This window comes from Corynebacterium sp. (genome assembly GCF_022712275.1).
Classification (GTDB): Bacteria; Actinomycetota; Actinomycetes; order Mycobacteriales; family Mycobacteriaceae; genus Corynebacterium.
Genome location: NZ_JALAGU010000037.1, coordinates 57,672 through 107,563 on the forward strand (window position 1 = coordinate 57,672; position 49,892 = coordinate 107,563).

Annotated in this window: 46 protein-coding genes, 1 tRNA gene and 1 pseudogene (1 of these 48 only partly in view); 18 read left to right on the forward strand and 30 right to left on the reverse strand. The window is 67.9% G+C overall.

Annotation, left to right across the window (positions count from 1 at the left end):
- Nucleotides 1-159 carry the beginning of a hypothetical protein gene (locus Q0A27_RS08790; RefSeq protein ID WP_291474678.1) on the reverse strand. 207 nt of this gene lie to the left of the window's left edge, so only the first 159 of its 366 coding nucleotides appear in the window; its start codon is at nucleotides 157-159; the stop codon falls past the left edge of the window.
- Between the two features lie 58 nt (nucleotides 160-217).
- Nucleotides 218-340 (reverse strand): annotated as a pseudogene (locus tag Q0A27_RS15035) (hypothetical protein); the annotation flags it as partial.
- A 321-nt stretch (nucleotides 341-661) separates the two neighbouring features.
- Here Q0A27_RS15035 and Q0A27_RS08795 point away from each other — a divergent pair.
- The gene (locus tag Q0A27_RS08795) at nucleotides 662-823 is read left to right on the forward strand and encodes a hypothetical protein (RefSeq protein WP_291474679.1); all 162 of its coding nucleotides are present in this window, start codon (nucleotides 662-664) and stop codon (nucleotides 821-823) included.
- Nucleotides 824-981: 158 nt separating this feature from the next.
- On the opposite strand, the gene Q0A27_RS08800 is transcribed toward Q0A27_RS08795, so the two are convergent.
- The 6 genes from Q0A27_RS08800 to Q0A27_RS08820 form a co-directional block, all read right to left on the reverse strand.
- Entirely contained in the window at nucleotides 982-2,469 is a 1,488-nt protein-coding gene (locus Q0A27_RS08800) for an aldehyde dehydrogenase family protein (protein WP_291474680.1), read from the reverse strand.
- 74 nt (nucleotides 2,470-2,543) lie between these two features.
- On the reverse strand, nucleotides 2,544-3,206 hold the full coding sequence (locus Q0A27_RS08805; RefSeq protein WP_367273317.1) for a dihydrodipicolinate synthase family protein: 663 nt from the start codon (nucleotides 3,204-3,206) through the stop codon (nucleotides 2,544-2,546).
- Entirely contained in the window at nucleotides 3,095-3,445 is a 351-nt protein-coding gene (locus Q0A27_RS15040; protein WP_367273315.1) for a dihydrodipicolinate synthase family protein, read from the reverse strand. The genes Q0A27_RS08805 and Q0A27_RS15040 overlap by 112 nt, the downstream gene beginning before the upstream one ends.
- Nucleotides 3,446-3,455: 10 nt before the next feature.
- Entirely contained in the window at nucleotides 3,456-4,952 is a 1,497-nt protein-coding gene (locus Q0A27_RS08810; protein WP_291474732.1) for an NAD(P)/FAD-dependent oxidoreductase, read from the reverse strand.
- A 225-nt stretch (nucleotides 4,953-5,177) separates the two neighbouring features.
- The gene (locus Q0A27_RS08815) at nucleotides 5,178-5,852 is read right to left on the reverse strand and encodes a GntR family transcriptional regulator (RefSeq protein WP_291474681.1); all 675 of its coding nucleotides are present in this window, start codon (nucleotides 5,850-5,852) and stop codon (nucleotides 5,178-5,180) included.
- Nucleotides 5,853-5,871: 19 nt separating this feature from the next.
- On the reverse strand, nucleotides 5,872-7,434 hold the full coding sequence (locus tag Q0A27_RS08820; RefSeq protein WP_291474683.1) for a sodium:alanine symporter family protein: 1,563 nt from the start codon (nucleotides 7,432-7,434) through the stop codon (nucleotides 5,872-5,874).
- Nucleotides 7,435-7,719: 285 nt separating this feature from the next.
- Between Q0A27_RS08820 and Q0A27_RS08825 the strand changes: the two genes are divergently transcribed.
- A complete protein-coding gene (locus tag Q0A27_RS08825; protein ID WP_291474685.1) occupies nucleotides 7,720-8,676 on the forward strand; it encodes an Ldh family oxidoreductase in 957 nt (318 codons plus the stop codon).
- A 15-nt stretch (nucleotides 8,677-8,691) separates the two neighbouring features.
- Here Q0A27_RS08825 and Q0A27_RS08830 read toward each other — a convergent pair whose 3' ends face one another.
- The 4 genes from Q0A27_RS08830 to leuA all read right to left on the reverse strand — a co-directional run bounded on the left by Q0A27_RS08830 (nucleotide 8,692) and on the right by leuA (nucleotide 14,903).
- Nucleotides 8,692-9,492, reverse strand: a complete 801-nt coding sequence (locus tag Q0A27_RS08830; RefSeq protein WP_291474687.1) for a glutamine amidotransferase — start codon at nucleotides 9,490-9,492, stop codon at nucleotides 8,692-8,694.
- Nucleotides 9,485-10,771, reverse strand: a complete 1,287-nt coding sequence (locus Q0A27_RS08835) for a MurT ligase domain-containing protein (RefSeq protein WP_291474688.1) — start codon at nucleotides 10,769-10,771, stop codon at nucleotides 9,485-9,487. The genes Q0A27_RS08830 and Q0A27_RS08835 overlap by 8 nt, the downstream gene beginning before the upstream one ends.
- Nucleotides 10,772-10,784: 13 nt before the next feature.
- A complete protein-coding gene (locus Q0A27_RS08840) occupies nucleotides 10,785-12,725 on the reverse strand; it encodes a DNA polymerase III subunit epsilon (RefSeq protein WP_291474689.1) in 1,941 nt (646 codons plus the stop codon).
- A 330-nt stretch (nucleotides 12,726-13,055) separates the two neighbouring features.
- On the reverse strand, nucleotides 13,056-14,903 hold the full coding sequence (leuA, locus tag Q0A27_RS08845) for a 2-isopropylmalate synthase (protein ID WP_291474690.1): 1,848 nt from the start codon (nucleotides 14,901-14,903) through the stop codon (nucleotides 13,056-13,058).
- Between the two features lie 272 nt (nucleotides 14,904-15,175).
- Between leuA and Q0A27_RS08850 the strand changes: the two genes are divergently transcribed.
- Nucleotides 15,176-16,501 carry a hypothetical protein gene (locus tag Q0A27_RS08850; RefSeq protein WP_291474692.1) on the forward strand — a complete coding sequence of 442 codons (1,326 nt, stop codon included), beginning with the start codon at nucleotides 15,176-15,178 and terminating at the stop codon, nucleotides 16,499-16,501.
- A 6-nt stretch (nucleotides 16,502-16,507) separates the two neighbouring features.
- On the opposite strand, the gene Q0A27_RS08855 is transcribed toward Q0A27_RS08850, so the two are convergent.
- From Q0A27_RS08855 to fepB (Q0A27_RS08870), 4 genes are all read right to left on the reverse strand, one after another.
- Nucleotides 16,508-17,362 carry a DMT family transporter gene (locus tag Q0A27_RS08855; RefSeq protein ID WP_291474734.1) on the reverse strand — a complete coding sequence of 285 codons (855 nt, stop codon included), beginning with the start codon at nucleotides 17,360-17,362 and terminating at the stop codon, nucleotides 16,508-16,510.
- Between the two features lie 61 nt (nucleotides 17,363-17,423).
- Nucleotides 17,424-18,074 carry a Fe2+-enterobactin ABC transporter substrate-binding protein gene (gene fepB / locus Q0A27_RS08860; RefSeq protein ID WP_291474736.1) on the reverse strand — a complete coding sequence of 217 codons (651 nt, stop codon included), beginning with the start codon at nucleotides 18,072-18,074 and terminating at the stop codon, nucleotides 17,424-17,426.
- Nucleotides 18,075-18,086: 12 nt separating this feature from the next.
- Entirely contained in the window at nucleotides 18,087-18,524 is a 438-nt protein-coding gene (locus Q0A27_RS08865; protein ID WP_291474693.1) for a hypothetical protein, read from the reverse strand.
- 158 nt (nucleotides 18,525-18,682) lie between these two features.
- Nucleotides 18,683-19,810, reverse strand: a complete 1,128-nt coding sequence (gene fepB / locus Q0A27_RS08870) for a Fe2+-enterobactin ABC transporter substrate-binding protein (RefSeq protein WP_291474694.1) — start codon at nucleotides 19,808-19,810, stop codon at nucleotides 18,683-18,685.
- A 121-nt stretch (nucleotides 19,811-19,931) separates the two neighbouring features.
- On the opposite strand from fepB (Q0A27_RS08870), the gene Q0A27_RS08875 reads away from it, so the two are divergent.
- From Q0A27_RS08875 to Q0A27_RS08885, 3 genes are all read left to right on the forward strand, one after another.
- Nucleotides 19,932-21,896 carry a siderophore-interacting protein gene (locus Q0A27_RS08875; RefSeq protein WP_291474695.1) on the forward strand — a complete coding sequence of 655 codons (1,965 nt, stop codon included), beginning with the start codon at nucleotides 19,932-19,934 and terminating at the stop codon, nucleotides 21,894-21,896.
- A 123-nt stretch (nucleotides 21,897-22,019) separates the two neighbouring features.
- Complete coding sequence (locus tag Q0A27_RS08880) at nucleotides 22,020-23,294, forward strand: aspartate kinase (RefSeq protein WP_291474696.1); 1,275 nt, start codon at nucleotides 22,020-22,022, stop codon at nucleotides 23,292-23,294.
- Between the two features lie 22 nt (nucleotides 23,295-23,316).
- On the forward strand, nucleotides 23,317-24,348 hold the full coding sequence (locus tag Q0A27_RS08885; RefSeq protein ID WP_291474697.1) for an aspartate-semialdehyde dehydrogenase: 1,032 nt from the start codon (nucleotides 23,317-23,319) through the stop codon (nucleotides 24,346-24,348).
- A 169-nt stretch (nucleotides 24,349-24,517) separates the two neighbouring features.
- Here the strand turns inward: Q0A27_RS08885 and Q0A27_RS08890 are convergent, their stop codons facing one another.
- A complete protein-coding gene (locus Q0A27_RS08890) occupies nucleotides 24,518-24,643 on the reverse strand; it encodes a hypothetical protein (protein ID WP_291474699.1) in 126 nt (41 codons plus the stop codon).
- On the opposite strand from Q0A27_RS08890, the gene Q0A27_RS08895 reads away from it, so the two are divergent.
- Complete coding sequence (locus Q0A27_RS08895; RefSeq protein ID WP_291474700.1) at nucleotides 24,642-25,112, forward strand: universal stress protein; 471 nt, start codon at nucleotides 24,642-24,644, stop codon at nucleotides 25,110-25,112. The genes Q0A27_RS08890 and Q0A27_RS08895 overlap by 2 nt on opposite strands.
- Nucleotides 25,113-25,452: 340 nt before the next feature.
- Nucleotides 25,453-25,920 (forward strand): universal stress protein, encoded by a 468-nt coding sequence (locus Q0A27_RS08900; protein WP_291474701.1) that lies wholly within the window; start codon nucleotides 25,453-25,455, stop codon nucleotides 25,918-25,920.
- 83 nt (nucleotides 25,921-26,003) lie between these two features.
- Here Q0A27_RS08900 and Q0A27_RS08905 read toward each other — a convergent pair whose 3' ends face one another.
- The gene (locus Q0A27_RS08905; RefSeq protein ID WP_291474703.1) at nucleotides 26,004-27,080 is read right to left on the reverse strand and encodes a ferrochelatase; all 1,077 of its coding nucleotides are present in this window, start codon (nucleotides 27,078-27,080) and stop codon (nucleotides 26,004-26,006) included.
- 87 nt (nucleotides 27,081-27,167) lie between these two features.
- Between Q0A27_RS08905 and Q0A27_RS08910 the strand changes: the two genes are divergently transcribed.
- Together Q0A27_RS08910 and Q0A27_RS08915 are read left to right on the forward strand one after the other, a co-directional pair.
- Nucleotides 27,168-28,865: an FAD-dependent oxidoreductase gene (locus Q0A27_RS08910; RefSeq protein ID WP_291474704.1), complete on the forward strand. Its 1,698-nt coding sequence runs from the start codon at nucleotides 27,168-27,170 to the stop codon at nucleotides 28,863-28,865.
- Nucleotides 28,866-28,937: 72 nt separating this feature from the next.
- Nucleotides 28,938-29,318, forward strand: a complete 381-nt coding sequence (locus Q0A27_RS08915; RefSeq protein ID WP_291474705.1) for a VOC family protein — start codon at nucleotides 28,938-28,940, stop codon at nucleotides 29,316-29,318.
- A 31-nt stretch (nucleotides 29,319-29,349) separates the two neighbouring features.
- Here Q0A27_RS08915 and Q0A27_RS08920 read toward each other — a convergent pair whose 3' ends face one another.
- Complete coding sequence (locus tag Q0A27_RS08920; protein ID WP_291474706.1) at nucleotides 29,350-30,003, reverse strand: RNA polymerase sigma factor; 654 nt, start codon at nucleotides 30,001-30,003, stop codon at nucleotides 29,350-29,352.
- A 144-nt stretch (nucleotides 30,004-30,147) separates the two neighbouring features.
- Between Q0A27_RS08920 and Q0A27_RS08925 the strand changes: the two genes are divergently transcribed.
- Nucleotides 30,148-31,773 (forward strand): catalase, encoded by a 1,626-nt coding sequence (locus tag Q0A27_RS08925; protein ID WP_291474707.1) that lies wholly within the window; start codon nucleotides 30,148-30,150, stop codon nucleotides 31,771-31,773.
- A 111-nt stretch (nucleotides 31,774-31,884) separates the two neighbouring features.
- On the opposite strand, the gene Q0A27_RS08930 is transcribed toward Q0A27_RS08925, so the two are convergent.
- The 6 genes from Q0A27_RS08930 to Q0A27_RS08955 are packed head-to-tail and all read right to left on the reverse strand — an operon-like array spanning nucleotide 31,885 to nucleotide 38,980.
- Entirely contained in the window at nucleotides 31,885-32,295 is a 411-nt protein-coding gene (locus Q0A27_RS08930) for a Na+/H+ antiporter subunit G (protein ID WP_291474737.1), read from the reverse strand.
- 32 nt (nucleotides 32,296-32,327) lie between these two features.
- Entirely contained in the window at nucleotides 32,328-32,606 is a 279-nt protein-coding gene (locus Q0A27_RS08935; RefSeq protein WP_291474708.1) for a monovalent cation/H+ antiporter complex subunit F, read from the reverse strand.
- Nucleotides 32,603-33,727 (reverse strand): Na+/H+ antiporter subunit E, encoded by a 1,125-nt coding sequence (locus Q0A27_RS08940; RefSeq protein WP_291474709.1) that lies wholly within the window; start codon nucleotides 33,725-33,727, stop codon nucleotides 32,603-32,605. The genes Q0A27_RS08935 and Q0A27_RS08940 overlap by 4 nt, the downstream gene beginning before the upstream one ends.
- Nucleotides 33,727-35,373: a monovalent cation/H+ antiporter subunit D family protein gene (locus Q0A27_RS08945; RefSeq protein ID WP_291474710.1), complete on the reverse strand. Its 1,647-nt coding sequence runs from the start codon at nucleotides 35,371-35,373 to the stop codon at nucleotides 33,727-33,729. Before Q0A27_RS08945 ends, Q0A27_RS08940 begins: the two co-directional genes overlap by 1 nt.
- Nucleotides 35,373-35,798, reverse strand: coding sequence for a cation:proton antiporter subunit C (locus tag Q0A27_RS08950; protein WP_291474711.1), 426 nt, complete (start codon nucleotides 35,796-35,798; stop codon nucleotides 35,373-35,375). Before Q0A27_RS08950 ends, Q0A27_RS08945 begins: the two co-directional genes overlap by 1 nt.
- A complete protein-coding gene (locus Q0A27_RS08955; RefSeq protein ID WP_291474713.1) occupies nucleotides 35,795-38,980 on the reverse strand; it encodes a DUF4040 family protein in 3,186 nt (1,061 codons plus the stop codon). The genes Q0A27_RS08950 and Q0A27_RS08955 overlap by 4 nt, the downstream gene beginning before the upstream one ends.
- Nucleotides 38,981-39,225: 245 nt before the next feature.
- Between Q0A27_RS08955 and Q0A27_RS08960 the strand changes: the two genes are divergently transcribed.
- Both Q0A27_RS08960 and Q0A27_RS08965 read left to right on the forward strand, forming a co-directional pair.
- Nucleotides 39,226-40,053 (forward strand): aldo/keto reductase, encoded by an 828-nt coding sequence (locus Q0A27_RS08960; protein ID WP_291474714.1) that lies wholly within the window; start codon nucleotides 39,226-39,228, stop codon nucleotides 40,051-40,053.
- Nucleotides 40,054-40,083: 30 nt separating this feature from the next.
- Nucleotides 40,084-41,133, forward strand: a complete 1,050-nt coding sequence (locus Q0A27_RS08965) for an HtaA protein (protein ID WP_291474715.1) — start codon at nucleotides 40,084-40,086, stop codon at nucleotides 41,131-41,133.
- Between the two features lie 170 nt (nucleotides 41,134-41,303).
- On the opposite strand, the gene Q0A27_RS08970 is transcribed toward Q0A27_RS08965, so the two are convergent.
- From Q0A27_RS08970 to Q0A27_RS08980, 3 genes are all read right to left on the reverse strand, one after another.
- Nucleotides 41,304-41,377 (reverse strand) — tRNA-Pro (locus Q0A27_RS08970).
- Between the two features lie 153 nt (nucleotides 41,378-41,530).
- Nucleotides 41,531-42,421 (reverse strand): metallophosphoesterase, encoded by an 891-nt coding sequence (locus Q0A27_RS08975; RefSeq protein WP_291474738.1) that lies wholly within the window; start codon nucleotides 42,419-42,421, stop codon nucleotides 41,531-41,533.
- 150 nt (nucleotides 42,422-42,571) lie between these two features.
- Entirely contained in the window at nucleotides 42,572-44,662 is a 2,091-nt protein-coding gene (locus tag Q0A27_RS08980) for a transglycosylase domain-containing protein (protein ID WP_291474716.1), read from the reverse strand.
- A 534-nt stretch (nucleotides 44,663-45,196) separates the two neighbouring features.
- Here Q0A27_RS08980 and Q0A27_RS08985 point away from each other — a divergent pair.
- From Q0A27_RS08985 to Q0A27_RS09000, 4 genes are all read left to right on the forward strand, one after another.
- Nucleotides 45,197-45,577 (forward strand): WhiB family transcriptional regulator, encoded by a 381-nt coding sequence (locus tag Q0A27_RS08985; RefSeq protein WP_141328520.1) that lies wholly within the window; start codon nucleotides 45,197-45,199, stop codon nucleotides 45,575-45,577.
- 24 nt (nucleotides 45,578-45,601) lie between these two features.
- Complete coding sequence (locus Q0A27_RS08990) at nucleotides 45,602-45,754, forward strand: hypothetical protein (protein ID WP_014010976.1); 153 nt, start codon at nucleotides 45,602-45,604, stop codon at nucleotides 45,752-45,754.
- Between the two features lie 2 nt (nucleotides 45,755-45,756).
- Nucleotides 45,757-46,227: a RidA family protein gene (locus Q0A27_RS08995; RefSeq protein WP_291474720.1), complete on the forward strand. Its 471-nt coding sequence runs from the start codon at nucleotides 45,757-45,759 to the stop codon at nucleotides 46,225-46,227.
- A 93-nt stretch (nucleotides 46,228-46,320) separates the two neighbouring features.
- Nucleotides 46,321-47,157 carry an MBL fold metallo-hydrolase gene (locus Q0A27_RS09000; RefSeq protein WP_291474722.1) on the forward strand — a complete coding sequence of 279 codons (837 nt, stop codon included), beginning with the start codon at nucleotides 46,321-46,323 and terminating at the stop codon, nucleotides 47,155-47,157.
- An 11-nt stretch (nucleotides 47,158-47,168) separates the two neighbouring features.
- On the opposite strand, the gene Q0A27_RS09005 is transcribed toward Q0A27_RS09000, so the two are convergent.
- Nucleotides 47,169-48,434, reverse strand: coding sequence for a multidrug effflux MFS transporter (locus tag Q0A27_RS09005; protein ID WP_291474724.1), 1,266 nt, complete (start codon nucleotides 48,432-48,434; stop codon nucleotides 47,169-47,171).
- A 51-nt stretch (nucleotides 48,435-48,485) separates the two neighbouring features.
- On the opposite strand from Q0A27_RS09005, the gene Q0A27_RS09010 reads away from it, so the two are divergent.
- Nucleotides 48,486-48,959, forward strand: coding sequence for a MarR family transcriptional regulator (locus Q0A27_RS09010; RefSeq protein WP_291474725.1), 474 nt, complete (start codon nucleotides 48,486-48,488; stop codon nucleotides 48,957-48,959).
- Here Q0A27_RS09010 and Q0A27_RS09015 read toward each other — a convergent pair.
- The coding region (locus Q0A27_RS09015) for a DMT family transporter (RefSeq protein ID WP_367273316.1) at nucleotides 48,914-49,892 on the reverse strand (979 nt) is incomplete at its 5' end. The two genes, Q0A27_RS09010 and Q0A27_RS09015, sit on opposite strands and share 46 nt — an antisense overlap.

The following is a 49,892-nucleotide window of genomic DNA, read 5'->3' on the forward strand; positions in this document are numbered from 1 at the left end:
GTCGATGACATCGTCGACGATCTGCTGCCTCGTCAGACCGTTGAGGTCGTGGCCCCGGGTGACGGTCTGGTCGAAGACCTCGAGGCGCAGGTAGTCCTCCTGCGACTGGGTACGGCGTCCTCCGGAGGACGGAACCGGGGTGGTGACCGGGGCGACCATGTACTGGGTGACCGGGGTCGGTGACCGGGTAGAAGAGCATGTCGATGCCGACGCCCGCGGCGAAGAGCATCGACACCCAGGTGGAGAGGCTGTAGGAGGGGCGCGAGTGGTCGGGGCATAGGCGGACCTTGCCGGTCCGGTCGACTGGTTCAGTGATGTCAGAGTCCTCGTGCTCGCTCACTCATTCTCTCTGTGTAGTTGTCCGTTCCGTCATATTGTCCACAGAACATTAACATCATTCACGTAAGATAATATGCGGCTGTCATCAATTTACTCTGCGGTTTCCGGTGGTCAGGGGGATGTTCCGGGGCGCTGCGGGGTGCTGCGGGCCGCTGCCAGTGAACCGGCAGGGGATGTGCCGGTAGGTCACGGGTTTCCGCAGGGGTGGTGTCAGCGGCGTGTCCGATACTCGGTGGTGTCCGGTGCTGACGGGCGGCGATCCACGCTGCCGTGCGCCGGCAGACCGCACACGACCGACAGCTTGAAAGGGGACCGGTACTCCATGACCCGTCACCTCCGCGAACGCTTCAGCCTTCCTTCCCGACCCGTCGCCACCACCGTGGAAGATCTCGTGCCCGTGCCTGAGCCGGTGCGCCACAGTGCCATCGTCTCGGAGTCGGCGGGCACCGGACGGTGGCGCGTCGTGCGGCGTCCTGCCTCGTAGGACGCGGCGGGAGGGGAATTCCTCCCGTGCGAAGCGACCGGTTTCCGGCCTCGGTCCCTGTACGCAACTGTGACGGATTCGCCCCGCTGTGACACTCAGCGTGGCTAATCCGTCATGATTGTGTACCGGTCGGCGCGGCTGGCGTGACTGGTCGCCGCCTACTTCTTCCGCGCGTGGTTGATCTGCACGTGCTTGGTCCGCGAGTAGTCCTGCAGCGCGTAGAGCGACAGGTCGCGGCCGTAGCCGGAGCCCTTGAACCCACCCCACGGGACCTCATTGGCGAGCACCAGGTGGCAGTTCACCCACACGGTGCCGGCGTCGATCTTCCGCGGGACGTCGATGGAGCGGGCGGCATCGGTGGTCCACACCGAGGCGGACAGACCGTACGGCGTTCCATTGGCCCGGCGGATCGCCTCGTCCTCGTCGGAGAAGGTCTCGACGGTGACGACCGGGCCGAAAATCTCCTCGGACGCCGCCTCCGTCCCCGGCTCCACGCCGGTGAGTACGGTCGGCGCGACGAAGAACCCGTCACCGTCGATCGCTGAACCACCGATGGCCGCCGTCGCACCCTCCGAGACAGCCCGGTCGAGGAAGCTGACGACGCGGCCGAAGTGACCCTGGGAGACCAGCGGGCCGATCTCCACGGACTCACCGGCAGCGGGATCGCCGATGACGAAGGTGGAGACCTGCTCCACCAGCAGGTCGACGAACTCAGACGCCACGGACTCGTGGACCAGGACGCGGGTCCCCGCACCGCATTCCTGACCGGAGTTCCAGTAGCCCGCTTCGCGGATCGCTTCCGCAGCGGCGGCCAGGTCGGCGTCCTCGAAGATGACCAGCGGCGCCTTGCCGCCGAGCTCCAGGTGGACGCGCTTGAGTGAGTCGCCGGCAGCGGTGGCGACCGACTGGCCGCTGCCCACGCTGCCGGTCAGCGCGATCATCGCGACATCCGGGTGCTCGGCGAGACGGTTACCGACCACGGACCCACGCCCGGTGACGACATTGAAGACACCGGCGGGCAGGACATCGGCGACGAGCTCGATGAACTTGAGCATGCTCAGCGGTGTATGCTCCGACGGCTTGAGCACCAGGGTGTTTCCGGCGGCGAGGATCGGGGCGAACTTCCACGCGCCCATGAGCAGCGGGTAGTTCCACGGCACGACCGCACCGATCACACCCAGCGGCTCACGCAGGATGAAAGAGGTGTGGTCGGTGACGTAGTCGCCGGCGCCGAGCTCGGTGTAGGCGCGCGCGGCTCCGGCGGAGAAGCGGAGGATGTCGACGGTCCCGGCGATGTCGTCATCGGCGACCGCCTTCGGCTTACCGCCGTTGGCGGACTCCAGCCGGGACAGCAGGTCGGCGTTCTCCTCGACGATGTCGGCCATGCGGTTGAGCAGATCCGCACGCTCCTTCGGCGTGGTCTCGCGCCAGGTCGGGAGCGCGGCGGACGCGGCGGCGACTGCGGTGTCGACCTCGTCGACGGTGCCACGCGCGACCTCGGCGAGGACCTCGCCGGTCGCGGGGTTGACCACGGTGGCGGTGTCGGAGGACGCAGCGTCCCGGAACGTCCCGTCGATGAAGTGCGTCAGCGGGGGCAGGTCGGCGGTGCCGATGAGCGGGGAATCGGAACGGAGGACGTCAGTCATGGGAAAGCTCCTGTCGGTTCTCGGGTGGTGATCGGTCAGGCAGTGGCGTCAGGCGGTGGCGTCAGGCGGTGGCGTCAGGCGGTGGCGAGTCGGGCGACGGCCGCACCGATGGCGGCGTCCGCCTCGGCGGAGACGTCGGCCATGGGGCGACGCGGGACGCCCACCGGAAGGCCCCGGTGGCGCAGCCCGGACTTCACCGCGGAGATGAAGGAGTCCTGGGTGATCATCGTGTCGATCACCGGGTAGACCTTATTCCAGCCTGCCAGGGCCTCGGCGAGCTTCCCGGCATCGATGAGGCGGACGACCTCGACGATCTCGGTCGGCACCACGTTGGCCGCCCCCGCCATCACACCGGCTGCGCCTTCGACCATGGCGCTGTAGATGTAGGAGTCCCAGCCGATGAAGGTGCCCAGCCGGTGACCGTGGTGGTGGATGAGCTGGAGCGCCTGCTCCCAGTCGGCGGAGGAGTCCTTGATGTAGCGGATGTTCTCGAACTCGTCTGCCAGGGCAGCGGCGTCGTCGGCGGCGAGGTTCACGCCGGTGGCGCCGGGGATGTTGTAGAGCATGACCGGCAGCTCGACGTTGGAGGCCACCTCGCGGATGTAGTCGAGGGTCTCGGTGAGGGTCAGCGGCTCGTAGTAGGGCGTGACCAGCATGAGCACGTCGGCACCGGACCTCTCCGCGGCCTTCGAGAAACGGATGGCCTGTCTGGTGGTTGTCGCACCGGTCTGGGCGATGACCGGGACGCGACCCCGGTGTGTCCGGCGACGGTGTCGACGAGCTGCTCACGCTCGGCGTCGGTCATCATCGCGAACTCGCCGGTGGAGCCGCCGGCGACGACGCCGTCGACACCGTTGTCGATCGACCGGTCGACGACCTTCTTGAGCAGGTCGACGTCGATGTTCTCGTCGGCGTCGAAGGGGGTGGACAGGGCGGTGAGGACGCCGCGCAGGTCGGCGGTGTTGTTCAGGGTCATGGTGTTCCTCCTAGGAAGCGACGGTGGGGGTGGACGTGCCCGCGGTGGATGCGAGGGCGGCGGTGTCGATGGTGGGCTGGACCCAGCCGTCCTCGCCGTGGGCGACACCGTCGGTGAGCCCGACGGCGGCGGTGTTGTCGTACTGGTGCTCGGTGGCGAGGATGCTCGCTGCGCGCTGGGCGGCGGTGAACGCCGAGGTGATGGCGGTCTCGGTGTAGAGGTTGCCGAGGTAGTCTCCGGCGAGGAAGACACGCTCCTCCGGCGCCATGAGCTCGCCCTGGATCTTCGCCCGACCGGGGAAGCAGTACGGGGCTCCGAGCGGCCACCGCTGGATGTGGGTCTCGGTGACGATGTCGGAGAAGCCCGGCAGGACCTCGTTGAGGTCGCGGTGGTACATCTCGGTGATCTCCTCGTCGCTCAGTGGCAGCAGGCGGTCTGCGAGGCTGGCGGGGGAGAAGACCATGACCGAACCACCGGGACGCCGCTCATCGGACAGGCCGTGGACGACATTGCCCTGGTTGAGCACGATGTTGAAGGAGCGCTTCGGGGTGGCGATGCCGTAGCAGTCGTCCCACGCCTGCGGGGTCTTTTCGTCGGTGAGGAAGGCGGCCGAGACATAGGCCCCGTACTGCACCTTGGACAGGGCGTCCCGCAGGGAGGGACGCAGGTCCACACCGATGCGGTGGGTGACCGGGGCAGGCGTGGCCATGACCGCGGTGCGGGCCTTCACCGCGTGCTCCACTCCGTCGCGCAGGTAGCGGACGGTGACGTAGCCGTCGTGCTGGGTGAGTTCCTGCACGTCGGCCTCGGTGATGATGCGGTCGGCCTGGGCGGCGGCGAGATTGCCGGTGAGGGTGGAGGGACCGCCGGCGATGGATCGGTTGAGTCCCTGGCCGATGTTCCAGACCAGGCTGAAGTAGCCGATGCCGGCACCGGCGGAGATCTGGTGGGGGTCACCGGCGGAGCGGGTGACGGTCGGGGTGAACAGGGCCTCGGCCTCGGGGGAGATGTCGCCGAGGTAGTCGGCGAAGGTGCGGTCGTTCTCGAAGTCGTAGATGCGCTGCTGGCGCGTTTCGCCGGACTCACCGGGACGCCTGCGGACGACCGCGGCGTAGCGCAGGACGTCCTTGCTGACCTTGGCGCCCGAGGTGAACATCCCGATGCGGTCCCTGAACTTGAGGGGGACCTGCAGCGGGTAGGTCTGGGCGAGGCCTTTGTCGATGAACTTGCCGTTCATGTGCAGGGCGGCGAGGTTTCCGGGGACCTCGACGAAGCGGGTGCCGGACTCCCGGAGAAGCTCGTCGGTGGAGCTTCCGGGACCGGAGAAGACGTGGCCGCCCCAGTTGAGGAAGAAGTCCCCGCGCTTTTCGGAGCGGATGCGTCCGCCGGTGCGGGGGGACGCCTCGAGGATCACCGTGTCCCAGTTGCGCAGTCGCCAGGCAGCGGAGAGTCCGGCGAGTCCGCCGCCGATGATGACGGCATCCTTCATGTCCGTCGTTCCTGTCATGTCATCCACGGAAATCCTCCTTCGGGGAGTGTGGTCTGTGTGCGGTGTGCTGGACAGTGACCGGGGATTCCGTGGTGTTTCGCACTCACGGCAGCCGCTGTTGTACCCGCCACAGTAATTTGTGATCACAGATCACACAAGACTTGCGAATGAAAAGTTTCCTGACGGTGCGTGACCTGCGGGTTCAGTGAATCTGGGCGAGACGGTGGCCGAGCGGGAAGTGCGTCAGGCGTCGTCGGAGAGGCTGGCACGGATACGCGCCCGCGCGTCATCGAGAGAAGTCGAGGTCGTCTCGGCGGCGGCAGCAGAGTCCCCACGGCGGACCGCGTCGATGAGGTTGCGCTGGTGGACCAGCAGTTCAGGGGAGACGCCGTCGCTGATGGACCGGCGGGCGCCGGCGATCTTGTAGTGGCGGCAACGGACCCACAATGACAGGATGGATTCGGTGAGCACCGGGTTGTCCGCGGCGTCGTAGACCGTCATGAGGATCTCCTCGTCGAGATCCAGGTACCGCACGACATCCCCCTCGTCGAGCGCCTCCTCCATGGCGGCGAACAGCCGGTCGAGCTCCGCGATGTCCTTCTCCGAGGCTGCCACGGCACCCAGTCGTGCCGCCTCGGTCTCCAGCAGCCGCCGGACGTTGTAGATGTTGAGCAGCTCGGCGGGCGTGAACTCCTTGACCATCGCACCGCGGTAGGGCTTCGTCTCGACGAGTCCGATCTCCTCGAGACGCTTGATGGCTTCACGCACCGGCATCACGCTGATACCCAGTTTGTCCGCCAGGTCGCGGATCTGCAGCCGGTCCCCGGCCTCGTACTCGCCGTCGGTGATCGCGGACTGCAGCGCCTCGAAAGCCATGTCGCCCACACGGGTCGCGGTGTCGAGACGGGTCAGTGCCATGGGGCGAGTATACCGGGGCTCAGGATTCCGGAGAGTCATCCCCGTGCGGATGCGGGGGTTCAGCGTCCCCGGAAGGTGTGGATGTCGAGGTGGTGGCAGGTGCGTCAGGCGAGGCGTGGGACGCTGCCTGTTCCGCGTACTCGGGGTGCTTCTCGATGAACTCGTTCTCCCACCAGTCCGCGTCCCTGATCCCGAGCTTCTGTGGGAAGAACACCGGGTCGATCCCCGCCTTGCGCTGATCTTCGTAGTCCACGACGACTTTGCGGACCGTCTTGGTCAGGAGTACGACGGCGAACATGTTGAGCCAGGCGAGCAGCGCATAGCCGATGTCGCCGGCCGCCCAGATGGCATCAGCGCTGATGACCGAACCGATGAAGGCGATGGTCACCGCACCGAGCTTGATGAGTCCCTCGAAGATGCGGTTGTGCTGCTCGCCGAGCAGGAAGATGAGGTTCGTGGTAGCGACGTAGTAGAAGAAGACCTGTGAGGTGAAGGCGAACAGAAGGATGGCGACAGCAACGAAGATACTGCCGAAACCGCTGAAGGTTCCGTCGATGGCCTGCTGGACGTAGTTCGGGCCGGCGACGAGGTCCGGGGCACCGTCGACGAGCATCTGGCCGGAGTCCGGGTCCTTGACGCTGTAGGAGCCGGTGACCACGATCATCAGCGCGGTGGCGGTGCAGATGAGGAACAGGTCGATGTAGATGCTGAAGGCCTGGATGATGCCCTGCTTGCCCGGGTGGGTCGTGTGGGCCGCGGCGGCGGAGAAGGTGCCCTCACCGAAGCCGGTGGCGGAGGCGAACACCGCACGACGCACGCCCCAGGAGACCGCGAAGCCGACGAGTCCGCCGAAGAGCTGGTCGGTGCCCATGCCCGACATGACGATCACACGGATCGCCTCGGGAACCTCGGTGATGTTGGCGCAGATGATGATCCCGGCGATGAGCAGGTAGCCGATGGCCATGAAGGGGACGACGGACTGCGCGACGTTGACGATGCGCTTGGTCCCGCCGACCACGACGAACCCGAGGATTCCGGCGACGACGGTGCCGGTGACCCAGGACGGGATGCTGAACGCCTGGTCCATCGAGGACGCGATGTTGTTGGCCTGGATACCGGGGAAGACGAAACCGTAGCCGATCATCGCGGTGAAGGCGATGGTGGCGGCGAGTCCGGGGGCGCGCAGTCCGTACCGGATGTAGTAGGGCATGCCACCGCGGTCTTCACCGTGGATCCGGCGTTTGAAGGTCTGCGCGAGGACCGCCTCGGCGTAGGCGCAGGTTGATCCGAGAAGACCGGTGATGATCATCCAGAACAGTGCACCAGGGCCGCCCATGGCGATGGCGGTGGCGACGCCGGCGATACTGCCGACACCGACGCGGCTCGACATGGTGAGTGCGAGTGTCTGGAAGGAGGTGAGTCCTCCCTCGGTCGATTCGCCTTCCTTGAGCTGCCGGATCATGTCCGGAAGACGGCGGAACTGGACGCCGCGGGTGATGATCGTGAAGAAGGCGCCGACGGCGAGAGCGACGTAGGCGAGGGGATTCCAGATCCAGTCGCTGACGCGGGTGAGCATGTCCATGAGGTCTCCGTCCTGGAGGTGACACCCGCCGGGAAGGATGTGGTCATGTTTTCATCACTCAACAATCTGGTCAAGTGCCCTGTTGTCTCGCCAGCTCAGAGAATGTTCGGAAATCTGTCGTTGTGCCCGGAGTCACACATGGACTAGTTTTGTGATCACACATCACAGCGATCTGTGGTGTGCGATGTTGAATTCCCACCACCTTGACACCCGCCGTGGGAGTGACATCATCGATCACATCGCCTGCCAGACCACGTCCCGGCCATCCCGGGGAAAGGGGGCCTCATGGACCTGACCCCGGAGGAGCTGCACGGACTGTGTGCAGCCGCCGCTGTCCGGGCAGGTGCGGACGCCGCCACCGCTGATTCTCTGGCGGCGGCGACCGTCCGCACCGAACTCCGCGGACGCTCCGCTGTCGGAGCATCCCATCTCACCGACCATCTGGACGCGGTCCGCCGCGGTGCCGTCGACGGCACCGCGGCCCCGGTTGTCGAACGTCGGGGCGCGGTCGTCCGCGTCGACGCCTGCCGTGGCACCGTCCAGCGTGCCGCGGACGATGCCCTGCCCGATCTGCTCGATGCGGTGGCTGAGCACGGGGCGGGCATACTCGCCGTCTCGAATTCCTACACCTGCGGGGAACTCGGCGACTACACAGCCAGGCTCGCTGACCGGGGATACGTCGCACTGGCTGCGGCGAACGCCCCGGCCGCAGTAGCCCTGGGTGATGACGGTGCGCCGGTGATCGGGACGAACCCGGTGTCGCTTGCTGCCCCGGCAGGGGACCGGCCGTTCCTCATGGACCAGGCGGTCAGTCCGACTGCACTGGTCTCGGTGCAGGCGATGGCGGACGCCGGTGAGCCGTTGCCGGACGGTTGGGCGGTGGATGGCACCGGAACACCCACCCGGGACGTCACCGCTGCCCTGGCTGGTGCACTTCTTCCGGACGGTGGATACCGGACCGGTAACATCGGTCTGGCCGCCGAGGTCCTCGCCGGACTCGCCGGCGGGACCTGGTCACTGGACGCGCCCTCGTTCACTGACGGATCCGAGTGCCCCTCCACCGGGATGCTGCTCATCGCCATCGACCCGTCGGCGCTTGTCCCGGGCTTCCCGGAACGGCTGGGGGTCCACCTTTCCAGACTGGAACGTGACCATGGCGTCCACGTTCCCGGGCGGCGGCGCAGTGACGCAAGATCAGTCACCGTCGACGACGGGGTCGTCCGCACACTCGCCGAGGAGTGAGTACCGGGAAGTGGGCTACGCCTTCATCCGCTCAGCGCGCAGAGTGGCGACCTCACCGGTCAACTGCTCGGCGAAAGCCCCGGTCATCGGCGGCAGGTCGGCCAGCGCGACACCGGTCGCCTTGGCCAGCAGCAGGTCCGCGAGCTGAGGATTCCGGGCGAGCACCGGGCCGTGCATGTAGGTCGCGATGACCGACCCCTGCACCGCACCCTCGTGGTAGACCTCGACCTTCGCGGTCTCCGGGCTGAGACCGGCGGTCAGGGCGCCGTGGGCGTCCGTGTTGCCGGTGCCGTGGGTGACATGACCCAGCGGTCGGGCGTCCGGGCCGAGGATCGTCGCGCCCTGGTGGTTCGCGAACCCGGTGAGCGGCTCGGTGAGCTCTTCCATCCCCGGGGCACGCATGCCCTGCTTCGCCGGCACCGACTTCAACTCACCGATCATGCGGGTCTGCAGTGACGAGGTCGTCGCGTCGATCAGTCCCAGCCCGTCGACCATCCGGTCGGAGGCCCGGAAACTGTGGCCGAAGACCTGCAGTCCGGCACAGATCGCCAGGACGGGGCATCCCGCATTGACGGCGCGGGTCATGCCGCCGTCGGCGATGAGATGCTCGGCGGCGAGGGTCTGGGCGACGTCTTCACCGCCACCGACGGTGTACACGTCGAGGCCCTCGGGCACGGCGTCCCCGAGCGTGATGCGGTGGATCCCGGCGTCGAAGCCGCGCATCCGCGCCCGCTGCCGCAGGACCAGGGCGTTGCCGTCGTCGCCGTAGGTGCCGAGCACGTCCGGCAGGACCAGTCCGATAGTCAGTTCAGCCATTCTGCTGCTCCTTCTTCGCGGTGTTCTGCACGGCCTTCTTCAGGTCGCGGTTCAGGTCCCGGAAGGCGGTGTAGTTCGCCAGCACCTCGACCCGGCCGGGCGGGCAGGCGCGCAGGGCGTCCAGCATGTCCGGCACCGTGTCATGCTCCACCCCGGCGTATCCGAGCCGGACCGCCAGGTCGGCGGACCGCTCACCGGAGGAGACGACCTTCATCCCCTCGAAGTTCTCGAAGACCACATCCCACAGCCAGGACAGGTCCTGACCGTCGGCGACCTGGCCGTTGACCGAGATGACCAGGCCGTCGGCGGTGCGGTCCACCATCGACAGGGCCTCCTGCCAGCCGGCCGGGTTCTTCGCCAGCAGCAGGTGCACCTCGCGCCCCTCGAAGCTCACCGTCGCATAGCGTCCGGCGACATTGTCGACCCGCTCGGCAGCGGCGACGGCGTCCTGCTCGGGGACACCGAGGGCGACGGCGGCGGTGACGGCCTGCGCCGCATTGCCGCGGTTGGCGTCGCCCGGGAGGGTGAGGTTCAGGTCCCGGTCGCCCTCAGGGGTGTGCAGGCCGGACGGGTCGACCGTCACGCTCGGGGTCGGACGCCGGAACTCTGAGCCGTCGGCCAGTGGCTTCACCGCGAACCAGTCGGGAGAGCCGTCGGCCTTCTCGGTGCGCACGATCGCACCACCGGTGCGCGGACAGCTGGTCGAGTCGCCGGTGAAACCGACCCCGGCGGAGACCCACACCACGTTCGGGCAGTCCCAGGCGACCGAGGTGACCTGCACATCGTCACAGTTCGCGATGACGGTGAGGTCGGGGTTCGCACTCACGTACTCGCGCAGGACGCGTTCGATCTTGTTGATCTCGCCGACGCGGTCGAGCTGGTCACGCGAGAGATTCAGCAGCACGAGCACATCGCAGTCGAGCTTCGTCGCGATGTGCGGCACGTGCAGTTCATCGACCTCGAGGACGAGACGCTGGGCATCACGGCCGGCGAGCAGTGCGGAGATGACACCGGCGTCCATGTTGTCGCCACCGTCGTTGGTGCATACGGTGCCGATGCCGCGGACGGCTTCGGCGAGCATCCGGGTGGTCGTCGACTTGCCGTTCGTGCCGGTGACGATCGCGCAGGGACGACCCTGCCCGAGCTGTTCCATCAGCTTCGGGTCGATGAAGTCGGCGACGAGACCGCCGATCATGCCGCCGTTGCCACGGCCGGCCTTGCGGGACGCCCAGGTCGCCAGGTCGGCGGCGCGGACGGCGAATGAGGTGCGCAGACCCATCAGATCACCTTATCTACTTGGACTGGTTGGACTGGTTGGACCGGTTGGACTGGTTGGATCGGCGGTTCGCCCCGGAACGACGCCGACGCCGTGCCCCGGAACGGTTCGATCCCGACCCGGAGCTCCCGCCGGAACCCTGCTTCTTCTGGCCCTGCTTCTTCTGCTGCCCGCCGCCGGAATTCCCGGAGGACCGTCGTCGGTTACGGTTGCGGTTCCGGTTCCCTGAGGAACCGTTGGATCCGGAGCCGGAGGACGCGGTGGAGTTCCCGGAACCGGAGGCAGGGCCGGTTCCACCGTCGTTGCCGCGGGCTTCGCCGTGCTGCTGCGGTTGGCGGATCGGGGTACGACGGTTCGACTGCGCAGACCCCTGACGGCCACCCTGGTTCCCACTCTGGCGTCCGCCCTGGCGGTTGCCCTGCTTCTTGCGCGGGCGACCCTGGCTGCCGCGCTGCGGTGCGGGAATGCGGGGTGTGGCGGGGCGCGTCTCCGGCTCACCGGTGGACGGTGTCCCGGGCTCCACGTCCTCGAGGGCGTCGAAGAACCCGGTGTCGGTGAACAGGGGGATGTTCTTGCGGTGCGCGTGCATCGCTTTACCACGCAGCTCATGGTTGGCGTTGCACACCACGAGGCTGGAGGTCCGGTTCAGCTTCTCGCTGTAGACCAGGCCGGCACGGAGGCCCGCGGAGATGATCTCGTCGGGATCTGTGGCGACATCGGGGCTGACCACGAACTCCATGCCCTCGGTGAGTCGACGGTCCTCACCGGGCGTACCGGGGTTGGCGTAGGGACGCGGGGTCGTGGTGGCGTCCACCCGGACGGTGGAACGTTGCAGACCGAACCGGTCGGCGGTGAGGTCGGCGGGCACCGCGGACTGGATGATGCCGCGACCGGCGTCCGCCAGGTCCTCCTGCACGAGGTGCAGCGGAAGGAGGATACGTGCATCGGCGAGGAGGAGTTCATCGGCGCCGGTGTCGGTGCGCGCGTCGGAGGCGACGGCCCCGAGGTCAGGGAGGGTGTCGGCGGCCAGTTCCAGGCCTTCGGTATCGCGGTAGTGTGCGGCGATACTGCGCAGCCGCGGGTCGATGACAGGCACCGACTGGCGGCGGGCGGTGGTCATCGTGTCGACGATGCGCTCGGGGACCGGCACGGCGATCTTGCGGGGACGCCGGGAGTTGCGTCGGCGGCCACGGTTGGCGCCCTGCGGGGCCGACCGGTTGGCGGCACGCTGGGCGCGACGGTACTCCTGGATAATGAAACCCCAGGTCAGTGTGGTTCCGTGGCAGATGACGGTACGGCCGTCGAGCAGGTTGAACAACAGCGGGGCGACGGTCGCGAACCCGGGGGCCTGGCCGAGGTCGGCCTCGGTGTAGCCGTGGAGGTGCCACGGGCCGGGGTCTTCGCCGGGGTTGATCTGCTGGACGACGCCGGTGAGCTCGGTCGTGCCGGCGTCGGTCGCTGAGCCGGTGCTGCCGGAGAGATCGCTGCCGTCGCTGCAGGCCGGGCGGTTGCCGGTGAAACTGACCGGGGTGCCCTCGGCGTCGTAGAGCACGGCGGCGACGGCGACCAGTCGCGAGGTCGTGGGGTGGATACCCGACGCCGCGACAGTCAGCGCGACGAAGGGGGCGGTCTCGGCGTCGGGGATCTCGCCGTGGAAGGTCTTGGGGACGCGCGTCGGACGGTTCTGCTGGTCCGCCCGTCCGTTGCCGACGTTGTTGCTCCGGTCGGACGCGGTGGTCTCGGTGGTGGCGTCGTCGGCGGCCTGCGCGGAGTTCTTGGTGCCCTGCGTCCGCTGGTTCTTCTGCGCGGTCTGCTGCACATCCTGCGAGGGGGGAGCGGCGCGGCGGTGGACCTGGCGGCGACGCCGACGCCGGGAGCGTCCGGCCGCAGAGGTTCCGGAACCCCCGGTGGTCCCGGAATTCCCGGCGCTGTCGTTGTCCGGGCCCGTGGAAGTCATGGAGCCATCATACTGTCCGGGTCCGGTACGGGGTGAAGCACCGCAGCATTCGGGTGAGGATCAGGGGCGAGGATCAGGGCCGTGCCACCCGTCACTGCGCCATCAGGTTGAATGTGGCGCCATCCGGCTGTGTCGATCCCGGCGGAAAACCGACACAACCGGATGGCGCTGGACCGTATCCGATGGCGCAGACAGGGAGGGCAGGGGCGACACGGTGACAGAGAGGCTCAGACCTGGCACACAAAAGGAAGGCACGGCCCCGGGTGGGGACGGTGCCTCCCTGAATGCTGCGTCGGTGCCACGCCACTACAGGACGCGGTGTGCTGCGACCTACACGCCGCCGGCCAGGACCGAGGCCTCGTTGGCGTACGCGCGGTTGACCGCGGAAGTCATCGCCTTCAGGGAGGCGTAGGTGATGGAGCCGGCGATGCCGACACCCCACACCTTCTGGCCGTTGACCTCGGCCAGGACGTAGGCCGCGGCCTCGGCGTCGTCACCGGCGGTGCGGGCGTGCTGGGTGTACTCCTGCACCTCGAAGTCCACGCCGAGCGACTCCAGTGCCTGGGCGTAGGCGGCCAGCGGGCCGTTGCCGCGTCCCTGGATCGTCCTGTGCTCGCCGTTCCACTCGATCTCGGCGGTGACCTTGGTCTCCGAGCCCTCGGTCTGGGGGCCGTCGACAGTCACGGAAATCTGCTCCAGCGGGGAGACGCGGTCCAGGTACTCCCCGGAGAAGATGTCCCACATCGCCTTGGAGTTCACCTCGCCACCCTCGGAGTCGGTGACCGCCTGGACGACGGCGGAGAATTCGACCTGCATCGGGCGCGGCATGTCCAGACCGTGGTCGGTCTTCATGATGTACGCGACGCCGCCCTTGCCGGACTGCGAGTTCACGCGGATGACGGCCTCGTAGCTGCGGCCGATGTCCTTCGGGTCGATGGGCAGGTAAGGGACCTCCCAGATGATCTTGGCGAACTCTTCGTCGCTGATCTCGTTGGCGTGGGCACCCGGGTGCGCCTCGTCGGCCATGTAGTCCATGCCCTTGTTGATGGCGTCCTGGTGGGAACCGGAGAAGGCGGTGAAGACCAGGTCGCCGCCGTACGGCGCACGCTCGTGGACCTCCAGCTGGTTGCAGTACTCCACCGTGCGGCGGATCTCCTCGATGTCGGAGAAGTCGATCTGGGGGTCCACACCCTGGGTGAACATGTTCAGGCCCAGGGTGACCAGGTCGACGTTGCCGGTGCGCTCACCGTTGCCGAACAGGCAGCCCTCGATGCGGTCCGCGCCAGCCATATAGCCCAGCTCGGCGGTGGCGACGCCGGTGCCGCGGTCGTTGTGCGGGTGCAGGGACAGCAGCACCGAGTCACGTCGGGAGATGTTGCGGTGCATCCACTCGATGGAGTCGGCGTAGACGTTCGGGGTGATCATCTCGACCGTGGACGGCAGGTTGATGATCATGGGGTTGTCCGGGGTCGGGTCCATGATCTCGATGACCTCGTCACAGACCTCCTTGGCGTACTCGACCTCGGTGCCGGTGTAGGACTCCGGGGAGTACTCCCAGCGCCAGTTGGTGTCCGGGTAGTCGACCGCGATCTCCTTGATCAGGTGCGCGGCGTCCGTCGCCAGCTGCTTGATGGCGGCCTTGTCCTTACGGAAGACCACCTTGCGCTGCAGGATGGAGGTGGAGTTGTAGAAGTGCACGATGACGTTCTTCGCCCCCTCGCAGGCCTCGAAGGTCCGGCGGATCAGGTGCTCACGCGCCTGGACCAGGACCTGGATGGTGACGTCGTCGGGGATCATGTTCTTCTCGATGATCTCGCGGACGAAGTCGAAGTCCGTCTGGGAGGCCGAGGGGAATCCGACCTCGATCTCCTTGTAACCCATCTTGACCAGCAGCTCGAACATCCGGCGCTTGCGCTCCGGGCTCATCGGGTCGATCAGGGCCTGGTTACCGTCGCGCAGGTCGACGGCGCACCACTGCGGCGCCTTGTCGATGACCTTGTCCGGCCAGGTGCGGTCCGGCAGCTGGAAGCGCTCGACCTCGGTGAAGTGCGGCTGGTAGCGGTGGACCGGCATCTGGGACGGGCGCTGCTTGTTCCAGGCGGGCTGCCCGGCCGGGATCTCACCTGCGGGGGTGTCGATCCGGGCGGGGGCGGAGATGAAGGAATCGCTGGGGGTCATGGTGTGCTCCTGTTGCAGGTTCGACGCCGGTGGTGCGTCTCCGGTGGAAAAATACTCTCAACACCGACCGGCACGACTCAACTCCGCGACGGGGAGCCGGTCGGTTTATGCCCTGACCCCGCCGCGGCTAAGAAGGAGAAGCTGACCGCGGAACGTGTTCACGTCGGCAAGTGTAACCCACAGCCGCCGGGAAGTGTGACACGGCCCATAGTCCCCACCGCATCCGGGGGGAACGCCACCGTGGCGCCGCACCCCCGCTAACGTCGTGGGCGATGTCCACCCAGAGTCCACCGTCCGCGCAGCGGCACCGCCGGTTCCCGGTCGTGCCGCTTGTCGCACTGGTCACCACCGTGCTGATGTACTCCGCCCTGCTGCTGGTGATGCAGATCAGGGGCTCCCGCCACGGCATGACCCTCACCGAGGTGATGATGCAGTGGGACTCCCGGTGGATGACGCTCATCTCCCGTCACGGCTACTCCGGCTTCGCCATGGGGGACGCCGGGACGCCCGGTGGCGACCCCATTGAATGGCAGTCCGTGGCGTTTTTCCCGGGCTACCCCTGGCTGGTGCAGGTCCTCGCTGCGCCGGTCCGCATCCTCACCGGTGCCGAGATCACCGTCGCCGCTGCTGCGGTCGTGTCCGTGGCGGCGTCCGTGGCCATGGTCTGGGGGTTGGGGCGGCTGGCCGTCGACCGTCTCTGGCCGCGGGTCGCCGGCGGTGACCCCGGGCGACCTGTCTCCCCGGTGACGGCGGCGGTCCTCACCCTGGCGGTCGGCGTCCTCGCCCTCGGCGCACCGATGTCGGTGGTGTACGTGATGCCGTACTCGGAGTCCCTGTACACGGCGCTCGCGGTGTGGGCCGTGACCATGCTGTTGCGACGCCGCTACCTCACGGCCGGCGTCCTCGTCCTCTTCGCCGGGCTGACGCGGATCACCGCCGTGGTACTGGTGCTGACGCTGGCGGTGGCTGCTGCGGTGGAGTTGTGGCGCTGGTGGCGGGAGAGGGAGGGCGCCGGGAGGGTCGTGCGGGCCTGCGCGGCACCGGTCATCGGCGTCCTCGGGATCGCCGGGTACATTCGCTGGGCGAACGGCCGTACCGCGGAGATCGGCGGCTACTTCGAGGCCCAGGAGCGGGGCTGGCACTCCGGCTTCGACGCCGGACAGGCCACATGGAACTGGATCACCTCGTCCTCCCTGGACCTCACCACGACCGTCGGTGAGGGCGGGACCACCGACGGCACCATGCCCGGCTACGCGATCTCCACCTGGTCGATGATCCTCGTCGCCGTGCTGTGTGTGGCGTCCCTGTGGCCGCTGCTGACCGGCCGGATGCCGTGGCAGTTGTGGCTGCCTGCGGTGGCAGTCGCCGGTATGACGCTGGGTTCCGACGGCATCATGCACTCGCGTCCCCGGCTGCTGCTGATCCCGGTGCTCTTCCTGCTGCTGCCGCTGGTGGTGTGGGCACTGGCCCGGTTGCGCGCGCTGTTGGTGGTCCGGCCGTGGCTGGCGGGGATCCCGGTGGTCGTCGGGGTGGCCTGGTGTGTGGTGGGCTTCTGGGCCTCCGCCGAGATGCTGGTCGACTTCGCCTACGCGATCTGAGCCGGCTCAGTCCACGCTCTTGCGCGACAGGACGACGGTACTGGCGACCATGACCCACAGGGCGGCGGCCATGGCGATCCAGCCGAGCCCGTGGACCTGGAACTTCTCCGCGAGCAGCGTGTAGCCCAGTATGAAGGCGACGATCGGCTCACCGATGGTCATCGCGGGCAGGGAGTTCTTCAGCGCCCCTGCGTTGAAACTGAGCTGCTGGACGCCGGTGCCGATCGCCGCGCACGCCAGCAGTCCGTAGCCTTCCCAGGAGGTGATCAGACCGTGGATCCCGTCGGCGGTGAAGATCGCGACGACGGCCTTCGACAGTACCGCGAGATAACCCATGATGATGCCGGTGACCAGGCCGAGCAGCAGGGCCCGCTGGTTGGCGGGGCGGTGGCCGGCCAACCAGCACATCGCCACTATGACCACCAGGCCGGCACCGAGGGCGATGAACCAGTCGTCCAGCTCGGGGATCGACCGGCCGGGCAGTGGCTTACCCCAGATCACGAGGACGCCGACCGCCACAGTCAGCAGTCCCGCCCAGAACATCTCGGATTTCGAGACGCGGCGTCCGTCGAACTTCGCTGACAGCGGCAGCGTGAACATCAGGGAGAGCACGAGGATCGGCTGGACGACCAGCAGGGTGCCGAATCCGAGGGCGACGATCTGCAGGCCGTAGCCGGCCAGGGCGCACAGAACTCCTCCCCACCACTTCGGCCGCATGACAGCGGCGAGCAGTGGGGAGCCGTGGGCGTCGTCGGGGTCGCCGGAGGTCTGCTCCGCGATCTGGTGTCTGAGGACCGTGCCCCAGGCGATGGTCAGTGCGGAGAGAAGGGCGAAGACGACAGCGAGGGCGTTGCTGTGCATCATCGTGGCATCAGGCTATCCGAGTTCACCTCCCGACGGTGAAACGGCCGGTGCCCGGGGACTACTTCGCGAAGTACTCCTCGATCTGGTCGAGGATCTCCATGGCGGAGAAGTAGTCGATGCGGAAGGCGGAGGCGCCGAGCTCGAAGACGCGGTCGTGTGTCACCGCGTAGGTGTTGGCGAGGGTCGGGATGGCCTTGAGCTTGTCGATGACCGGCTCGGTGCCGTCGACGTTGATGCCGAGCACGGTCTTGCCGACCAGTGCCTTGTCGGCATTCTCGCCGGTGACCTGGCGGACGTCGGTCCGGCCGGCGTAGTCACCGTCGGTGCGCGCGACGTCGTCACCGGGGACGGAGAGTTCCCAGCCCAGATCCTTGATGATCTGGCCCTGGGCGGACTCGGCGGTCATGAAGTTGAGGTTGCCTTCCTGGGCGGGCAGCACGACGTTGACGGGCTGCTCCGGCTCCTCGATGTTCTCCTTGACCTCGGCGACACGGTCCTCGTAGGACTGGATGGCGTCGGCGGCCTCGGACTCGTGACCGGTGATCTCGCCGACCTGGGTAGTCAGATCGGTCCAGGTCTTGTCAGAGTAGTCGAGGACGACGACGGGCACGCCGATCTTCGTCAGCTCGTCGTACTGCTCGGTTGCCACATCCGCGCCCTTGGCGGCGACGACGATGAGGTCCGGGTCCTCGGCGGCGACCTTCTGCAGGTCAGGCTCGAGCTACCAGAGTGCCTTCACGCCCTGTTCGTCGGCCTCCTCGGCCCACTGGCTGAAGAATCCTTTGTCGTCCGAGGTAGGGCCGGCCTTGGCGCCGCCGGAGGCGACGACCGGGGCATCCACGGCGAGCAGGGAGCCGGTCAGGGTCACCGAGGTGGAGACGATCTTCTCCGGCTTGGCGGGGATCTCGACCTCCTCGGTGTCACCGGTAGGCTGGCCGTTTTCGATCACGAGGGAGTCGACGGTGCGGGGCCAGGTGCCCTGTTCTGCGTCATCGGAATCAGAGTCGGAGTCCGACCCGTCGGCGGAGGCGGAGGCCGAGGTTCCGGTGTCCGAATCATCGTCGTCGTCGGAGCAGGCGGCGACACCGAGGGTGAGGGCGGTGGCGGCGGCCACGGCAGCGACGGCGCGGGACCGGCGGAACAGTGCGCGTGAGGACATGGAAGATCCTTCTCTCGAAAAACTCTTGGGTCAGTGGCATCCGGGGTCCGGGCACCTACCACGACAGGGTAAACGAAACCTCGCCTCAGTTCACGCCGGTCAATTACGGGGGGTGACGCAGCGGCGGTGCCCGTCACTTCACCCGTCACCTCATGACGTCACTTCACGAAGAGTTCGTCGATCCGGTTGAGCATCTTCATCGCCGAGTAGTAGTCCATCCGGAACAGCTCCGGCGGCATGGCGAACACCCGGTCATTCTGCACCGCGTAGGTGTCGGCCAGGATCGGCATGTTCTTCAGGTACTCCGCCGGATCCTCGCCGATGCCGGAGTCCACGGCCAGCACCGTGTGTCCGGTGAAGGCCTTGTCCTGGTTCTCCGCGGTGACCTGTCTGACGTCGGTGCGTCCGGCGAAGGGACCGTCGGTGCGCGCGACATCGTCGCCGGGCACGGTGAGCTCCCAACCGAGGTCGGAGGCGACCCGGCCCTGCGGTGACTCGGCCGTCATGTAGTTGGCGTTGCCCGACTTGTCGGCACTCGGCAGCACCAGGCTGACCGGCTGCTCCGGGTCCTCGATATTCGCCTTCACCTCGGAGACGCGCTCGTTGTACTCGTCGATGCGGGCCGCGGCGTCCGCCTCCCGGCCGGTCATCTCGCCGATCTCGGTGGTGAGATCCTTCCAGTCCATGTTGACGTAGTCGAGGACCACGACCGGCACACCGATGGCCTGGATTTTCTCCAGGCCGGGGACGGCCGTGTCCTGGCCGTTGGCGGCGACGAGGATGAGGTCCGGATCGGCGGTGACGATCTTCTCCAGGTCCGGGCTGAGCTGCCAGAGGCTCTCCACGCCCTTCTCCCGGGCCTCGTCGGCCCACTGGTTGAAGAAGCCCTCGTCGTTGTCCGCGGTCGAGCCGGTGGTCGCGCCACCGGTGGCGATCACCGGGGCGTCCACCGCCAGCAGGGAACCGGTGAGTCCCACGGCGGTCGAGACGATGCGCTGCGGCTGCTCGGGAATCTCCACATCCTCGGTCGCGCAGGTGGAGATGTCCATCTGGTCGGTGCAGTCCAGGTGGTGGTTCTCCACTGCGAGCGAGGAGACGGTGCGCGGCCAGGAGCCGTCGCCGGAACCGCCGCCCGTGGTGTCCCCGTCGGAACTGTCGTCGGAGCAGGCGGCGAGGCCGGCGGTCAGGATGAGTGCGGCGGCGACGGCGGTGGCGGCACGGAAACTGTGGCGGCTGTGGTGACTGAGGCGGCGGTTGCGGTCGGGGCGTCGGAACGGATGGGGCATGCGGGGTGTCCTCTGGAAGTGGGGTGTCAGGGAAGTGGCTACGGTAGCCGGGGAATGCAGTCCTGCTACCGGGCAAGCCAATGCTAGCCTTGCCCCGAACCGTTCCGTGGAAAGGACCCCCGTGCCCCGCATCAGTCGTGACACCGACATCTACCCGATCTCCCTGCGTGAACTGGAGGTGCTGAGGGTCGAGGATGTCACCCCGGCGATGCGCCGCGTCACCTTCGGTGGGGCCGGCCTGCTCGCCCACACCCGTGACGGTGAACCGGTGCCTGCTCTGGTCAGTGACGGTTTCGATGACGATGTCCGGCTGATCCTCCCCGATCCGGAGACCGGGGAGCGCCCGTACCCGAAGTCCCTCGGTGACGGTCGACTCGACTGGAACGAGCAGGTCAACGACCTGTTCCGGACCTACACCGTGCGTACCTGGTCACCGGACGCCGGGGAATACGGCGAGCTCGCCATCGACTTCGCCCGCCACGGCGCAGGTCTGGCTGAGGGCTGGTCCGCTGCGGCGTCCGCCGGTGACAAGGTCTTCGTCGCCGGACCGAAGAACTGCGGCGCCCACCCGTCGCACACCGACTGGCTGCTGCTCGTCGGTGACGAGACCGCCCTGCCCGCCATCGGACGCTGCCTCGAGGAATGCCCGGCCGACCATCCCGTCGTCGCCGTGGTGGAGGTCCCGACCCGCGCCGACATCCAGGACATCGACTGCGCCGCCGACCTCGACATGCACTGGGTCGTTCGCGACGAAGGCGGCGACTTCACCGAGGAACTGCTCACCCACGTCCGCGGCGGCGGGAAACTCCCGGAGGGGACGCCGTTCCTCTGGGCCGCAGGTGAGGCCGGGCGGCTGAAGACGGTCCGCACCCTTGCCAAGAAGATGGGCGTGCCGCGTGAGCACGTCGAGATCGTCGGCTACTGGCGACGCAACAACGCCGTCGCCGAGGGAGCGACCGCCGGTACCGCCGGAACCTCCAGCATCTCCCCGCTCATGGAGCTCTACGAGATGGCCGAGATCGCCCCCGGTCTGGCCCTACGCACCGCAGCCGAACTCCGCCTCTTCGAGCTGGTCGACGCTGCGGTGGAGGCTGCCGGAGCATCCGGTGCGACCGGTGCGTCTACGACCGCAGCCATCCCGACTGTCGCTGACGTCGCGCCCGCCGTCGGAGTCGAGGGCGGCGTCCTCCTGCGGTTCCTGCGCTACCTCGAGTCGCTCAAGCTGATCACCCTCATCACCCCGGAGGATGACGGACTCTCCGGCGGGGACGCTGCCGCGCTCACCGGCGTGGGCCTGACCTCCCTCGGCCAGGAACTCTCCGACCCCGAAGGACCGGTCTCCCGGCTAACCGGCCCGGACGCCCTGCGTCCGCTGTCCTGGCTGCACCTCACCGAGGGGCTGCGCTCCGCCGCCCCCGTCCATGTCGGTTCCACCGGCTCCACCTGGGAGCAGCTGCGTGCCGCGGACCCGGGCATCGTCGAGAACCTGGCGGACGCCGAGGCCACCCGCGCCCAGTGGGTCGCCCCCGCCCTGGCCCAGGGATTCGGGCAGCTCTCCGCGCGGCTGACCGGGGGAGAGGGTCTGAAGTCGGTCGCCGTGGCCGGCGCCGGGGAAGGCACCGGCGCCGCGGTCTACGCCGATGAGCTGCTGCGCCACCACGATGACCTGTACGTCGTCGTCCTCGACACGGGTGCCGGTACCGACCGGCTCATCGCCGAGGTCGACAAGGCGCGCCGGGACCGGGTGACTGTGGTGGCATGGGACCGGGAGACCACCCCGGACGTGCACGCCGGAGCGGTCCTCGTCGTCGACCCCTGTGCCCTCGTCGCTCCGGAGAAGGTGGCCGGGCTGCTGGCGTCCGCGGCCGGGATCGCCCCGCGGGTCGTCGTGGTCACCCGACTGCTCGCCGAGTCCGGTGACGAGGATCACGACTACGAGGAGGACCTCACCCGGCTGCTCCTCGAGGGCCGGTCGCTGCCCACCAGGCGGGACCTGTCCAGGGCGATTTCCGCCGCTGGGCTGACCGGGGTCGCTGACCTGCCCGTCGGCTGGGGGACGCACGCCGTGGTGACGTTGAAGATCTAGCCGGGGTCTAGCCAGGGTCGGGCCAGGGTCTGGCGGTCCCCGTGCTTCCACAGCCTTACCTGGTCAGGTACGCTGGGCAGGTCTGAAAGTTCACACCCGCAGCAGTAGACGGAGTAATCGACAGTGGCCCTGATCGTCCAGAAGTACGGTGGTTCATCCCTGGAGAGCGCCGAGCGCATCCGACGGGTCGCCCAGCGCATCGTGGAGACCAAGAAGGCGGGCAACGACGTCGTCGTCGTCTGCTCGGCGATGGGTGACACCACCGACGAATTCCTCGACCTCGCCAACCAGGTCAACCCGGTGCCGCCGGCACGCGAGATGGACATGCTCCTCACCGCCGGTGAGCGTATCTCCAACGCCCTGGTCGCCATGGCGATCGACTCCTTCGGTGCTGAGGCACAGTCCTTCACCGGCTCCCAGGCCGGCGTCATCACCACGGAGCGGCACGGCAACGCCCGCATCGTGGACGTCACCCCGGGGCGGGTCCGCGAGGCCCTCGACGAGGGCAAGATCTGCCTCGTCGCCGGCTTCCAGGGTGTGAACCGGGAGACCAAGGACATCACCACCCTGGGACGCGGTGGGTCGGACACCACCGCCGTCGCACTCGCCGCGGCGCTCAAGGCCGATGTCTGCGAGATCTACTCCGATGTCGACGGCGTCTACACCGCCGACCCCCGGATCGTGCCGAACGCTCAGAAGCTCGACCACATCTCCTTCGAGGAGATGCTCGAGATGGCCGCCGTCGGCGCCAAGATCCTCATGCTCCGGTGCGTGGAGTACGCCCGCGCCTTCAATGTCCCGATTCACGTCCGTTCGTCATTCAGCAACGAGACCGGCACCATCGTGTCCGGCTCTGTGGAGGATATTCCTGTGGAAGAAGCAGTCCTGACCGGTGTCGCCCATGACCGTTCCGAGGCCAAGGTCACTGTCCTCGGCATCCCCGACAAGCCAGGTGAGGCCGCACGGGTCTTCCGCACCCTGGCGGACGCCGAGATCAACATCGACATGGTCCTGCAGAACATCTCGACCGTGAACGACAACCTCACCGACATCACCTTCACCTGCCCCCGCGAGGACGCCCCGCGTGCCGTCGAGCTGCTCAAGGGCCTCCAGGGGCCGGAGGTCGACCAGAAGTTCGGGTCGATCCTCTTCGACGACCAGATCGGCAAGGTCTCCCTCGTCGGCGCCGGCATGAAGTCCCACCCGGGCGTCACCGCGGACTTCTGCGAGGCGCTGCGTGACGTCGGCATCAACATCGAGCTGATCTCCACCTCCGAGATCCGCATCTCCGTCCTCATCCGCGACACCGACCTCGACAAGGCCGTCGCCGCCCTCCACGAGCGCTTCCAGCTCGGCGGCGAGACCGAGGCTGTCGTCTACGCCGGTACCGGCCGGTAACACCCAGAAAGGCACATCACCCATGACCACTCTCGCCGTCGTCGGTGCGACCGGACAGGTCGGCCGCGTCATGCGATCCATCCTCGTCGAGCGGAACTTCCCCGCCGACAAGGTCCGCTTCTTCGCCTCGGCCCGCTCCGCCGGTTCCGAGATCGGGTTCCGCGGCGAGAAGATCGTCGTGGAGGACGTCGCCGCGACCCCTACCGAGGAGCTCAAGGGCATCGACATCGCCCTGTTCTCCGCCGGTGGCGGCACCTCCCGTGAGCACGCCCCGCGGTTCGCCGAGGCCGGTGCGACCGTCGTCGACAACTCCTCGGCCTGGCGCAAGGACCCCGAGGTCCCGCTCATCGTCTCCGAGGTCAACCCGGACGATGCCCGGGACGTACCCAAGGGCATCATCGCCAACCCGAACTGCACCACCATGGCCGCCATGCCGGTCATCGGTGCGCTGCACGCGAAGGCCGGTGTGACCCGCCTGCACGTCTCCAGCTACCAGGCCGTCTCCGGTTCCGGTCTGGCCGGCGTGAAGGCACTGTCCGAGCAGGTCCGTGACAACGTGGGCAACCTGGAGAAGCTCGCCACCGACGGCTCCGCCCTGGTCGCCGGGGACTTCGGTCCGTACGTCGCACCGATCGCCTTCAATGCGCTGCCGATGGCCGGCAACCTCGTCGACGACGGCTCCCTGGAGACCGACGAGGAGCAGAAGCTGCGCAATGAGTCGCGCAAGATCCTGCACATCCCGGACCTGCGCGTCGCCGGTACCTGCGTGCGTGTCCCGGTCTTCACCGGCCACACCATGACCGTCCACGTCGAGTTCGCCGAGTCGATCACCCCTGACGAGGCGAAGGCACTGCTCGAGGGGACGCCGGGTGTGAAGGTCGTCGACGTGCCGACCCCGCTCGCCGCCGCCGGTGTGGACGAGTCTCTCGTCGGACGCATCCGCCAGGACCAGTCGGTGGACGACAACAAGGGCCTGGTGCTCGTCGTCGCCGGTGACAACCTGCGCAAGGGTGCCGCACTCAACACGATCCAGATCGCGGAGCTGCTGGTCTAGTTCCTGGATCCGGCTCTCCGTGGGCCAGGTACGACCCGAGGGGTTGGTCTGACACTGCCAGACCAACCCCTCGGGTCGTTGTCGGGGATCCGATCCCTTGTGCCGCCGGGCCGCCGCCGGGCTGCCGGCCCGCCGGGGGCCTGATTCAGCTGTGTCCGGGGACACGGCGTCAGCGCTTGGCGGGGGTATGCGCACCCTTGTAGTTTCGGAACTGCACATCATGGCAGCCGGGGTCCCGCACCACGGGGTCCGCTGCGGTGACTTCGATGACCTCGACCCCCGAAAGGCGAACCATGACCAGGATGATCGTGACCGGAGTGGACGCGAGCGAGACCGCGTTCAAGGCCGCGCAGAAGGCTGCCCGGCTTGCCGCGGATTCCGGAGCGGTGCTCCACATCTGCACCGCCTACAGCAGTGCCAGCTCCGATGCCCTCAGCGAGGCGCAGAGCGCACAGAACTCGAACCGGGTGATCTCCGCGGAGTTTCAGAAGCTCATCGACGGGGTCGCCGACGCATCCGAACGCGTCGCAGGATCCGTGGCGGAGATCCTGCGCCAGTCGCACCCGGATCTGACGATCGAGGTCTCGTCGATGGCCGGTACCCCGTCCGACGTGCTGCTCTACAAGGCGGAGCAGTTGAACGCGGACGTCATCGTGGTGGGCAACAAGAACATCAAGGGCGTGTCCCGGGTGCTGGGCAGCGTGGCGCGCAAGGTCGCCTCCGGAGCGAAGTGCGACCTCTACATCGCCAACACCTCGTACTAGGACCCGGTCTGCCCGGTCGGCTCCGTCTGCCCGAACGGCCGTCCCGGGACGTGTGATCCACGACCGGGGTTGTGCGCCGATCCCTCCGTCGGTAGTTTTGTGATCACACATCACGAGGATGTGGAATGCGGGGTCATGGCCGTCTGACGGTGTCGGACGGTGTCGGACGGTGTCGGACGGTGTCGGACGGTGTCGGACGGTGTCGGACGGCGTTGGACGGCGTTGGACGGCGTTGGACGGCGTTGGACGGCGTTGGACGGCGTTGGACGGCGTTGGACGGCGTTGGACGGCAGAGTGACCGGGGTACGGTGCCCCGACCGCCCGAACCGGAAGGTGGACTATGACCAGAACTGTGGTGACCGGGGTGGATGCGAGCCAGACCGCGTTCCGGGCGGCGGCGAAGGCTGCGGAGCTCGCCGGGAACTCCGGTGCAGTGCTGCACATCTGCAGTGCCTACAGCACCAGCAGTACCGACGCGCTCAGTACTATCCGGAGCCACAGCTCCGGGCGGACGAGCAAGGCGGAGTCCAGGAAGCTCATCGAAGGCGTGGCGAAAGCCTCCGAGCAGGTTGCGGAGTCGGTGGCGGCGATCCTCCGCGAGTCGAACCCCGGCCTGACCATCGACGTCTCGGCTGTCCCGGGCGCACCGGCCGAGGCCCTGCTGCGCAAGGCCGGGGAACTGGACGCCGACGTGATCGTGGTCGGCAACAAGAACATCAAGGGCGTGTCCCGGGTGCTGGGCAGTGTGGCGCGCAAGGTCGCTTCCGGTGCGAGGTGCGATCTCTACATCGCCAACACGACGTACTAGGACGTACCAGGACGTACCAGGACGTACCAGGACGTACCAGGACGTACCAGGACGTACCAGGACGTACTGCGACCTACCGGCGGTCAGGCGTCCTCGCCGGGAACGTCCGGCCAGTGCTCGTGGACCAGGTCGAGGATCATCCGGGGGAACTCCGGCTCGAAGCCCGGGGTGGGGACGCGCACCAGGGGGACGCCCAGTTCGGCGGCGGTGTCACGGGCTTCGGTGTCGAGGTCCCAGATGACCTCCATGTGGTCGGTGATGAACCCGACCGGGCACAGCAGGACAGGACGCTGGTCGCCGCCGGGGGTGGTCCCGCCGGTGAGTGATCCGGAGAAGTCCGCCATGCCTTCACCGGCGACTGTGGCTTCCAGGTAGTCACAGATGTCCGGCTCGAGCCACGGGATGTGCGGCGGGCCGGAGCGGGACTGCCACACGAGCTCCACGTCCGCACCCTCGGCACCGTCGACGGCGAAGCCGGACAGCTCCCGGATCTCGCGGGCCGCGGTGAGCACCTGACCGGAGTAGCGGTGGGTGGTGTCCGCCGAGGAGGTCTCGTCGGCGCTGACCGGGATGGAGTGTGCCGCGAAGAGCAGCCTGGCGTCCTTCTGCTGGTCAGCGGGCATGGCCGCGCGGGTCTCGTCGACGAGCCGGGCGAAGGTGGAGACGAACAGCGGGTGGTTGTGGAAGGGGCGGATCTTGGTCATCGCCGGGGGATTGAGGCCCGCGTCGCGGCAGGACTCCTCGGCCCGGTCGATGTCCTCCAGGTACTGGACGTGTCCGGAGTAGCCACCCCAGGCGGAGGTCGCGAGGACGAGGGCTTCGGTGATACCGTCGCGGGCCATCTGGGCGACCGTGTCCTCGACGAAGGGGTGCCAGTTCCGGTTGCCGAAGTAGACCGGCAGGTCGATGCCCGTCGGGGCGACGCGCTCGGCGATGAGTGCCTCCAGGTCGGCGATGATGTGCCGGTTCTGGTCGGTGATGGGGCTCTTGCCGTCCATCGCGAAGTAGTGCTCGCCCACCTCGGCGAGGCGCTCACGGGGGATGCCGCGTCCGCGGGTCACGTTCTCGAGGAACGGGATGACGTCCTCGTTCTTCTCGGGTCCGCCGAAGGAGAGGACGAGCAGTGCGCGGTGGGGATTCGGTGCCGCCGGTTCAGCCATGGAGGTCAGCCTACCCGCGGGGGTGGCGGGGGTCCGAAATCGCGAGGGGAACCGCTAGACGTATACCCCAGGGGGTATAGTCAGGATATGGCTGAATCACTCCACACCGTCATCGTCGGCGGCGTCGCCGGCGGTATGTCCACCGCCACCCGGCTGCGCCGTCGTGACGAACACGCCCGGATCACCGTTCTCGAGAAGTCCGGACACGTCTCCTTCGCCAACTGCGGCCTGCCGTACTACATCGGCGGTGTCATCGAGGGGCGCGAGAAGCTGCTGCTGCAGACCCCGGCGTCCCTCCATGAACGTTTCCGTCTCGACGTGCACGTCAACACCGAGGTCACCGCCATCGACCGGGAGGCACACGCACTCGACGTCACCGACCTGACCACCGGTGCATCCCGCCGTATCCGTTACGACCGTCTCGTGCTCTCGCCCGGGGCGTCCCCCGTGGAACTGCCCGTCCCCGGTATCGGACGCGCCCTGTCACTGCGCACCGTGGAGGACACCGACCGGATCCACGACGCCGTCGCCGGGCTCGCCCCCGGGGTCCCTGGCGTCATCGTCGGCGGCGGGTTCATCGGCATCGAAGTCGCCGAGAACCTCGCCCACCGTGGACTGAAGGTCACCGTCGTCGAATACGGTCCGCAGATCATGGGGCCGCTCGACCCGGAGATCGCCGCAGTCGTCGAACAGCGCCTCGTCGACCGCGGCGTCCGCGTCCTCACCGGTACCGGCGTGACCGCCGTCGGGGAGGACTCCGTGACGCTCTCCGACGGCACCGACCTGCCCGCGGACCTGGTGATCACGGCCGCCGGCGTCCGCCCGGCCACCGGGTTCGCCGCCGACGCCGGCCTGGAGGTCCTGGCCGACGGTGCCCTGGTCGTCGACCGGACCTGGCGGACCTCTGATCCCGACATCTTCGCCGTCGGGGATGCCACCGCCACCCCCGACTTCCTCACCGGTGACCCGGTCGTCGTGCCGCTGGCGCAGACCGCGAACCGGGACGGACGCCTGGTCGCCGACATCATCGCCGGTGATGAGGTGACCTTGCCCGCCACCTACGGCACCTCCGTCATGGGTGTCTTCGGGCTGCAGGTCGCGTCCACCGGGTGGTCGGAGAAGCGACTCATCGCCGCCGGTGTTCCCCACCAGGCCATCGCCACCCACCCCGCGGACCATGCCGGCTATTACCCGGGAGCAGCGACCCTGTCGATGAAACTACTGGTCGGAACCGGTGACTTCCGCGGTGAGGACCTGCGTGACCGCATCCTCGGCGCCCAGGTCGTCGGCGGGCACGGCGTGGACAAGCGCATCGACATCATCGCCACCGCCATGCAGTCCGGCCGGCGCGCCTCGGAGCTGCTCGACCTGGAGCTGGCCTACGCCCCGCAGTTCGGCTCCGCGAAGGATCCGGTGAACATGCTCGGCTACGTCGCCGACAACCTGCGCACCGGTCGGACTGACCTGGTCACCTGGTCCTCGATCGGTGACATTCCCGACGCGGTCCTGCTCGACGTGCGCAGTCCGGCGGAGTTCGCCGGCGGTTCACTGCCGGGAGCGGTGAATGTGCCGCTCGATGACCTGCGTGACCGGCTGGCAGAGGTGCGTGACCTGTGTGCCGGGACTTCCGGTGCAGGTACCCAGCGGCCACTGGTGGTGTTCTGTCAGGTCGGTCAGCGCGGGCACGTCGCGGAATCCCTGCTGCGTGGCGAAGGGTTCGGTCCGGTGTACAACCTCACGGGCGGCTACCGGACCTGGTGTGACGGGCAGTCGTCGCTTCACTGACGCGGTGGTGGAGGCCATCGGCGGAGTAGCGTCGGAGTGGTCAGTAACGCCATCACCAGTCAGGAGAACACCATGGCCGACAACGCGACCGAATCCACCGGTCCCGCCCGCGAACTGAAGTTCATCTTCCTGTCCACCGAGAACATCGACGCTTCGGTGACCTTCTACACCGGGGTCCTCGGTTTCCCGCTGAAGTTCCGCGACGGCTCCCACTTCGCCGCCCTCGACGCCGGTCAGGTCACCCTTGCGCTGTGCACCCCGATCGACCACCCGATCCCGGGCAAGGTTGTCGTCGGCGTGAAGTCCGATGATCCGGACCGGGACGCCGCACTCGTGGACGCCAACGGCGGTGCGGTCGTCCAGGAGGCGCACGACGACGCCCATGAGCGCCGCGCCGTGGTCTACGACAATGAGGGCAACGGCATCGTCTTCTACCGCTCGCTGCACCGGTAGCGGGGCTGGCCGACCGTCCCGGCCGGTCCGGTCAGGCGAGCCGCAGGTGGCCTGATCCGCTGCCGGGGTTCTGCCGGTCATCGCCGGTGATCGCGGCGGCTTTCTGCGCCTCGAGCAGGTCGGCACGGGCCCGGGCGACGCGGGAACGGATCGTGCCGACGCGCACACCGCAGATGTCCGCGGCCTCGGCGTAGGAGTAGCCGAGCACCTGGGTCAGGGTCAGTGCCTCCCGACGGTCGGGGGCGAGATTGTCGAGCAGTGCCCGGGCGTCCACCAGCTCGGCCCATGCCTGGTCTCCGGCGGTGTCGGGGGACGGGGACCGGCCCGCGGCGTCCTCCCACTCCTCGACGGACTTGCGGGGACGGGCCATGTCGTGACGGACGCTGTCCACCCACACCCGGCGGGCGAGGGAGAGGATCCAGGTGCGGGCCGAGGAGCGGGCGGCGAACCGGGGGAGTGCGCCGAGGACGCGGAGGTAGGTCTCCTGGGTCAGGTCATCGGCACGGTCGGTGTCCGCGAGATGCGCGAGCAGGCGCCACACATCGTCGTGGGTCGCCTCGATGAACTCGGAAAGTGCCTGTCGGTCACCGGCACCGGCCTTGAGGGCCAGGTCCGTGACAGCGGCGTCGGCGCTGGTCCGGTCGGACGCCGCCGAACCGCGGCGTCGGGAAAAATGGTCTCGCACAGGTGTCACTTTAGCACCCGGGGTGCGATCCGGCGTGCTGCGATAAGTGAACCACTATTGTTAATAGTTTATTCATTGACCCCTCTGATAGTCGGCGTATAACGGGGATTGGAAGAGGAATCCACACGACTACTGGAGGGCGTCATGACCGACCAGACTGCAGACCACACAGACCCCACATCCGCCGACATCGCAACCCGCGGTGTCTGCCCCTACGCCGGGCACTCGACGAACGTCAACGGCGCACCGGTGCGTACCGAGGAACACTCGGTGACCGTCGGCGAGCAGGGGCCCATCTCCCTCACCGACACGCACCTCATCGAGAAGCACGCCCACTTCAACCGGGAGCGCATCCCGGAGCGCAACGTCCATGCCAAGGGCACCGGCGCCTTCGGTGAACTGACAATCACCGAGGACGTCACCGCCTATACGAAGGCCGACCTGTTCCAGCCGGGCCGTGTCACCCCGATGCTCGCCCGTTTCTCGACCGTCGCCGGTGAGCAGGGCTTCCCCGACACGGTCCGCGACGTCCGTGGCTTCTCGCTGAAGTTCTACACCCGCGAGGGAAACTACGACCTCGTCGGTAACAACACCCCGGTGTTCTTCCTGCGTGACGGCATGAAGTTCCCCGATTTCATCCGCTCGCAGAAGCGTCTGACCAACGGTCTGCGCAGCGCGGACATGCAGTGGGACTTCTGGACCCGCAGCCCGGAGACCGCCCACCAGGTCACCTATCTCATGGGTGACCGCGGCATCCCGACCGATGCCCGTCACATGGACGGCTTCAGCTCGCACACCTACCAGTGGATCAACGCCTCCGGTGAGCGCTTCTGGGTGAAGTACCACTTCAAGACCCGCCAGGGCTGGGACTACTTCACCGACGAGGACGCCGGGAAGCTCGTCGGGTCCGGCGACTTCGACCACACCCGCTCCGACCTTTACGAGGCCATCGAGCGCGGCGACTACCCCACCTGGGACGTCAAGGTGCAGATCATGCCGCTCGACGAGGCCGAGGGGTACCGCTGGAACCCCTTCGACCTGACGAAGACCTGGTCGCAGAAGGACTACCCGCTGATCCCGGTGGGGCACTTCACCCTCAACGAGAACCCGCAGAACTTCTTCGCCCAGATCGAGCAGGCCGCCTTCGCCCCGTCGAACATCGTCCCCGGTATCGGCTTCTCGCCGGACAAGATGCTCATGGCCCGCACCTTCGCCTACGCCGACACGCAGCGCTACCGCCTCGGTGTGAACTACACCCAGCTGCCGGTGAACCGCCCTGTCGTGACGGAGCAGAATGTCTACACCGCCAAGGACGGCGCGGCCGCCTACGAGTTCCCCGCGGCCGGCACCCCGACCTACTCCCCGAACCGCTACGACCGGCCCGAGGGCGTCGATGACGTCGACGACGGTTCCGGCGCGGTCGAGCAGGGTGCTGAGCCGGGGCAGTCGAAGTACGGTTTCGGACGCGGCGCCGAGTCCGCCACCGGCCCGGCCGATGACCTGGGCCTGTTCGACGAGAACTACGGTGGCGACCTCACTCGCGGGGCCTACGTCCGGCACCCCGACGACGATGACTTCATGCAGCCCGGGCAGCTGGTCCGTGAGGTCCTCGACGATGCCGGGCGCGAGCGCCTGGCCGGCAACATCGCCCGCGCCATGCAGGGTGTCTCCGAGCAGGTCGAGGGCCAGTGCTGGGTCTACTGGGGCCGTGTCGACGAGAACCTCCGTGACCGGGTCGAGGAGATCTACACGGAGCTCAAGAACAGCTGACGCGCACACCCCGCATACGCAACTCACCCTCACCAGCGACTGATCCGGAAGATCGGCTGCTGGTGAGGGTGAGTTGCGTGCACGGGGAGAGTGACGTGGGTGGAGGAGGCCTCAGTCCTTCTCCGGCTCCCGTTCGCCGCCGGAGAGCGGCACCGTGTGGTCCCAGTGGGTCGCGTGCAGGGCGCGTCCCACCACATACGACCCCACCGCCTGGACCACCAGCAGCGCACCGATCGCCCCTATCGCCTCCAGGAGCTCACCGAGGGCGAACCCCTCAGTTGTCCACGAGTAGACCAGGTGCGAGATGATGAGCAGCGGCAGGCCCATGCCCATCGCCGGGCCCAGCATGTTCACCTGGCTCAGGGCGTCCGGCGCGAGGTACATCGCCACCGCAGACACCAGGATGAACAGGGCACCGGCCAGGGCCAGTAGCCCCACCACCACCGCTGACCACCAGGTCAGGTCGTGGTACTCGCGCATCTGCCCGGTCTCGGCGGCCAGGAGCGTCAGGGATGAGTTCATGTCTGCCATGTCGGTCATGTCGGTCATGTCGGTCACCGCCTTCCGCGGGTCAGGATGCGGGCGAAGGAGATCGTGCTGATCGCGCCACCGAGCCCGGCGATGAGCACCACATCGTAGACGATCGCGGACCGCTGGAACAGGGTGTACACCAGGAAGCCGGCGATGACGGTCACGTAGATGATGTCGGCGAGCACGGCGCGCCGGGCGTCATTGCGGGTGGTCACCGCACGCCACAGCACAACCAGCAGCGAGACGCCGATTATCGCACCGGCCACACCGGCGAAGATCCACAGGAGATGTGTCGGGGTCACTTGTCGTTCTCCTTCTCTTCCGTGTCTCCGGTGGCATCCCCGGCGTCTCCGGCATCTTTGATGTCCTTCGACTTCGTCGGGACGTTCTTCCACCGACTGAGGTTGAGCCGCGGTTGGGGCAGCTTCGCGCGGGCCTCGAAGGCGTTGATGAGCGAGGAGTTCGCCGGGGTCCCCGGGTGCTTCCGCTTCATCTTCCGGTGCTTCGTGGCGTCTCCGTCGGTGCTGCCGGAGGTATCGGTGGTGGACACGGTCTCGTCGGCGGCCGCGGCGTCCGTGGTCTCCTCCGTCTCCTTCACCGGACGGCCGGTGGCGATGCCTTCGGCCGCACGTTCGTAGACCGAGGCGTCCTCGTCACCCATCGCCGCGAGAGCGGCGCGGGCCTCCCGGCGCTTCTTCTGCTCGGCCCTGCGCTGGGCCGCCATCTTCTCGGCGTGCTCGCGGGCGATCTTCTCCCGCTCCGCCTTCGACAGGTCCGGCAGGTCAGCGACATCGAGCTCGTCCTCGGCCCGCATGATCGCGGCGACGAACGCATTGGCGTGCGGTGTGGAATCGACCTTCTCCACGGCGAAGACGCTGTCCTCGCTGGCACGACCACCGTGGGTGCCGCGGTAACCACGCGGACCGGGTACGCCACGCTCCACCAGGTGCTCGACGTCGAACTCCGGGGACTTCTGTTTGACCTCGGGGGAGATCTTCGCCTCCATCACGGCCAGCCCGTGGAGCAGCTCCTGTGGGTCGGAACCGTACATGGCGTGGACGGCGAGGAAGCGCTGCACCCGGGGCAGACCGTGCGTCCGGAACTCCTTCGGACCGGTTGCACCGATGTCGCGCGGGTTGAACTTGCCTGCGGCCGCGTCATCGTCGACTTCCTTCGGCCCGGTGACACCGAGCGCCAGGGTGCCGGGAGTCATGGTGATCGACGCGATGAAGGCGGCGACGTCACGTTCGTCGGTGACACGCAGCGGATAGTAGAGGATCACCGGCGCGATGTTGCGACCGGTGGTGAAGGTGTCCTTCGCCATGATGAGGGACTCCTTGATGATCTGACCGACCAGCCAGGTGCCGTAGGACACCACATGCACAGTCGACCGCAGAACGGAGCGGACGGATCGGCGGGCCATCACCGGTCACCTCCTTCAGTGACGTCAGAGGGGTCGTAGGGCGTCATCAGGACATCGGTCGGCAGGACCACACCGACGGCCTCGTCAGGATCGCCGAGTACCGCCTCGACATAGGCGGTGGTGTCGGTGAGACCTGAGGCGGCGTCCCGCGTCCACCCGGAGACCGGGCCGGCACCGAGGAACATCACCAGGCTCAGCACCATCAGTGCCGCCGAGGGCAGGGTCATCGATCCGCTGACCGCCAGGGTCGGATCCATGTCCTGCGGGTCCATCGGGCGGCCCCAGAAGACCTTGCGCCACGCGTACAGCAGGCTGAGCAGGGCACCGACCGAGGCGACGACCACGGCCGCCAGTCCGATCCAGACCTTCCATCCGGAATCTTCGCTGATCCCAAGGACCAGCATGAGCTTGCCCCAGAGGCCGGAGAAGGGCGGCAATCCGGCCAGCGACAGGGCCGCGGCGGCGAAGACGGTGGAGACCAGCGGGTCCCGGCGCATCAGGCCGGACAGCCGGCGTAGCCGACCGGTGCCGTAGGTCTCCTCGATCGCACCGGCGGACAGGATCATTCCCGCGGCGCTGATCATGTGGTGCAGCATGTAGAAGATCGCGGCCGAGAGCATCAGCTCGGCGTCCCCGGAGAGGAACGCCAGAGACACGAGGATGAACGGGATACCGTTGACCATCTGGTAGGCGATGACGCCACGCAGCGACGCCTCGCCGAGGCCGGCGAAACCGCCGATGAGCATGCCGGCGACGGCGAAGGCGAGAATGGTCAGCGCCCACCGCTGGTCGCCGTCGAAGACGGTCATGTAGACGCGCAGTACCGCATACACGCCGACCTTGGTGTGCAGGCCGGAGAACAGGGCCATCACCGTCGGGGAGGTCGAACCGTAGGAGCGGGGCAGCCAGCTGTGCACCGGGGTGGAACCGGACTTCACGCACAGTGCGAGCAACACCATGCCGAGAGCCATCCACAACTGCCACTGGGTGCCGAAGACGTCCGTGTCGAAGCCGTTCTCCGTCGCCCTCGGCCCGGCCGCGCCGGCCAACGCGGCGAGGTTCGTGGTACCGATGACGCCGTACACCAGGCCGACACCGGCCAGCAGACACATCGAGGTCACCAGGTTGACCAGGATGAACGCCCGGCCGGCGGCGAGCCGGGCCCAGGTGCCGGTCATGGTCAGCAGCCCGAAGGAGGGCATCAGCATGATCTCGATGAACACGAAGAGGTTGAACAGGTCGGCGGTGAGCAGCGCGCCCCACACGCCGCCCATCAGCATGAGGGTCATCGCAGGGAAGAACCGGGCACGGTTCTCGCCGACGACCTCGGCGAACCAGTTGGCCGCCAGGGCGACGACCGAGGTGGTGATGATCATCAGGGCGGACAGGGTGTCTGCGGCGAGCGGGATGGCGACACCGCCGGCGAACTGTCCGATACCGGTGGACAGGACGTCGGTCCCGGCGTCCCCACCGTCACCGGCGCCGGAGACCGCGGCGAGCAGGAGCGCACCGCCGACCACACCGGCGGCCGGGACAAGCAGGGAGAGGGCACGTCTGACCGTCGACCAGGGAAGGATCGCCGCGATTCCCGCCGAGATCAGCGGGGTGAAGACGAAGACCGGGAGGAGCTCCGCGGGGAAGTTCATCAGTACTCCTCCTCACGCAGCCGACGCCGGCGGGCCTGCGGCGACTGCTCGTCGATGTGGTGGGCGGCCCGGCCCCGTGTCTCCAGGGAACGGAACTCGCGCTGGGCGCGTTCGATGTCTTCCGCGGAGGTCGTGTCGTCGTCGCGGCCGAGGGCGGCCATCGCCAGCATGACCGCGGTCGCGGCCATGGAGATGACGATGGCCGTGAGAACGAACGCCTGGGGGAGCGGGTCCGCGGCGTCGGCGACCTCTGTGCGGTCGGCGATCGGGTCGGCGCGCCAGGCACCGATGCCGGCGGCCAGCAGGAGGATGTTCACACCGTGACTCATCAGTGTGGTGCCGATGATGATGCGCACCATGCCGCGCTGCATGACCAGGTACACACCACCGGCGATGAGGATCGCGATGACAGCTGAGATGATCACTGGTCCTTCTCCTTCTCCGTCGTGTCGGCTGTGCCTGATGTGTCGGACGGTTCATGTGCTGCGGCCTTCTCGGCAGCTTCCCGCGCCTTACGGACCGCCGCCGGGTGCAACGGCACCGACGACCCTCCGAAGGTCTCGGACACGGAGTACACCGCAGGCTGCGCTGCCGTGGCGCCGGTCTCGACCGGTGCCGCCTTGGTGGTGCGGCTCGGATCGGCGCCGGGGCGGTTGCGTCCACCCAGTGTGTTGACCACCACGATCACCGTGCCGATGACCGCGAGGTACACACCGGCGTCGAAGACCAGGGAGGTCGTGACGTGCTCGCTGCCGATGTGCCCGTGGATCGGGGTGAGGAATCCCGCGCCGTCGGACGCGAGGTAGCCGATCAGGCCGGTCCCCAGTGCCAGCAGCATGCCCGACCCGATGATGTAGTAGCCGAGGTTCTTCCCGCCGACCGTGCGGGACGCCGGCTGCACCAGGTACCAGAACACGATGCCCAGGGCCAGGATCAGGGCGGCGAGGAAGCCGCCGCCGGGGGACTGGTGTCCGCGCCAGAACACCGCCGCGGAGTAGATCACCAGCACCACCGCCATCGGCCACATCACCATCCGGCCAAGTACCGAGTTCAGGTAGGTGCTGCGCAGGTAGCGGGAGTAGAAGGGGGCGAGTTCCGGGACATTGTGCACGTCGGGGAACTTCGTGGTGCCCTTGCGGCGGAACAGTTCCGAGCTCGACCCCGGGCCGTAGCCGGGGACCGGGGACCGGGGCACGGAGTTGACGACCGCGGCGATGACGATACCGGCCATACCGAGGACGCAGAGCTCGCCGAGAGTATCGAAGCCACGGAACTCCACGATGATCGAGGCGACGATATTGTTCGCCCCGGATTCCTCCGGGCCGTTCTCCAGGTACCACATGGCCAGCTCCGGTCGACCGTGCCGGCCGATGAGCAACCAGGAACCGATGAAGACGATGAGGCCGACGATGGTCGCGGAGACGATGGAGAATTTCGCCCGGTTCTCACCTTCCCGCAGGTACAGACGCGGCTGGTGGCGGACGATGAGCATGAGGAACACGGTGACCACGAACTCGACCATGAGGTTGGTCAGGGCGACGTCCGGTGCGCCGAGGGTCAGCATGATCCAGGAGACCGCCGCGCCGGCGATACCGACCAGGATCACCGAGCCGAACCGGGAGCGGGTGGAGATGATCGCGATGACCACGAGCATCACCATCGCCAGGCCGGCGAGGTCGCCGATCTGGTCGATGCCGTCGACCCGCGGCGGCAGGCTGCCGAGCTGGTGCAGTCCCTCCTCGTCGAGGAAGGCGGCACCGGCGAGCAGCAGCACCATCGCGAAGATCCAGATGAGGTGGCGGGTCGGGTTGAGCGAGTTGCCCGGCCGGTTGGCCAGACGTCCCCACCGGTTTGCGAGCTGCACCGACAGTGAGATGAAGCCGGCACCGGTGAACGGCAGCAGGTGTCGCCGCTCCATCGCGGGGAAGATCCGGTGGCGGGCGAAGAGCAGGGCGACGCCCACGACGATGACTGCGGCGGTGATACCCAGCGGCACCGTCCAGCCGTGCCAGAAGGCGAGGTGGGAGTGGTGGGCGTCCGCGCCGGTCATGCCGGTCGCGGAGACCACGGCATCGAGCGGGTCGTCCCAGAAGGCGAGGACGCAGACCGCCGGGATGCTGGCGAATGCCGGCAGGACCGCCGGCAGCCAGAACACCGGGGAGGCCTCGCGGACCTCGTCATCGGGAGTCGTGGAGGGGGAGGGGACGCGCTCGGCGCCGTCCGGGCTGTCAGGGTTGTCGCTGTCGAGCGGCCGCCCGTCGATGAACGCGCCGAGCACGTACTTCGCGGAGTACAGCAGGGTCGCCACCGCACCGATACCGGCGGCGGTGAGCAGGACGATCTGGCCCGCGGTGCCGACAGGGGCCTCCTCGAAGGCGCCCAGCATGCCCTCCTTCGAGACGAAGCCGAGGGTCGGCGGGAGCCCGGCCATGCAGGCCGCGGCGACGACCGCGCCGCTGAAGGTCCACGGCATCTTCCGCCACAGGACGCCGAGATCCCGCAGGTCACGAGAGCCGGCCTGGTGGTCGATGACACCGATGATCATGAACAGGGAAGACTTGAAAAGGGCGTGCGCGGCGGTGTGGACCACTGCCGCGGCGAGCGCGACCGGGGTACCGACACCGATGGTGGCGACAATCCATCCGAGCTGGGAGACCGTGGAATAGGCGGTGAGCTTCTTCAGATCCGGCTTCTGGATCGCGAAGACCGCGGCCATCACGGCGGTGAACATGCCCGAGATGATGAGCATGAGGTTCCACACGGTGACCTCGTGGAAGGCCCCGGAGAACCGCATCAGCAGGTAGATACCGGCCTTGACCACGGCTGCGGCGTGCAGGAAGGCGGAGACCGGGGTGATCGCGGCCATCGCCTCCGGCAGCCAGGCGTGGAAGGGGAACTGGGCGGCCTTCGAGAAACCGGCCAGTGCGATGAGGGCGGCGACGATGCCGGTGCGCACGGCGTCCTCCCCCCAGGCGTCCGAGGCGATGATCCCTGACAGGCTCGTGGTGCCCGTCGTCGCGACCGCGATACCCAGGGCGACGAGCAGGCTCAGCCCACCGGTGAAGGTGAGCAGCAGCGTGCGCATCGCTCCGGGTTCGCCGGTGCGTCCGGCGCGGGCGATGAGGAAGAAGGACGCCAGGGACACGAGCTCCCAGGCGATGAAGAGGACCGTGACATCGTCGGCGAGGAAGAGCAGGACGACCGAGGCCATGAAGGCGGTCATGAGCACGTAGAAACTCATGACGCCGTCGCCGTGGTCCTCGGTGGTGCGGTGCAGGTAGCGCGCCGAGTAGGCGAAGACCGCGGCGCCGATGACCAGGGCCAGGAGCACGAAGAACAGTGAGAGACCGTCGAGCCGCAGCGCCAGGGATACGTCCCCGCCACCGGGCAGCACATCCGGCAACCAGGTGGTCGACCAGCTGACGGTGCGGCCGTCGATGACGCCGGAGGCGAGGTCGGGATCGGCGATGATCCAGACCACCAGGGCCGTGAACAGTGCGGCGAGCGGCCACCCGGCGTCCCGGTCGAGGAGACGGACCAGGGCGGGGACGAGGATCAGAGCCACGGTGAGGATGACAGGAATGAGGACGAGGCTCGTCAGGGTCACGGTCGGAGGACCACCTCACTGTGTCGGATTGTGTGCGTGTGTGGGTTCGCGCGACACCGACCGCAGGTCAGCACCGGTTGACGTGAACGCGATACACCTTGTGGGGCCGGCAGGCAACGGTTCTACTGTAACAGGCGACGGTCACCGGCTGCGCTGCAGGTCACGGGTGGTGATCGTCGAACACCTCACATTGGCTCCCGCCAGGGTGCTGCGCAGGTGGTCACAGAGGTCCTACCATCGGTCACATGATTTCCGACGAACTCCTCCTGCCGTCGATCGGCTTCGGTACCTACAAGCTCCGGGGCGATGCCGGGCGCGCCGCGGTCACCTCCGCGATCGAGAACGGCTACCGACTGATCGACTCCGCCTACAACTACGAGAACGAAGGCACCGTCGGTGCCGGTATCCGCGACGCGGTGGCCGCCGGCACCGTCGACCGTGACGAGATCATCTACACCAGCAAACTCCCGGGGCGCTACCAGCACCGGGAGGACGCCCTGGCGACTGTCGAGGAAAGCGTGTGGCGATCGGGTATCGGCCCGGTCGACCTCTACCTCATCCACTGGCCGAATCCCGGCCAGGGGCTCTACGTCGAGGCGTGGAAGGCGCTGATCGAGGCCCGTGACCGTGGCCTGGTCAAGCACATCGGCGTCTGCAACTTCCTGCCCGAGCACCTGGAGACCTTGGAACGCGAGACCGGGGAACTGCCCGTCGTCAACCAGATCGAGCTGCATCCCGAGTTCCCGCAGACCGAGGCACTGGCGTGGAACATCGACCACGGCATCATCACCGAGTCCTGGAGCCCGCTGAACCGCGGCGAGGTACTGGACGCGGCCCCCGTGGTGGATGCGGCGGCCGCCCATGGTGCCACCCCCGGACAGGTTATCCTCGCGTGGCACCGGTCACGCGGTGCCGTGGCGATTCCGAAGGCGTCCTCGACCGCCCGGCAGCGGGAGAACCTGGAGTCTCTGCAGCTTGAACTCTCGGCGGACGAGGTTGCGGCGATCACCGGGCTGGGGCGCCCCGACGGACGACGCAAGGACCAGGACCCGGCGGTGTACGAGGAGTTCTGAACCGGCATCAGGTGAGGTTATGCTCACGTCATGACGTTCAACTCCCGTATTCTCCGTATTTCCGCCACTGTCGCGGCCACCGTGTCCGTCGCCCTGGCGTCCGCAGCCGTCGTGGCCGGCCCGGCGTCCGCCGCCCTGCCCACCGTCCCCGACTCGGTCTTCCCGCAGGTGACCGAGGACCCCGATGTGACCGTGACCTTCGAGGACGGCACACCCGTCGCTGAGAGCACCGTGGTGCACCGCGGTGACGTCCTGCTGGTGCACGGTGAGGGCTTCTCTCCGGACGCCAACCGTGGCGGCTTCGTCATGCCGATCATCCCTGGCGTCCCCAACGGTGTGTACGTCCTCTACTCCGGCTTCGACGATGACTGGCGTCCGTCCGAGGGTGCGCCGGGCGAGGCACGCACCCACCCGCACGACCAGCTCGCCTGGGTGCTGCCGGACTCCTCCCTCAATGCCCTTCCGACCGCCCCGGACATGCGGACGCCTATCGCACGGGAATCCCAGCGCATGGAGACCGACGGCACCTTCACTGCCCGGATCGTCGTCGATCCGCCGGCGGAGACCCCCGGTGACAACTTCGGGGTCTACGTGTACCCCGCCGCCGGGTCGGTCAACGCCGCCGAGGAGATTTTCGTGCCGCTGAGCTTCTCCGCCGAACCGGGCGCGAATGCCCCGGTCGAGCCGACTCCGGACCTCATCCTGGACGCCGGGCTGCTGGCCACGGCCGCGGACACCGCCGGTGGCAAACTGGCTCCGCGCGACGGCGCTTCCCTGCTCGACGGTGACCGGGTGGCCTGGTCGCTGGACGCGGACGCCTCCACCGACGGTGTGGCCCGGTACCGCGGCACCGTCCACGCGACGGCGAAGTTCTCCATGGCCGATGTCGTGGTCAAGGACCCGTGGGTGGTCACCGGGGCAGACGGTACCCGGGTGCTCTCCGCCGAGATCTCCGACGGCTACAACTCCTCCGACGACTCGGTGACCCGCCGAGACCTGGGCACCCTGGTCGAGCGCGACGGCCGGACGGTCCTGACGCAGGGTCCGGTCGAGCTCGGCGGCGTGACTGTCGCAGAGTAGATCATCCCAGCTCCGGTGCTCCAGGGTGGTTCTGAACTGGACCCGTGAAGTTGGACTCGAGATCAACGAGACACTTCAGGAGAACCGGTCCCACACCAGGAGCGCCTGACCCGCACAATGAAAAACACCCTCCGACCCGTAGTGAAGGTCGGAGGGTGTTCCTCTGGCTGTCGGGGTAGCGGGATTTGAACCCACGACCTCTTCGTCCCGAACGAAGCGCGCTGCCAAGCTGCGCCATACCCCGGTCTGGAACGGCACGGTCACCATTCACATGGCGTCCCGTGTCGCAACGAGGACAAACTATAGGCGACCCGGCGGGGATCGCGCAAAGCGGCTGGTCAGGGCAATCGCCAGGCCCTTGGTCAGGGCGCTGTCCATACGCCTGGTGCGTCGGGTGTCACTCCGCCGGGCGCTCCACGACATGCACCAGCGTCGCCGAGGGGCGGCAGAAGACACGGAAGGGCACGTACTTCGACGTCCCCAGCCCGTTGGAGACGTGCAGTGCCATCCGCTCGGACCAGCGGGACAGCCCCGAGACCCGGGACCGGTCGATGCCGCAGTTCGTGATGATCGCCCGCCCGCCCGGCAGGCAGAGCTGCCCACCGTGGGTGTGACCGGACATCGCCAGCTGGTAGCCGTCGGCGGCGAACTGGTCGAGCACCCGCGGCTCCGGGGAGTGGGCCAGGCCGATCGCCAGGTCGGCCTCCGGGTTCGGGCCACCACCGAGAGCGTCGTAGTCGTCGCGGTTGAGGTGCGGGTCATCGACTCCGCCGACAGCGAGTCGTAGACCGTCGACCGCGAAATCGGTGCGGTGGTGGGTGGCGTCCTGCCAGCCGTGCTCGAGGAAGGCGGCACGCATGCCACGCCACGGCAGTTCGACCTCGCTCGGCGGGTTCTTCTTGCCGAGCAGGTAATTGAACGGGTTGACCGGGTGCGGCGCGTAGTAGTCGTTGCTGCCGAAGACGAACACGCCGGGACGCCGCAGCAGTGGCCCCAGGGCCCGCAGGACGCCCGGCACCGCCTGCTCTTCACCGAGGTTGTCGCCGGTGTTGACCACCAGGTCCGGGTCCAGCTGGTCGAGGGACGCCACCCACCGCTGTTTCAGCTTCTGGTGGTCCAGCATGTGCAGGTCGGAGACATGCAGGATCGTGAAGTCGTCGCGTCCGACCGGCCAGGCGTCCGCGTGGAAGCGCCGCAGCCGGTCGAAGGTACCCGGGGCGAGGACCGGGGCGGTCACCTCGTGGAGGATGAAGTCGCGGGTCCCCAGCAGTCCGCCGGCGGCGGTCAGTGCGCCGGTGGCGGCGACGACACCGCCGGCGGCGGTGGTCACGCGCGCCGCGGTGCGCAGAGTTGAACCCGGGGCGGAGGCCGGGGTGGATTTCCGGTCGGTTTTCCGGGCAGGACGGGGACGCAGGGGAGAAGTACTCACCCGGCCAGTCTAACGACGGTCCCGCCCGTGCAGGTAGGACCTGTCGAGGTCCGGGAGCTTCCCGCCGCCGTAGCGGCCGGCGGACGCGGTGAGCGTCTGGAAGAAGGTCCGGGCCGGCTCATTGCCGCCGAAGAGATTGCCGGCCCCGCACTGACGCAGCGGGGAGGTGCACAGTTCCGCCACGGTGCCGCCGTCGTTGAAGGCGTAGGTCGCGCCGGCCAGTCCCGGGATGAAGCCGAGGAAAGCGGCCGAGAGGTTGGACTCGGTGGTCCCGGTCTTCGCCGAGACCGGGTCGTTCCAGCCGGAGCTCTTTGCGGCGGTGGCTGCGGTGCCGTTGCCGGCGTCGTCGCCCATGCCGTTGGCCAGTGCGTTCGCGACCTTCTTGTCGAGGGCCTGTTCACAGTCCGCGGCATCCGGCGTGACGTCCTTGCCGTTCCGGTCGGTGACCTCGAGGACAGGCGTCGGCTCGCACCAGCGGCCGTTGTCGGCGAGGCTGGCGGAGACGTTGGCCAGTTCCAGGGGGTCGACGGCCAGCGGGCCGAGCACGAAGGAGCCCATGTTGGAGCCGGCGACGGCGTCCTGCACGGAGGTCTCGCCGTCGAAGCTGCCGGGCTCGGCGTAGGACCGCAGGCCGAGCTTCACCGCGAGATCGACCATCGAGGTCACGCCGACCTTCTGGGCGATGTCGACGAACGGCGTATTCGGACTGGTGGCCAGGGCCTCGCGCAGGGTCATGGAGGACTTGAAACTGCCGGCGTTCTCCACGCAGTACTTCCCGGGCGGGCAGCCCTCGGCGCCGCCGTCGCCCATGCCCTCGACCTCGATACGGGAGGGGACGCTGACCGTGTCGTCGAGGCCGAGGAGCCCTTCGTCGAGCGCGCGGGCGGCGGCGAAGAGCTTGAACACGGAGCCGGCACCGTTGCCGACCATGGAGTGGGTCACCGGCAGCACGGTCTGGCGGGCGTCGGCGTCCAGCCCGTACACGCGGGAGGACGCCATGGCGACGACCTCGTGGGCGTCGTCGGTGGGCGCGATGTAGTTGGAGGAGACGGAGACGCCCTCGGCGTCCGATGCGGCCTGGCTGCGCGCCGAGGAGACGGCGGCCTCCTGGGTGGCGGGGTCGAGGGTGGTGCGGATCGTGTAGCCGCCCTGGCTGAGTTCCTCGATCGGAAGGTCGTGTTCGGCGAGGTATTCGAGGACGTAGTCGCAGAAGAAGCCGGAGTCGCCGGCGCTGATGCAGCCCGAGGGCTCGGTGGAAGGCTCCTCGGTCACCCCGAGGGGCTCAGCGGCGGCGGTGTCACGGTCGGCGGGGCTGAGGGCACCGGTGTCGACCATGGCGTCGAGGACCGTGTTGCGGCGGGCGAGGGCGGCGTCCGGGTGCGTGTAGGGGTCGAGGTTGGTGGTGGACTGCACCATGCCCGCCAGCAGTGCGGACTGGGCGACGGTGAGGTCGGCGGCGGTGGTTCCGAAGTAGGTGCGTGCCGCGGTCTCGATGCCGTAGGCGCCGTTGCCGAAAGAGACGAGGTTGAGGTACCGGGCGAGGATCTCGTCCTTGGTGTAGTTGTTGTCGAGGTCGATGGCCAGCTTCATCTCGCGGAGCTTGCGGGCGGCGGAGGTCTCGGTGGCGGCGTCCCGCTCCTCGTCGTCGGTGGCCTCGATGAGCAGGAGGTAGTTCTTGATGTACTGCTGGTCGAGGGTGGACGCGCCCTGTTCGACGCCGCCGCTGGTGAGGTTGGCGACCAGGGCGCGCAGCGTGCCACGGACATCGACGCCGTCGTGGTCGTAGAAGCGGCGGTCCTCGATGGCGACGACGGCGTCCTTCACGTTCTGTGAGATCTTGTCGGACTCGACCTGGTAGCGGCGCTGGTCGTAGAGGCGGGCCAGGGGATTACCGTCGCGGTCGGTGACGGTCGAGACCAGGGGGAGGGACGCGTTGGCGTCGATATCCCGGAAGTCCTCGTTGACGGTGTCGCTGGCTTCGCGGGTGACAAGCGTGGCGGCGCCGACGACGGGCAGCGCGGCGACGACGGTGAGCACGGCGATGAGCAGCACCGCGGTCAAAAGGCGGGGCAGCTGGGGGTTCTCGGCCGTTCCTGTCATGGGGCCACAATATCCGGCGGGACGCGGTTTCCCCGCGTTCCGGCGGTACTGGACCGGTAAGAGGCCGGTGCTGGACCGGTGCTGGACCGGTGCTGGACCGGTGCTGGACCGGTGCTGGAACGGGTCCGGCGAAGCATCGGAGACGCGCTGTGCGATGTGACGGGGGTAGAGGTGGGGGTGAGCGCTCCGGGCGAATGCCCTGGAATCCGTGTGCGGTCGTCGTCACGTGCTGTAGGGGGACCACGGGGGGAGTGGGAGCGGGTTGTATCACCTCTGATACTAGTTCGGTGACCTGCGTGGATGATGGATTTCCGACCGGGGGTTTGACGAACGCGCGGGAATGTGTGGTGGCGGTCACACAATCAGCGGCGGGGTCGGGCGGCGGCAGATGGGTGACCTGTCCCACAATTCGCACCGGTATGAGCCATTAGACACTTCTAATTCTGTGTGAATACACTTACACCTAGTTTCCGATCGACCCGTCGCAGGAGGTTTTCCGCGGCGGTATCCCCGAAATCACTGGAGGACTCTCCGATGACCACTTCACTCCGTCCCGTTGAGCGTGCAGATGCCACCGACACGGTCGTCCGCCGGGCAGCCGGTCAGGTCACGACCCGCGAGTCCTTCACCAACCGTGGTGAGTGGATCACCCAGGCGCACTGCCGCAACGTCGACCCGGAGGAGCTGTTCGTCCGAGGCGCCGCCCAGCGCAAGGCCGTCGCCATCTGCCGTCACTGCCCGGTCGTCCTGCAGTGCCGTGCCGACGCACTCGACAACAACGTCGAATTCGGTGTGTGGGGAGGCATGACCGAGCGTCAGCGCCGGGCCCTGCTCCGCAAGCACCCTGAGGTCACCAGCTGGGCCGACTTCTTCGCCGGTCAGCTCGCCTCCACCGCCGCACAGTCCGCGGAGTAGTTCCGGTGCAGTAGTCTGGCGCGCATGACTACTTGGGAATACGCCACCGTTCCACTGCTCACCCACGCGACCAAGCAGATCCTCGACACCTGGGGGGAGGACGGCTGGGATCTCGTCACCGTACTGCCCGGCCCGACGGGAGAGCAGCACATCGCCTACATGAAGCGGGAGAAGTAGACATGGCCAGCAGCGTCTCCGCCCGCCTCGAAGAACTCGGCATCACCCTGCCGCCGGTCGCTGCCCCGGTCGCGGCCTATGTCCCGGCCCTGCGCAGTGGAGACCTGGTCTTCACCTCCGGTCAGCTGCCTTTCACTGACGGTGAGCTCCCCGCCACCGGTTCCGTCGGCGACGGCGCCCCGGTTTCTGCGGACGATGCCAAGGCCTACGCCCGTACCGCCACGCTCAACGCTCTCGCTGCCATCGACTCCCTCGTCGGCATCGACAAGGTTGTCCAGGTCGTCAAGGTCGCCGGCTTCGTGGCGTCCGCGCCGGGCTTCGGCGGTCAGCCGGGCGTCGTCAACGGTGCATCCGAGCTGCTCGGTGAGGTCTTCGGTGACGCCGGTGCCCATGCCCGTAGTGCCGTCGGCGTCGCCGAGCTGCCGCTGGGGAGCCCGGTCGAGGTCGAGCTCATCGTCCGCGTCGCGGAGTAGGGGAGTCGCCGGGGGACCGTATCCTCTCGGATACCCCGGACCTACCCCCGTATCTCCGACAGTCGGTCCCTGATTCGACGTAGGATCGGGGGCATGGAGCATCCCGCTTACAGCCAGTTGCGTCCCGTCACTCCGTCAGCCGGAGTGGTGCTGTGTGACAACCCCAGCTACTCCGCTCTCGAAGGTACGAACTCGTGGATCATCCGGGCCCCGGGGGACCGTGTCGCGGTGATCGTCGATCCGGGTCCGCACGATGAGGGCCATCTCAATGTGCTGCAGGCGCAGGCTGAGGCCGCGGGCGCGGAAATCGCCCTGATTCTGCTCACCCACCACCATGGCGACCATGCTGATGGTGCTCCGCGGTTCCGTCAGCTCACCGGTGCGCCGGTCCGTGCCGCGGACAAGCGTTGGTGTGCTGGTGGGGAGGTGCTGGAGGACGGGGAGCTGATCAGTTTCGACGGTCTCACCCCCACCATCGAGGTCGTCGCGACGCCGGGCCATACCGGGGACTCCCTCTGCTTCTTCATCCACGGTGCCGGTGGTGCGGCGGATACCGACGACGATGTCGAGGGCATCATCAGTGGCGACACTCTGGCAGGACGCCACACCACGATGATCTCGGAGACCTCGGGTGACCTGGGGGACTACCTCGACTCGCTGCGACTGCTGGACAAGCGCAGTCACGGCGTCCGCCTGCTGCCGGGTCACGGTCCGGACCGGGAGGACGCCGCGGAGGTCGTCGAGAAGTACATCAACCGTCGTGAACAGCGCATCACACAGGTCACCGAGGCGGTGAAGAAGCTCGGGGAGGACGCCACGGTCGGTCAGATCGTCGACGAGATCTACACCGACGTCGACCCGGTGCTGCGCTCGGCGGCGAAGCAGTCCACCCGCGTGACCCTGCACTATCTGGGGCTGTCGACGAACTAGGGGCAGCGGAGTCAGAGCCGGTAGGCCTTCGCCGGGGAGGCGGCGATGGCGACCGAGGCGATGGCGGACGCTACCAGCATGACCACGGCCAGCGGGGCGGGGTCCAGCTCGCCGTTGATGCTCACCAGCGGGGAGACGAGTCCGGCCAGGCCGAACTGCAGGAAGCCGAGGACCGCGGATCCGGAACCGGAGGCCTTCGGCACCGCGCTGAGTGCCAGGGAGGTCGCGTTACCCATGACCAGGCCCAGGGATCCGACGATGATGATCAGGGGGATCATGAGGCTGGTCGCCGGTGCGTTCACCATGACCATCAGTCCGAACAGGACCGCGCCGGCGAGGTTGACCGCGAGTCCAATGCGGGTGAGGTTCCGGATCCGGAACCTGACTGCCAGCTTCGACGCGACGATGCTGACCACCATGAGTGCCAGCGCGTTCAGGGCGAAAGCGAGTCCGTAGCTGACGGTGCTCATGCCCATGTACTTCTGGTACAGGAACGGGGACGCGGAGATGTAGGCCATCATCGTCGCGAAGCCGAAGGAGAAGGCGAGGACCGGGGCGATGAAGGCACGGGATTTCAGGCCGGATTCGGTGTTGCCGGTGTCCGTGGCTTCCACGGCGGCCCCGGGGGTGGCGTCCTTCCCGGTGAAGCGCGGGTGACTCTCCCGGATGAACGCGAGAATGCAGACCAGGGCGATCAGACCCAGTCCGGCGACGACCCACAGCAGACCCCGCCAGCCGATCGGGTCAGCGAGCAGGGACCCTGCGAAGGGGGCGAGGACCGGGGCGATGCCGCCGACCATCATCATCAGGCTCATGGCCTGGGCGGCCTGGGTGCCACGGTAACTGTCGGTGACCACGGCGCGTCCGATGACCATGCCGGCGGCGCCGGAGATGCCCTGGATCAGGCGGAAGACCACGAGCAGTGCGAGTGACGGTGCGAGCGCGGCGCAGATGGACGCCGCGAGGTAGAGCACGGTGCCGACGAGGAGCGGTCGACGGCGTCCGATGCGGTCGGACAGGGGCCCGAAGATCAGCTGGCCGACGGCGGCGCCGATGAGGAAGGTGGTGAGGGAAAGTTGCGCGCCGGAGGTGGTGGTCGACAGGTCGTCGACGATCTGGGGCATGGCCGACAGGTAGAGGTCGGTGGCGAAGGGGGCGACCGCGGCGAGAAGGCCGAGGGTGATGAGCAGTGCAGGGTAAAGAGACTGTTCGGTCTCTGCCTGCGGTGAGTCCGGCGTGGTGGTGCCGGCGGCTGTACTGGTGCGGGGGTACGACATGGTGTTGGCGAGATCCTTTCTATGCAAACATCGCTATGCTAGCATTGATACATGCGGGAGCGTAAGATCCTCGACATGACTCATGTCGGAACCGGGGACACGCCACGGAGCACACCGGGGGACTCGACTGGGGAGATCGCGGATCTGCTGCTGCGGGTCGCGCGCAAGATCCAGATGGCGGAGCCGGGCGAGGGCATTGAACTCACCCACCTTGAGGGGTTGGTCATGACCCGTATCGACGACGAGCCGGGCATCACGCCCACGGAACTCCGCGCCGCACTGAACCTCAAGAGCAGCAACATGAGCGCGACGCTGCGTTCACTGGAGGCCAAGGGTCTCATCGAGCGCGCCCGGGACGAACACGACGGACGCATGGTGCGTATCCGGCCGACCCCTTTCTCGGCGGAGAACCTCTTGCGTGTCCGTGCGGGGTGGGCGGAGATGCTCGCCGACCTCCTGCCGGATGCCGCGGAGAACGCTCACCTGGCAGCTGTGCTGCGCCGTCTCGACGCCGGGCTGGGCTGAGCTCCGGGCTGCGTCCTGCGCCGGGGTCTGGGGCGGGGTGCGACAAGTACGACGAGCGCCAGGGCGACGCACGCCATACCGACCCAGCCGGAGCCACTGAGCTGCTCACCGACAACCACGACCGCCAGCAGCGCGGCGACAGCGGGTTCCAACAGTGTCACCGTCGTCGCCGTGGACGGGTTCAGCCGGGTCAGTCCGTACCCGAAGACCAAGTAGCCCAGGAACATCGGCACCAGCGCCATGTATGTCGCCACCCCGATGTTCTGCCACGAGTCAAGGATCGGTGCACCCGTCACTGCCAGTACCGGCAGAAGCATCAGGCCGCCCAGGCCGAAGACGGAGCCCATGGCCGCACCGCGGCTGACGGGGCGTCCTGAGGTGGTGATCATCAGCTGGAATGACACCCATGAGTACAGGGCGTAGGACGCGCCTGCCGGCAGTCCCAGCAGGACGCCGGGGACCACGTCGTCGGCGTCCACCGTCCCGGACCCACCGCCGTGCGAGGTGCACAGCAGGACTGCGCCGATCACTCCCGGCACCAGCGCCAGGAACCACCGACGGGAGGGAGGACGCCGCGTCGTCACCCACTCCAGGACACCGGCGAACAGTGGAGCGGACGCCAGGGAAACAACCGTTCCCACCGCGACCCCGGCCAGGTGCATCGAGCTGTAGAAGGTCAGTGGGTAGACCGCGACCGCCAGCGCGCCGAGGACCACCATGCCCCAGCGGTCGCGGAGAGTGTTCCGGTGACGGCGAAGGTCGGGGAGGGCGATGAGCGCCTGGAGGATGCCGCCGATGCCCAGGGCCGCGGCGCCGGTGGCCAGCGGTCCCACACCCTCGTTGAAGGTGGCGGCGGTGCCCGTCGTACCCCAGAGCACGGCGGTGGTCATCACCGCGAGCAGTGCCGGGTGCACCGATCCTTGACTCGTGGCA

Coding starts and splice junctions, on each gene's coding strand:
- Q0A27_RS08795 (WP_291474679.1), top strand. CDS start 662: ATGACCCGTCACCTCCGCGAACGCTTCAGCCTTCCTTCCCGACCCGTC.
- Q0A27_RS08800 (WP_291474680.1), bottom strand. CDS start 2,469: ATGACTGACGTCCTCCGTTCCGATTCCCCGCTCATCGGCACCGCCGAC.
- Q0A27_RS15040 (WP_367273315.1), bottom strand. CDS start 3,445: ATGACCCTGAACAACACCGCCGACCTGCGCGGCGTCCTCACCGCCCTG.
- Q0A27_RS08810 (WP_291474732.1), bottom strand. CDS start 4,952: ATGACAGGAACGACGGACATGAAGGATGCCGTCATCATCGGCGGCGGA.
- Q0A27_RS08815 (WP_291474681.1), bottom strand. CDS start 5,852: ATGGCACTGACCCGTCTCGACACCGCGACCCGTGTGGGCGACATGGCT.
- Q0A27_RS08820 (WP_291474683.1), bottom strand. CDS start 7,434: ATGGACATGCTCACCCGCGTCAGCGACTGGATCTGGAATCCCCTCGCC.
- Q0A27_RS08825 (WP_291474685.1), top strand. CDS start 7,720: ATGGACCTGACCCCGGAGGAGCTGCACGGACTGTGTGCAGCCGCCGCT.
- Q0A27_RS08830 (WP_291474687.1), bottom strand. CDS start 9,492: ATGGCTGAACTGACTATCGGACTGGTCCTGCCGGACGTGCTCGGCACC.
- Q0A27_RS08835 (WP_291474688.1), bottom strand. CDS start 10,771: ATGGGTCTGCGCACCTCATTCGCCGTCCGCGCCGCCGACCTGGCGACC.
- Q0A27_RS08840 (WP_291474689.1), bottom strand. CDS start 12,725: ATGACTTCCACGGGCCCGGACAACGACAGCGCCGGGAATTCCGGGACC.
- leuA (WP_291474690.1), bottom strand. CDS start 14,903: ATGACCCCCAGCGATTCCTTCATCTCCGCCCCCGCCCGGATCGACACC.
- Q0A27_RS08850 (WP_291474692.1), top strand. CDS start 15,176: ATGTCCACCCAGAGTCCACCGTCCGCGCAGCGGCACCGCCGGTTCCCG.
- Q0A27_RS08855 (WP_291474734.1), bottom strand. CDS start 17,362: ATGCACAGCAACGCCCTCGCTGTCGTCTTCGCCCTTCTCTCCGCACTG.
- Q0A27_RS08865 (WP_291474693.1), bottom strand. CDS start 18,524: ATGTCCTCACGCGCACTGTTCCGCCGGTCCCGCGCCGTCGCTGCCGTG.
- fepB (WP_291474694.1), bottom strand. CDS start 19,810: ATGCCCCATCCGTTCCGACGCCCCGACCGCAACCGCCGCCTCAGTCAC.
- Q0A27_RS08885 (WP_291474697.1), top strand. CDS start 23,317: ATGACCACTCTCGCCGTCGTCGGTGCGACCGGACAGGTCGGCCGCGTC.
- Q0A27_RS08895 (WP_291474700.1), top strand. CDS start 24,642: ATGACCAGGATGATCGTGACCGGAGTGGACGCGAGCGAGACCGCGTTC.
- Q0A27_RS08890 (WP_291474699.1), bottom strand. CDS start 24,643: ATGGTTCGCCTTTCGGGGGTCGAGGTCATCGAAGTCACCGCAGCGGAC.
- Q0A27_RS08900 (WP_291474701.1), top strand. CDS start 25,453: ATGACCAGAACTGTGGTGACCGGGGTGGATGCGAGCCAGACCGCGTTC.
- Q0A27_RS08905 (WP_291474703.1), bottom strand. CDS start 27,080: ATGGCTGAACCGGCGGCACCGAATCCCCACCGCGCACTGCTCGTCCTC.
- Q0A27_RS08910 (WP_291474704.1), top strand. CDS start 27,168: ATGGCTGAATCACTCCACACCGTCATCGTCGGCGGCGTCGCCGGCGGT.
- Q0A27_RS08915 (WP_291474705.1), top strand. CDS start 28,938: ATGGCCGACAACGCGACCGAATCCACCGGTCCCGCCCGCGAACTGAAG.
- Q0A27_RS08925 (WP_291474707.1), top strand. CDS start 30,148: ATGACCGACCAGACTGCAGACCACACAGACCCCACATCCGCCGACATC.
- Q0A27_RS08930 (WP_291474737.1), bottom strand. CDS start 32,295: ATGAACTCATCCCTGACGCTCCTGGCCGCCGAGACCGGGCAGATGCGC.
- Q0A27_RS08940 (WP_291474709.1), bottom strand. CDS start 33,727: ATGGCCCGCCGATCCGTCCGCTCCGTTCTGCGGTCGACTGTGCATGTG.
- Q0A27_RS08945 (WP_291474710.1), bottom strand. CDS start 35,373: ATGAACTTCCCCGCGGAGCTCCTCCCGGTCTTCGTCTTCACCCCGCTG.
- Q0A27_RS08960 (WP_291474714.1), top strand. CDS start 39,226: ATGATTTCCGACGAACTCCTCCTGCCGTCGATCGGCTTCGGTACCTAC.
- Q0A27_RS08965 (WP_291474715.1), top strand. CDS start 40,084: ATGACGTTCAACTCCCGTATTCTCCGTATTTCCGCCACTGTCGCGGCC.
- Q0A27_RS08980 (WP_291474716.1), bottom strand. CDS start 44,662: ATGACAGGAACGGCCGAGAACCCCCAGCTGCCCCGCCTTTTGACCGCG.
- Q0A27_RS08985 (WP_141328520.1), top strand. CDS start 45,197: ATGACCACTTCACTCCGTCCCGTTGAGCGTGCAGATGCCACCGACACG.
- Q0A27_RS08990 (WP_014010976.1), top strand. CDS start 45,602: ATGACTACTTGGGAATACGCCACCGTTCCACTGCTCACCCACGCGACC.
- Q0A27_RS08995 (WP_291474720.1), top strand. CDS start 45,757: ATGGCCAGCAGCGTCTCCGCCCGCCTCGAAGAACTCGGCATCACCCTG.
- Q0A27_RS09000 (WP_291474722.1), top strand. CDS start 46,321: ATGGAGCATCCCGCTTACAGCCAGTTGCGTCCCGTCACTCCGTCAGCC.
- Q0A27_RS09005 (WP_291474724.1), bottom strand. CDS start 48,434: ATGTCGTACCCCCGCACCAGTACAGCCGCCGGCACCACCACGCCGGAC.
- Q0A27_RS09010 (WP_291474725.1), top strand. CDS start 48,486: ATGCGGGAGCGTAAGATCCTCGACATGACTCATGTCGGAACCGGGGAC.